The sequence below is a fragment of the Streptomyces atratus genome (assembly GCF_900119365.1).
In the GTDB taxonomy this organism is placed as follows: Bacteria; Actinomycetota; Actinomycetes; order Streptomycetales; family Streptomycetaceae; genus Streptomyces; species Streptomyces atratus_B.
Genome location: NZ_FPJO01000016.1, coordinates 113316 through 170986 on the forward strand (window position 1 = coordinate 113316; position 57671 = coordinate 170986).

The window sequence follows — 57671 nt, forward strand, 5'->3', positions numbered from 1 at the left end:
TGTGCGGGAGTTGGCGGCGCCGTTCGTGGTGCCTGGGCCGTGCGGGGTGGCGGTCCGGGACCGTCTCAAGCACCTCACGCCCCAGGACGAGAAGGTTCTGCGTCTGGTGGGCGAGCATCAGGGGCGTCTGGCTTCGCGTGATCTGAAGGCCCGTTGCGCGGATGGTCTGGAGCACGGTGCGGAGTCCTGGGCGTCGCGGAAGCGGGGATTGACCGGGGCGTCGTCGTCGCGGATCGCGGGTGCGATCACCAAGGCCACACACGACCAGTGGGCACTCGCCCGCCGCTGCCAGACCGCCCACATCCAGACGCTCGAAGCCGGGATCAGGACCCTGCGGCACCGCCTGTCCCTCCCCATCGGCGCGCCCGGGACGAAGCGCGCCCCTGGCGGCTTCCGCTCCCGGGGTGAGTGGTTCCACAAGTCCCGCCGCCTCAAAGCCCTGGAAGCCCGCCACAGTTCGGCGGTCCGTGACCGGCAGACCGGACGGGTCCGGGTCGTACGGGGCGGCAAGCGTCTCCTCAACACCCGCCACCACCTCGCCCAGGCCCACCTCACCGAGGAGCAGTGGCGGGAACGCTGGGAGGCGGAGCGCTGGTTCCTGGCGGCGGACGGCGAGTCGGGGAAGCGGTTCGGGAACGAGACGATCCGCTTGACCGACACCGGCGAAGTGTCGATCAAGCTGCCCGCCCCGCTGGCCCACCTGGCCAATGCCAGGCACGGCCGGTACACCCTCGCCTCCACCGTCGCGTTCGCGCACCGCGGGGTGGAGTGGGCCGACCGGATCGCCGCGAACCGGGCCGTCGCCTACCGCATCCACCGCGATGTGGACCGTGGCCGCTGGTACCTCACCGCGTCCTGGCGGCGCCCCGCCGTCCAGACGGTCCCGCTTGAGACCGCCCAGGCCCGGGGCATGGTCGGTGTCGACACGAACGCCGACCACCTCGCCGCCTACCACCTCGACCCCCACGGCAACCCCACGGGCGAGCCCCACCGCTTCTTCTACGACCTGTCCGGTACCGCCACGCACCGCGACGCCCAGATCCGCCACGCCCTGACCCGGCTCCTGCACTGGGCCAAACAGACCGGTGCGAGCGCGATCGCCATCGAGGATCTCGACTTCACTGCCGAGAAGACCCGGGAGAAGCACGGCCGCCGGAAACGGTTCCGGCAGCTCATCTCCGGCATCCCGACCGGGAAGCTCAGGGCCCGGCTGGTCTCCATGGCCGCCGAACACGGCCTTGCGATTGTCGCAGTCGATCCCGCCTACACCAGCATGTGGGGTGCCCAGCACTGGCAGAAGCCACTGGTCACCCCGCACCGCAGGATGTCCCGTCACGATGCCGCCGGTATCGCGATCGGACGACGCGCCCTCGGACACCCGATCCGGCGTCGGACGGCACCGCCCCGCGCACACCAGAGCGATGTGCACGGGCATCGGACCGCCCAGGCCGGACCAGGTATCCGGGGACGCGACGGAACCCGCCCACCCGCCACGGACCACGCCCCAAGAGGCGTGCCGCCGAACGGGACGAGAAAGCGGCGACCGAGTGCATCCAACACCGTTCGGGATGCGCCCAGTACACATGAGTGGGTCCAGGACTCACTTATGCGCACTGGCTAGGAACGGTGAACGAGCGCATCAGCAGCAGCATGTACGCCACATGGAGCCCGGCCGAGACCAGTAGATGCGGCCAGGCCCCGGCAGCCGGGGACGGTACGAAGCAGGCGCCGGCCGCGCTGATCAGCAGCCCGCCCCCAGAGATCAGAGTGAAGGTGAGGAGCTGGTCCTTGATCGCGTGTCCCAACACTTCGTTCCAACAGTTCTGGAGTGGACACGTGACGGCATCGACACATGCGTCAGTCCCCGGCTGCCCCGAGCTAACTGCCTGTGGCGTTGTGTTGCCGCCTAACGGGACGTAATCCATGCGGCGAACACACTGCCTGCAACCGTGGCCAGCGCTGCGACGAGCCATCGGGGCATGTGTTCAACGGTTAAGTGCAGTCCGCGGTAACGGAGTTCAAGAGTTGGCAAGGGTGGGGGCGTCTTCTTTTTGGGCATGGCTGTATCCAATGGTGTGGTGGGTTCGTCGCGGAACCGGTCTCGCTGTGATTGATCGCGATATCCGGGCCGAGAGTGTGAGAAGGCGCGATCGGCAAAGCGGGTATCTCGCTGACCTACGATGAGCACATCGCATCACTGCGATTGCATAGAGTGACGTCTACAAGGTTGATGCCTCTCAGTTCCGCCGGACTCGGGCCGTCTGCTCAGCACAGCACGGAGAAGCATCCGGGCGCATCGACCCAACTGTTGCTTCCCTGCTGCCTCTCGCTGCCGCACGCCCCATCGAACGGCCCGCGCTCAACCAGGGTCAACAGCCCGCATGGGGTCCCGCTGGTGTCCCTTTTTCGTCAAACTGACATATGCCTGTCGGGAGGTGACGTCCCGTGCCCCGACGACCCCGCCCCGTGCAGCATCCCCTGTGGTGAGAACTGCCGTCCGAGAACGCGCTCGATCGTCGGGGCCCGTCGCAGCGGAGTTCAAACCCAAAGGCAGGTTGACTGTTGAGAATCCGCTTGGGGCCGTACCGCTGGTCGAACTCCCCAACCGTTCCCGGCTGCACGCTTCCCCGCGCTCCGAGCTGGTGACCGTGCTCCCGCTACAGGACGCGGTAAACACGCTGCGGGCGCAGCTTCTTACTGGCTAAGGGATGTCCCGCAACTGCTGGTCACCGTTGCCGGGGGCTATCTGTAGCGATGGTCAGCCGAAGATGAGCTCGATGTCCTTGTCCAGGCAGAGCCTCATGACGACGATCAGCTGGCGGGTGTCGTCGATGCGCCGTTGGAGAACAGGATCGCTGTCATCGCGCCGCCACCGGCCGACGATTGCCTCCAGGCGGGGCAGCATGGCGGCGCAATGAGTCGGCGTGAGGTCGGGCCCGTCGTCGTCCGGGTGATCGAGAAGCGGTGCCAGCGTGGTGGAAACGCTGCTCCACGGGCGGTCTCCGCCGAAGCCGTGCATCTCGGCGAGGGTGAACCCCTCGGACTGTGCCAACCACGCCCTGAACGGGGCGAACCCGCTGTAGGACCAGGAGATGTCCGGGCTGCTCACGTCGTCATCTCCGGGGAAGAGTGCGAGCCCCATCCTGTTCCTCCTTGCTCGACGCGCGCCCAGAATCAGCCGTAAGGAGGAGTGTCGGCAACTGAAATGATCTGCCGCACGACTGGTGTGATCACGGCGTCGGAGCCCTCCTGGATAGCCCCCTTCACTGGTCTGAGTCCGCGCGTGTTTGCCCAGCTGGCGACCCCACTGTGCCGCGAAGACGAGAATCAGGCGAGCAAGGGCCGGCCGTGGAAGCTTTCGCTGGAAGATCGAGTTCTGCTGGTCGCCGCCTGCTGGCGAACCGACCTGACGCTACGCCAACTGGCCCCGCTGCCCGGGCGTCGAAATCAGCCGCCGACCGGGTGATCTCCCACCTGGGCCCCAGGCTCGCGCTCAAGCCGCGCAAGCGGTTCGCCAAAGACGCGGTGCTGATCGTGGACGGCACGCTGGTGCCCACTCGCGACCACAAGGTCGCCGAGCAGTCGAAGAACTACCGCTACTCCACCAACCACCAGGTCGTGATCGACGCCGACACGCGCCTGATCGTCGTAGTCGGCCGCCCGCTGCCGGGCAACCGCAACGGCTGTCGGGCCTGGGCCGAGTCCGGTGCCGAGGTCGCCGTCGGCAACACCACCACGATCGCCGACGGCGGCTACCGCGGCACCGGTCTGGTCATCCCGCACCGCCGCCGCAGCAAAGACGAGGAACTCCCCGACTGGAAGCAGGCCCACAACAAGAGCCACAAGCAAGTAAGGGCCCGCGTCGAGCACGTCTTCGCGCGGATGAAGTGCTGGAAGATCTTGCGCGACTGCCGCCTACGCGGCAACGGCGTCCACCATGCGATGAGCGGCATCGCCCGGATGCACAACCTCATGCTCGCCGGATAGGCGACGGGCCGACCTGACCGCCGCCCGTCCCCGGACCAGGCTGTAGATCATTTACGGGACAGCCCTCAGCGCCCGTACACGTCGCACTCATAGCACCCGTCGGCTTGCCGATTTCCACTCAGGGCTACCAACCCGTTCGCCTGCTCCGTGATCCAATCGTAAGAATGGATGTCGGTGCGCTGGTCCCAGTGGATCTGCTGCCGACGACGCTGGTCATCTTTGGTTGCATTGCGGCGTCGGCCAATTAGGACAAGACCTTCGAACTGATCAGTGATGCCAACCAGCCCGACCCCTCCAACATGCGGGCCATTTTGGGCAGTTTGCATATTATGCCTGATCCAGTGACGCCAGTCTTTGACCTGCTGAAGCCCTTCCCTTAGTTTCTCCGACTCTGTGCCATGCTTCAGCGTGAAGAGTCTTTCGATTCGAGGAGTCTCTAGTTCGATACCAAACCATCTCAGGCCGCCGCTGTTAACTCGTGCGGCCATGAAGTCTGGCTCATACTTGCCTCCCAGTTGAGGCTTGGGGATTACCCACCGGCATTGGGGGCCGAGTTGATGCGCAAGCATCTCCGGGTGTGCGGTAAAGAACTCTTGGAGCGGCTTCTCATCCATGGCGGATTCTAGAATATCTCCATACTCGGAGATGGTTTTGCGAGCCGGGGCGCTCTCGGTCATACAAATCTTCGGATTTCCGTTTCGGGCAAGTTCTTGAGTTGCCCACGCGATATACTCATCGGCTTCAGTGAAATCATCCACGCCCCTACCTTCTCACGCAACTTCCATGTGCGTCCCATCTTCCGATAGATGCGACAAGGGTGTGATAGCATTTGCGGTCCGCGTCACCAATGAGAATTACAAGACTCTCGGACTTCTGGTTAACCGTTCCAGTACTCTCGGTGTAGCCCTCGCTCACGCCACGGAAGGCAGCACCAGGAAGTGTCGCTTCCTCGTTGTAGGTGTAGCTGTTTCCCTCGGCGGGAAGCAGCGGGATGCGGTCCAGAATGCTCAACTGGCCCCTGCCGCGAGCCGCCGAACGCTTCCAGGTCTCGCGACCCCGGCCCAGCGGTGGGCCGCCCGCTACCGCCGATTCGGCGAGGCGGGCATGACCGACCGCTCCTCCCGCCCTCACGCCAGCCTGGATTTCCACGCATGGGCGGAAACCGAGTCCGGGGCCCACGACCTATGCGCCTTGGTGCGCACGCTGGTTCACGCAATCTCCGGAATCCGGGGCGGGGTGGCCGTCTACTGGGTGTCGGAAGTCGGGGGCCCGCAGTGGCTTCCGGATTCGGAGTCCGGGCAGCCCCGGTACGCGGTCGCCTTTGAGGTTCATATGCGCGGGAATCCTTTCTAGCTCCTCGCTAGCTGAGTGCCATCCTCATCCAACACAGCTTGTGCAATATTGGTGAAGTCGCGTATTGACCCAATATTGAGTATCTCAAAAAGAGATTCCCAGTGTACTTGCGTCAACTCTCGCACTGCCTCTTCGTCGCCGAACTATCTGTATGTATGGCAGATATAATGCACCTGGCTTAACGCAACTCTGGCAACCGAGATAAGGGCATCTGCCTTATCCGAGGCACTTTTCGGGCCCGGCCAGAGAGACGTCCAGATATGCCGCCTTGAGACGTTCCAACGCCTCACCTGCGGAGCTCTCTACATCTTCGGAGAACAACTCGCGTTGCGGCCCGTCTGTGACATATATTAGCGGCGCCGTAATGCTTGTGAACTCATCGTAAGCGCTGATGAATTCTTTATAAGATATAAGGCGCGATTCCATGCGCTGTCTCTTGTGTTCTGCCTGCGCTGCGATTTTTGCAGAATTCATCTGAGTTCGAGCAGTTGCCCACGCGGCTCCGAGAGCGCCGGATGCTCCAGCAAGTGCCCCGAGTGCCGCCGAAATTCCCTGGTCCATAGGCCAAGGATTTCGCGAACTTGATCGCAAGTCAACTATGTCAATTGTTACGAAATGGGATAAAGGTGCTTCTTAATGCCAGCGCTGCGCGCGTGGCGCTTTTCGAGCCGCCTATGTCGGTCCGCCGAGCGCAAAGGGGGCGATCGACTCAATGTCCGAGTGGCCGGCCTTCATGGCTGATATCGGATGGATCTCTGATGCTGGAATTACTGAATCCAACTCAGCAGACTCCACTGAAATCAAGGGGTGGCAGGGCGGGCAGGCCGTTCGGAAGGTCATCAGATCGTCCGAAATGACGTTTCAGTTCACTGCGATTGAAACGAGCAAGACTGTGCTTGAGCTTTACCGCAGGGCTGCTATCTACCCGCCGACTACCCCGAGGCCACCACGGGTGACCGGGAACGGCGGGACGTGATCGCTGCCTTGGTGCGCGACATCTTCTCTGGCGAGGCGTACGACGACTGACCCGCCCGCAGGAGGAAAAGCCCCCTCCGGCTCAACTGCCGGGCGGGGCTTCTGTGTTCTCTGACGTGCGCGTATGCTCTGAACTGGCAACCAGCAGTGTTGGGATGCGCGATCGCGTTCCAACTGGCATGCGTGACGGCCGCGATCAGGACCGCGAACGCGACCAGCGGTGTCAATTCGACTGCTCGCGCACATCCACCACGCTGCCGCCGGCGTGCCCGATCAGCGACTTGGGGTCGAGCGGGAAGACGGTGTGCGGGGTGCCCGCCGCCGCCCACACCACGTCGTGGTCCAGCAGCCCCCGGTCGGCCAGCACCCGGGTCTTCGTACGGTGCCCGAAGGGCGGTACGCCACCGATCGCGTACCCGGTCGTCTCCCGGACCAGCTCGGCCCCGGCCCGCTTGACCTTCCCGGCGCCCAGCTCCGCGCGTACCCGCTCCACGTCGACCCGCGAGGAGCCGTCCATCAGGACCAGCACCGGGGCCCCGTCGGCCTCGAAGATCAGCGACTTGACGATCTCGCTGAGCGCACAGCCGATCGCGGCAGCGGCCTCGGCGGCGGTACGGGTAGCCTCGGGGAAGCGGCGGACCTCGGCATCGAGTCCCAGCTCCCGCAGGGCCTCGGCGAATCGGGGGTGGGCTTCGGCGGCAGCGGTGGCATCGGAAGTGCTCATGCCCCGCACGCTAGCGAACTTCGCACGGGGCAAGCGACGGGGTTCCACGCGTGCGGGGCGGCTGTCACTGCTCCTTGGAGTAATTCACCACGCAGCGGACGGTCAGCAGCACCCCGAACACCCCTATGGCCAGCACCCCGAGGACTTCGAGAAGCCCCATACCGTCCGCCGCGCCCCTGACAGCACCCGCGATGCCGCCCACGGACGCGCACATTCCGAGAACGAACGTGCGCGACCCCCCGGGCCCGGCAGTAGTCATCTCACGACCCCGCGCGAAGGACCGCCGCGGCCACCGGGCCCGCCGCGTCGCCGCCGTGGCCGCCGGACTGGACCACCGCGGCGGCGGCCAGGTCGTTGCTGAAGCCGGTGAACCAGCTGTTGGACGTGGCCTGGCCGTCCACCTCCGCCGAGCCCGTCTTGGCGCCCTTGTCGCCGCCGACCGAGGCCATGGCGGCCTTGCCGGTGCCCCAACTGGCCGTCTGGCGCATCATGTTGGTGAGCTGCTGGGAGACGTACCCGGGCAGTGAACGGGAGGCGGTGGCGATCGGCCGGCCGTCGAGGGCCCGGTCCACGAGGATCGGCTGGCGGAAGGTGCCGGTCTTCGCGGTGGCGGTGATGGAGGCCATGTTGAGGGCGTTCATCTGGACCGTGCCCTGGCCGATGTACTGCGCGGCCGCCTCGCCCTGGGTCTCCTCGGGCACACTGCCGTCGAAGGAGACGACGCCGGTCTGCCAGTCCAGGCCGATCCCGAAGACCTCGCGGGCCTCCTTGGCGAGCGCCGCGTCGTCCTTGGTGTCGTCGATCAGCTTGATGAAGGCCGTGTTGCAGGACCGGGCGAAGCTGGCCGTCAGGGTGCCGTCGGGAATGGAGAAGTCGTCCAGGTTCTTGAAGGTGCGGCCGTAGTACGTCGCGGTCGGCGGGCACTCGGTCTTCCGGTCGGCCGCGGTCAGGCCCTTCTCGATCAGCATCGCCGCCGTCACGATCTTCATCGTGGAACCGGGCGCCTGCTTGCCCTGCATCGCCGCGTTGAAGCCGGTGGCCGGATTGTTGGCGACGGCGCGGATCGCGCCGGTGGACGGCTGGACCGCCACCACCGAGGCCTGGCTGAACTTCTTCACGGCCACCTCGGCCGCCGCCTGGGCGTTGGCGTCCAGGGTGGTCCGCAGCCTGCCCGGCCTGCCCTTGGTGAGGGTCAGCAGGGTCTTGTCCGGGCTGCCCGCGTCCGCGTTCTCGATCCAGGTCTCGATGTCCGCGGTGCCGCCGGCCTTCTGGCCGTACTTCTCGCGCAGGGCGTCCAGGATCGAGCCCAGCGAGGGGTACTTCTCCTTGGTGAGAACCTTGCCGTTGTGGTCGACGGCCTCGATCGACGGGGCCGCCGCCTCGCCCGTCCTGAGCGAGGCGCCGTCCGTCAGGTCCGGATGGATCATGGCGGGGGACCAGTCCACCAGGGGCCTGCCGGTGGTCAGCCCGCGCACCACGGTCAGCTCGGAGGAGTACGACCAGGGCTTGGACCTGCCCTCGAAGGAGACGGTCGCCTTCACCGTGTACGGCACCTTCGAGCCGACCGCGGGGCCCGGGGTGATCACCGCCTCGGTGACGTGGGCGCTCTCGCGGTAGCCGGTGAGGGCCGGTCCTGCCTCGGCCGCGTTGTTGGTGAGCTGGGACGCGGCGATCGGGTCGCCGCTCGCCCAGGCCTTGAGGAACTTCTTCGACGCGTCGTCGATCTCCGCCTTGGTGACCGGGCCCGTCTTCACCTCGGCGGAGGTGGACTTGCTGTCCGTACCGCCGCCGCCCCCGCCGCCCAGCCCGTCCAGCATGTTGTACGCCCCGTAGCCCACCCCGCCGACCACGACCGCGAACACTCCGCCGACTATCGCAACCTTCGCTCCACTGCGCATGCCTGCAGTCCCCCTCCCCAGGAGCCCCCTTGAACGTGTTCAAGGGGATGCTGCTGGGCACCATACGGGACGGTGGTGAGGGCCGGGACAGTTGTTATCGGAACGCGATATCTGTGGCGTGAGCACGTCGATCCGGACACACCCGGACGACGCGCTCCCGTCAGATCCAGGTGTCCAGCCACATCCGGTCGCGCCAGGACCCGTCCGGGATCGGTGTGCCCGTGTAGATCGGCCAGAAATAAATGAAGTTCCAGATGATCAGCAGGACCAGGACGCCCGCCGCGATCGCGCCCAGCGTCCGTCTGCGCTCACCCGAGGGATCGTCGGTCACCAGGCCCAGCTCGTATTTCGCCCCCGTCCCGGCCGCCGGGCCCAGCATCGCGCCGATCATCATCGTCACCGCCAGACACAGGAACGGCACGAACACGACCGCGTAGAAGAGGAAGATCGTCCGCTCCTGGTAGAAGAACCAGGGCAGCCAGCCCGCCGCCACACCGCAGGCGATCGCACCCGCCCGCCAGTCGCGCCGGAAGAACCACCGCCACAGCACGTACACCAGGGCGAAGCACGCCGCCCACCACAGCAGTGGCGTCCCGAGCGCCAGCACCTCGCGCGCGCACTTGCCGGTCTCCGACGCCTTGCAGCCCGGTTCTTCCTCCCAGAAGTACGAGACGGGCCGGCCGAGCACGATCCAGCTCCAGGGATTGGACTGGTACGTGTGGCCGGACGTCAGGTTCACATGGAATTCGTAGACCTGGTACTCGTAGTGCCACAGGCTGCGCAGCCAGTCCGGCAGCCACGTCCAGTTGCCGCCCCGGCCGTCGGTCTGCGCCCAGTTGCGGTAGTAGCCCTTGTCGGTGACGATCCAGCCGGTCCAGGAGACCACGTACGTGAGGATCGCGACCGGGACCGTCGAGACGAAGGCCGGCAGCAGATCCCGCTTCAGCACCGCCAGATACGGACGGACCGCACCCGCGGTCCGGCGCGCACCCACATCCCACGCCACCGTCATCAGCCCGAACGCGGCCAGGATGTACAGGCCGTTCCACTTGGTGGCGAAGGCCAGCCCCAGCATCAGGCCCGCGGTGATCCGCCACGGACGCCAGCCGAGCCGCAGCCTCTCCGCGATCTCCGCGTCGGGGCGCAGCACCCCCTCCTCGTCGACCGGCAGCGCCGCGGCGAACTTGCGCCGCGCCCAGTCGCGGTCGATCAGGAGCGCGCCGAACGCCGCCAGCACGAAGAACATCAGCACCAGGTCGAGCAGCGCGGTGCGGCTCATCACGAAGTGCAGACCGTCCACGGCGAGCAGGGTGCCCGCCAGACAGCCCAGGAACGTCGAGCGGAACAGCCGCCGGCCGATCCGGCACAGCATCAGCACCGACAGCGTGCCGAGCACCGCCACCATGAACCGCCAGCCGAACGGCGTGAACCCGAAGAAGTGCTCACCGAGCCCGATGATCCACTTGCCGACCGGCGGGTGCACCACATAGCCCGGGTCCACCGGGACCTGCACCTTCGACGGGTCCGCGAGGATCAGCTTGTCGATGTCCTTGGGCCAGTCGCCCTCGTACCCCTGGTTGATCAGGGCCCAGGAGTCCTTGGCGTAGTACGTCTCGTCGAATATCAGCGCGTGCGGGCTGCCCAGACTCCAGAACCGCAGCACTCCGGCGACCAGCGCCACCAGCAGCGGACCGCCCCAGGCCGACCACCGCACCAGCCGCTCGGCCATCGGCGGGGAGATCCCGAGCACCGCCCACAGCTGGGCGCCGGGCCGGGTGTACGGCGGGACAAGCCGCTCGCGCAGCCCGATCCCGGGCCGCGGCGAATGGCCGAAGCGGCGCAGCCGCCGCTGCCAGGAGGTCAGTTCTTCGCCGTGCGGTTCCCCGGCGTCTTGGCCCTGTCGGGCTTCGGGCGCAGTACTCGTCACCGCGCCATCGTAGGGAACGCATCTGTGCGAACGCTGCCGCCCGTGCTGGGAGGATGGCTCTTGTGACTGGAACGACTGGAACGCTGGTACTCGCAGGAACCCCCATCGGCGACGTGGCGGACGCCCCGCCGCGCCTCGCCGCCGAGCTGGAGACGGCGGACGTCGTCGCCGCCGAGGACACCCGGCGGCTGCGCCGCCTCACCCAGGCGCTCGGCATCCACACCACGGGGCGGGTCGTCTCCTACTTCGAGGGCAATGAGTCGGCCCGTACGCCCGAACTCGTCGAGGCACTGACCGGCGGCGCGCGTGTCCTGCTGGTCACGGACGCCGGGATGCCGTCCGTCTCCGACCCCGGCTACCGGTTGGTGGCCGCCGCCGTGGAGAAGGACATCAAGGTCACCGCGGTGCCCGGCCCGTCCGCCGTGCTGACGGCGCTCGCGCTGTCCGCGCTGCCGGTCGACCGCTTCTGCTTCGAGGGCTTCCTGCCCCGCAAGGCCGGCGAACGGCTCGGCCGGCTGCGCGAGGTGGCCGACGAGCGCCGCACCATGGTCTTCTTCGAGGCCCCGCACCGGCTCGACGACACCCTGGCCGCGATGGCCGAGGTCTTCGGCGCCGACCGCAGGGCCGCCGTGTGCCGGGAGCTGACCAAGACGTACGAGGAAGTGAAGCGCGGCGCGCTGGGCGAGCTGGCGGCCTGGGCGGCCGAAGGGGTACGCGGCGAGATCACCGTCGTCGTCGAGGGCGCGGCCGAATCCGGGCCCGAGGAACTGGACGCCGAGGAGCTGGTGCGCAGGGTGCGGGTGCGCGAGGAGGCGGGGGAGCGGCGCAAGGAGGCGATCGCCGCCGTGGCCGCCGACGCGGGGCTGCCCAAGCGCGAGGTGTTCGACGCGGTCGTGGCGGCAAAGAACGCGGCGCGAACCGGTCCTGCGGAAGGCAAAGGACTGGCGTAGAAAGCAAAGCGAGAGCCGCGTACCGGGCCCTTCTGCCACGCGCAGGCCAAAAGCGCTCCAACAGTCGACAGGGCCCGATGCGTTCCTGCCGGCAAAGGCGTCCACTGAATCAGGGACGCATTCTCCGGAGCGCTTGCCCGGAGTGCCTGTCCGGCGGACAAAGGAGCGGGCATGAGCGAGATCGCAGCAGCCACCGCACACGAGGCATACGCCTTCGCCTGCATGAGGTGCGGACACGGCTGGGAGCAGGCATACGAAATAGAGCACCACGTCGACGGTTCCAACAACGCCTTCGTCATATACAAGGCGGACGGGGAGCGGGTTCCCTCCCCCCTTTCCAGGCCCAGCTGCGCGAACTGCGGCGGACACGTGGTCCGGATCATGCGGGCCGGCCGGGTCGCGACCGTCCAGCAGCTGCTCCGCAACCCCCGGCCGGCACGGCCGGCGATCCAGGACGACGAGGCCGTGGCCGCCGCCCCCGCGGGCACCGGACACCACTGGCACCTGTCCGACCTGCTGCACCCCTTCCACCGGAGGTAGCCCCGCCGGTTCCACCGCGGGCGGGGCGCACCGGCGTGTCCTCGTACGATCGTCGTCATGAGCCGTACCGAAGCCCCGCCGCTGCCCGAACCCCTCCGGGTACCGGTCGCCGATTCGCACACCCACCTGGACATGCAGGACGCGACCGTCGAGGAGGGCCTGGCCCGGGCTGCGGCGGTCAATGTGACCACCGTGATCCAGGTGGGGTGCGACGTGCCCGGCTCGCGCTGGGCCGCCGCGACCGCCGCCGCGCACGCGAACGTGCACGCGGCGGTCGCCCTGCACCCCAACGAGGCACCGCGCATCGTGCACGGCGACCCCGACGGCACCGCACGCCAGGGGGCGCGCGAAGGGGGCGGCCGGGCGGCGCTGCACGAGGCCCTCGCGGAGATCGACGCGCTGGCCGCGCTCGACCACGTACGCGGCGTCGGCGAGACCGGGCTGGACTTCTTCCGTACCGGCCCCGAGGGCATCGCCGCCCAGGAGGAGTCCTTCCGGGCCCACATCGAGATCGCCAAACGGCACGGCAAGGCGCTGGTCATCCACGACCGCGAGGCACACGCGGACGTGCTGCGCGTCCTCGCCGACGCGGGCGCCCCCGACCGGACCGTGTTCCACTGCTACTCCGGCGACGCCGACATGGCCCGGATCTGCGCGGACGCCGGGTATTTCATGTCCTTCGCGGGCAACGTCACCTTCAAGAACGCCCAGCCGCTGCGGGACGCCCTGGCAGTCGCCCCGACGGAGCTGGTCCTGGTCGAGACGGACGCGCCGTTCCTGACGCCCGCGCCGTACCGTGGGCGGCCCAACGCGCCCTACCTCGTCCCCGTCACGCTGCGTGCGATGGCCGAGGTGAAGGGGATCGACGAGGACACCCTGGCGGCGGCGATCGCGGACAACACGGCACGGGCCTTCGACTACTGAGCGGCCGGGCGGCGGGCACGAACCGCGAGGGCCCTTACGCTTTACAGGTGAGCACCACTGAGCCCGATGCCCTCCTGGGCCCCGCAGACATCCGCGAGCTGGCCGCCGCGCTGGGCGTACGCCCGACCAAGCAGCGCGGCCAGAACTTCGTCATCGACGCCAATACGGTCCGCCGGATCGTACGGACGGCGGAGGTCCGCCCGGACGACGTCGTCGTCGAAGTCGGCCCCGGGCTCGGCTCGTTGACCCTGGCGCTGCTGGAGGCCGCGGACCGGGTCGTCGCCGTCGAGATCGACGACGTGCTGGCGGGCGCGCTCCCGGCCACCGTCGCCGCCCGGATGCCGGGGCGCGCCGACCGGTTCGCCCTGGTGCACTCCGACGCGATGCTCGTCCGGGAGCTGCCCGGCCCGGCACCCACCGCGCTCGTCGCGAACCTGCCGTACAACGTCGCCGTGCCGGTCCTGCTGACCATGCTGGAGCGCTTCCCCTCCATCGAGCGCACCCTCGTCATGGTCCAGGCCGAGGTCGCCGACCGGCTCGCCGCGCGGCCGGGCAACAAGGTCTACGGTGTGCCGTCGGTGAAGGCCAACTGGTACGCGGACGTCAAGCGGGCCGGCTCCATCGGCCGCAACGTCTTCTGGCCCGCCCCGAACGTCGACTCCGGCCTGGTGTCCCTGGTCCGGCGCACCGAGCCGATCGCGACGAAGGCGAGCCGGGCCGAGGTCTTCGCGGTCGTCGACGCGGCCTTCGCCCAGCGCCGCAAGACCCTGCGGGCGGCCCTGGCCGGCTGGGCGGGCTCCGCGCCCGCCGCCGAGGCGGCCCTGGTCGCGGCCGGGATCTCGCCGCAGGCCCGCGGCGAGTCGCTGACGGTCGAGGAGTTCGCCGCCATCGCCGAGCACAAGCCCTCCGGGACTGCGGAGAACGAGCCCTCCGTGGCTGCCGGGAACGAGCCCTCCGGGAGTGGCGAGTGAGCGTCACCGTCCGCGTACCCGCCAAGGTCAACGTCCAGCTCGCGGTCGGCGCCGCGCGCCCCGACGGCTTCCACGACCTGGCCAATGTCTTCCTCGCCGTCGGCCTGTACGACGAGGTCACCGTCACCCCCGCCGACGGGCTGCGGATCACCTGCTCGGGCCCCGACGCCGCCCAGGTCCCGCTGGACGCGACGAACCTCGCCGCCCGCGCCGCGATCGCGCTGGCCGAGCGGCACGGCATCGCACCCGATGTGCACATCCACATCGCCAAGGACATCCCCGTCGCGGGCGGCATGGCGGGCGGCAGCGCCGACGGCGCGGCCGCGCTGCTGGCCTGCGACGCCCTCTGGTCCACCGGCGCCACCCGGGACGAGCTCCTCGCCATCTGCGCGGAGCTGGGCAGCGACGTCCCGTTCAGCCTCGTCGGCGGCGCCGCCCTCGGCACCGGACGCGGGGAGCGGCTGACCCCGATCGACGTCGGCGGCACCTTCCACTGGGTCTTCGCGGTCGCCGACGGCGGGCTCTCCACCCCGGCCGTCTACGGAGAGTTCGACCGGCTCACGGCGGGCACCGACGTCCCCGCGCCCGAAGCCTCCCCGGCGCTCCTCGACGCCCTGCGCACCGGCGACACCGCCGCGCTCGCCGGGGCGCTCTCCAACGACCTCCAGCCCGCCGCGCTCTCCCTGCGCCCCTCGCTCGCCGACACCCTCGCCGCGGGCACCGCGGCAGGTGCCCTGGCGGCCCTGGTCTCGGGCTCCGGGCCGACCACCGCGTTCCTGGTGGCGGACGCGGAGTCGGCGCATAAGGTGGCCGAGGCCCTGCTCACCTCGGGCACGTGCAGGAACGCGCGGACCGCGGTCTCCCCGGCACCGGGCGCCTCGCTCGTCTGACGGCGCCCGCCACCGCGGGGGCGGCAAGGGCGAGCGGGCACCGCACCGCTGCCGCCCCGTACCCTGGGAAGCCGATCGATCCTTCCGGGCAGGAGTGAAATGGCCGTCAATCTGGTCAATGTCGAGCAGGTCAGCAAGGTGTACGGCACCCGTGCCCTGCTCGACGGAGTGTCCCTCGGGGTGTCCGAGGGAGACCGGATCGGTGTAGTGGGTCGCAACGGCGACGGCAAGACGACGCTCATCCGGATGCTCGCCCGGCTGGAGGAGGCGGACAGCGGACGCGTCACCCACAGCGGCGGGCTGCGGCTCGGCGTCCTCACCCAGCACGACTCGCTCGACCCGCGGGCGACCATCCGCCACGAGGTGATCGGCGACCTCGCCGACCACGAGTGGGCGGGCAGCGCCAAGATCCGCGATGTGCTCACCGGGCTCTTCGGCGGGCTCGCCCTGCCGGGCTTCGAGCACGGCCTGGACACCGTCATCGCCCCGCTCTCCGGCGGCGAGCGGCGCCGGATCGCGCTGGCCAAGCTGCTCATCGCCGAGCAGGACCTCATCGTGCTCGACGAGCCGACCAACCACCTCGACGTCGAGGGCATCTCCTGGCTGGCCCGCCATCTGCGGGCCCGCCGCTCCGCGCTCGTCTGCGTCACCCACGACCGCTGGTTCCTCGACCAGGTCTGCACGCGCATGTGGGACGTCCAGCGCGGCACGGTCCACGAGTACGAGGGCGGCTACAGCGACTACGTCTTCGCACGGGCCGAGCGGGAGCGGATCGCCGCGACCGAGGAGGTCAAGCGGCAGAACCTGATGCGCAAGGAGCTGGCCTGGCTGCGCCGCGGCGCCCCCGCCCGCACCTCCAAGCCGCGCTACCGCATCGAGGCGGCCAACGAACTGATCGCCGACGTGCCGCCGCCGCGCGACACCAGCGAGCTGATGAAGTTCGCCAACGCCCGGCTCGGCAAGACCGTCTTCGACCTGGAGGACGTGACCGTCCAGGCCGGCCCCAAGACGCTGCTCACCCACCTCACCTGGCAGCTCGGCCCCGGCGACCGGATCGGCCTGGTCGGGGTCAACGGCGCGGGCAAGACCTCCCTGCTGCGGACCCTCGCCGAGGCGGCCCGCACCCAGGGCGACGCACAGCCCGCCGCCGGGAAGGTAGTCGTCGGCAAGACCGTCAAGCTGGCCTACCTCTCCCAGGAGGTCCACGAGCTGAACCCGAACCTGCGGGTGCTCGAAGCGGTGCAGCAGGTACGGGACCGGGTCGACCTCGGCAAGGGCCGCGAGATGACCGCGGGCCAGCTCTGCGAGCAGTTCGGCTTCTCGAAGGAGAAGCAGTGGACCCCGGTCGGCGACCTCTCGGGCGGTGAGCGGCGCCGGCTCCAGATCCTGCGCCTGCTGATGGACGAGCCGAACGTCCTCTTCCTCGACGAGCCCACCAACGACCTCGACATCGAGACCCTGACCCAGCTGGAGGACCTCCTCGACGGCTGGCCCGGATCGATGGTCGTGATCTCGCACGACCGGTTCTTCATCGAGCGGACCACGGACCGCGTGATGGCGCTGCTCGGCGACCGCACCCTGCGGATGCTGCCGCGCGGGATCGACGAGTACCTGGAGCGCAGGCAGCGGATGGAGGAGGCGGCCACGCCCTCCGCCGCACCCGCCCCGGCCAAGGAGACGGCCGCACCGGCCGCCGCCCTCTCCCCGCAGGCCGCCCGCGCGGCGAAGAAGGAGCTCCAGAAGGTCGAGCGGCAGCTCGACAAGATCTCCACCCGCGAGACCACGCTGCACGCACAGATCGCGGAGCACGCCACGGACTTCGAGAAGGTGGCCAAGCTCGACGCCGAGCTGCGCGAACTGGTCGGCGAACGGGACGAGTTGGAGATGCGCTGGCTGGAACTGGCCGAGGACGCCTGACCGTTACGGTGCGTCAGGTGTGACGGCTGGGGTTCGTGGGGCGGGTGATAGAAAGAAACCTTGCCCGGCGCGGAAGCCGGACCCGTCCGCACGAAGGGGGACGTGCTGATGACCCAGCCGCCCGGCCAGCAACCGCCGCAGGGAGGCTTCGGGGCTCCGTACGAACCCCAACCCGGCCTGTACGGGCCGCCACCGCAGCCGCCCACCCAGGCCGCCGGTCCGTACGGCACGCAGCCGCCGGGCCCCTACGGGCCGCCCCCGCAGCCGTACGGGCAACAGGCACCCGGAGGTTACGGCTATCCGCAGCCTCAGCCGCAGCCTCCCGGTGGGCCCGGTCGTGGCGGGCGCTTCAAGGGGAAGCCCGCGGTCGTGGTCGCCGCCGTGCTCGCCGTCTGCCTGATCGTGGGCGGCGGCGTCTGGTTCGCCACGAGCGGGGGCGACGACGGCGGCAAGAAGAAGCCCGTCGCCGAGAACGGCGACAAGCAGTCGAGTTCCCCGCCCTCCACCGATGAGGACAAGGGGAAGGCGGCCGTGGACCACGACACCGCCGAGAAACTCAACGCCGGGCGCAAGTCCGGCGAGGCGAAGGTCCTCTGGATTCAGAAGAACGGTGTCGACCTGCCCCGCAACGGCTCCGACGCCTACGGTCCGTGGGTCGTCGGGGACATCGTGGTCAAGGCCATGTACCGGACGGTGTCCGGCTATTCGGCCGTGGACGGTACACGGAAGTGGAGCCTGCGTCTGCCGTCCGACGTCTGCGCCGCCCCCACGCGGCCGACCGACGACGGCAAGATCGTGATCGGGATCGAGCGAGGCACCGCGAGCGACGCGCCCTGCGAAAGCCTCCAGATGATCGACCTCGCCTCGGGGAAGGCGGGCTGGCGCAAGTCGTACGAGCGGCCCGGTCTCTGGGACGGGTTCTCCGACGTGGCGATGGCGATCCACGGAGACGTTCTGACCGTGGGACGGACCAGCCGGACGGACGCCTACCGGGTCAGTGACGGCAAGGCGCTGTGGGGCAGACTGCCGGGCAACTGCCAGCCGTTCGGCTTCGCGAGCGGCCCGCTGGGGATCGCCGCCGCCAGCTGCCAGACCGAGGCCGACGACCACAAGGAACAGCTGGTGGAGCGGATCGACCCGGTCAGCGGGAAGGTCCTGTGGAAGTACAAGGTCAAGAAGGGCTGGCAGGTCGACCAGTTCTACTCGGTCAGCCCACTGGTCGTCTCCCTGAGGAAGGGGGAGAAGAACTGGGCCATCGCGGTGCTCAACTCCGATGGCACGTACCGGTCCCAGCTGGCCGGTGGCACCGACGACTACGAAGCGCGGTGCGGCGGCGACCTGCTCACCCGGGGCAAGAACGTCGACAACTGCCTGGGGGTCGCGGCCGACGCGAACACCTTCTACATGGCGACGAAGCCCGAGTACGTCGGCTCCGACATGACCAACGCGGTCGTCGCCTTCGATCTGGGCACCGGCAAGTCCAAGTGGAAGGTTGCGGCACCCGCCGGGCAGACCCTGACGCCCATGCGGGTGGAGGGCGGCAAGGTGCTGATCTACATGGGCGCGACCAAGGGCAAGGGGGGCGGCATCATGTCGCTCGCACCGACGGGCGGCGCCCTGCAGCCGGTCCTGCGGCATCCGGCGTCGGCGGCCGAAGTGGAGCGAGGCTTCTCCACTCCCCGGGTCGCCTACGTGAACGGGCGCTCCCTGCTCATGCATGCCTTTGTCAGCGCGGACACCGACGAGGAAGAGATCGCGAAGAAGACCATGATCTCTTTCGGCGACTGACCGACTGACCGACTGACCGACTGACCGGCCTGCCGACCGGCCCTGCTGACCGGTGGTCAGTTCCGGCCGGGGCGTAACAGAGGCATCACGGGACGGTTCTCCGTTGGGGACAGGGGGTGGACCGCCCCGGTGTCCGCGGTGACGCGGGTGGTACAAAGAAGCCCCGCTCGACTGTCGCGACACCGCGGGATCCATGCCCGATCCGCTCCTTCCCGTGGAGCTCAGGTGGCTTGTCGGCCCCTTCCTGCTCCACGGGATCGCGGGGGAGAACGGACCGGGCACCGGACCGCACGAAGGGGGACGTGCTGATGACCCAGCCGCCCGGCCAGCAACCGCCGCAGGGAGGCTTCGGGGCTCCGTACGACCCCCCGCCCGGTTCGTACGGGCCGCCGACCCAGCCGCCCGGCCAGGCCGCCGGTCCGTACGGCACGCAGCCGCCGGGTCCCTACGGGCCGGCGCCCGCCCAGCCCGGTCCGTACAACGCTCCCGCCCAGCCCGGTCCGTACAACGCTCCCGCCCAGCCCGGTCCGTACAACGCTCCCGCCCAGCCCGGTCCGTACAACGTGCCCACGCAGCCCGGTCCGTACGGCGTGCCGTCGCCACCGCAGTCCGGTGGCCCCGCGGACGGCAGCGGTGGCGGAGGGTTGTTCCGGGGCAGGCGCGGGGCGGTCATCGGTGCCGTACTCGCGGTGGTGCTGCTGGCAGGTGGTGGCGTCTGGCTGGCCACGAGCGGGGACGAGGACAAGCCCACGGCGAAGAAGAGCGCCGCCCCCGAGCCGAGCACCTCCTCCACCGGCAAGCCCAAGGGCAAGGAGAAGGATCCGGGGCCGAGCGACCTGCGCGCGGAGGCCGACGGGATCAACACCCTGCGCGATCCGGGCGAGGCCAAGGTCCTCTGGCTCCAGGAGGGTGGCGTGGACCTGCCCCGCGACGGCGCGAGCGTGTACGGCCCCTGGTTCGTCGGCGACACCGTCGTCAAGGCGATGTTCCACACCGTCTCCGGCTATTCGGCCGCGGACGGCAGCGAGAAGTGGAGCCTGCGCCTGCCCGGCAAACTGTGCGGGGCCCCTTCGCAGGCCACCACCGACGGCAAGATCGTCTTCGGGGTCGAGAGCGGCAGCGGCAACCAGGCGGAGTGCAACGGGCTCCAGATGGCCGACCTCACGACCGGCAAGGCCGGCTGGTACAAGACGTACAAGCGGCAGGGCGCCTGGGACCTGCTCTCCTACCCCGCGATGGCGATCAACGGCGACACCGTGACCGTCGGGCGCAAGACCAGGACGGACGCCTTCCGGGTCAGCGACGGCAAGGTGCTCTTCGGGGAACTGCCGGGCAACTGCCAGCCGTTCGGCTTCGCGAGCGGCCCGCTGGGGATCGCCGCGGCCAGCTGCCAGACGGCGGCCGACGACCACAAGGAACAGCTGGTGGAGCGGATCGACCCGGCCAGCGGGAAGGTCCTGTGGAAGTACAAGGTCAAGAAGGGCTGGGAGGTCTCGCAGTTCTACTCGGTCAGCCCGCTGGTCGTCTCCCTGAAGAAGGAACGCGACTGGGCCATCGTCACGCTCGACGCGAACGGCACCTACCGCTCGCAGTTGGTCGGCGGCAACGAGAACTACCGGGTGGAGTGCGACACCGATCTCATCACCGGCGGCGGGAACCTCGACAACTGCCTCGGGGTGGCGGCCGACGACCGGACGGTCTACCTGGCGACCGAGGCCGCCAAGTCCGGTTCCGGCCCCACCAACAAGGTCGTCGCCTTCGACCTGGCCAGTGGCCGTACCAGGTGGAAGGCCGCGGCCCCGGCCGGGCAGACCATGATGCCGATGCGGGTGGAGGGCGGCCGGCTGCTGCTGTTCGTGGAGTCGTCGTTGAACAAGGCCGGTGCCATCGCGTCGCTGCCGCCGGCCGGTGGCACACCGCAGCTGCTGCTGCGGCACCCGGACGGCGGGGTGCGAACCGAGCGCTCTGTCTTCCAGCCCCGGGTCGCCTATGTGAACGGCCGTTCTCTGCTGATGAGTACGAGCATCAGCGGGGTCGAGGACGGGGACGAGAAGCGGGCCAAGTCGATGGAGATGTTCGGCAACTGACGGATACCGAGGCGTAACGGAGGCATCACGGGGCGGTTCTCCCTTGGGAACAGGGGGTGGACCGACCCGGTGCCCGGGGTGATGCGGGTGGTACAAAGAAGCCCCGCTCGACTGACGTAACGCCGCGGGATCCATGCCTGATTCGCTCCTTTCCGGGGAGTTCGGGGGGTTTCGGCCCCGTGATGCTCCGCGGAATCGCGGGGGAGAACGGACCGGGCACCGGACCGCACGAAGGGGGACGTGCTGATGACCCAGCCGCCCAGCCAGCAACCGCCGCAGGGAGGCTTCGGCGCGCCGCAGGAGCCGCCGCCGGGTAGTCCTCAGCCGCCCCAGGGCCCGCCGCCCGCCCAGCCGGGCTACGGCTACCCGCAGGCCCCCGGCCAACCGCCGGGCCAGGCCCCCGGACCGTACGGGCAGCAGCAGCCGGGCCAGGCCCCCGGACCGTACGGGCAGCAGCAGCCGGGCCCCTACGCCCAGCAGCCCGGCCCGTACGGTCAGCAGCCGGGTCCGTACGGTCAGCAGCCCGGTTACGGCTACCCGCAGCAGCAGTACCCCGGCGCGCCCACCCCCGGCGGTCCGGGCGGCGGCTCCTCCAAGCGCAAGCCCGCGATCATCATCGGTGCCGCGGCCGCCGCGCTCCTGGTGATCGGCGGCGGCATCTTCGTCGCCACGAGCGGGGGCGACGACGACAAGAAGCCGATCGCGAAGGAGAGCGGGGACGCCGAGCCGAGCACCTCGCCCTCCGTCAACGAGGGCAACGGCAACGGCGACGGCGAGGGCCGCGGCGCCGACGACGACCTCAACGCCGGGCGCAAGGCCGGCGAGGCGAAGGTCCTCTGGCTGCAGAAGAACGACATCGACCTGCCGCGCAACGGCTCCGACGTGTACGGCCCCTGGGTGGCCGGCGACACGATCGTCAAGGGCATGTACCGCTCGGTCTCCGGCTACTCGGTGGCCGACGGCAAGCAGAAGTGGACCCTCGAGCTGCCCGCCGACCTGTGCGCGGCGCCCTCGCAGCCCGCGGCCAACGGCAAGATCGTCATCGGGGTCAAGAACGGCACCACCGACAAGGCGGACTGCGCGGACCTTCAGATGATCGACCTCAGCACCGGCAAGGCCGGCTGGAAGAAGTCGATCAAGCAGAACGGCACCTGGGACTTCCTGTCGGACATCTCGCTGTCCATCAGCGGCGACACCGTGACGGTCGGGCGCACCGGAAACTCCAACGCCTACCGGGTCAGCGACGGCAAGGAACTGTTCGGCAAGCCGTCGGGCATCTGCCAGCCGTTCGCCTTCGCCGGCGGATCCAAGCTGATCGCCGCCTCCAGCTGCCGCACCGACGACACCGGCAATCCGCAGCACCAGATCCAGGAGCTCGACCCGAACACGGGGAAGCCCAGGTGGACCTACCGGCCCAAGCGCGGCTGGGAGATCGACCGGGTCTACTCGGTGAACCCGCTGGTGGTCTCGCTGAAGAAGGACAAGGAGTGGAGCATCCTGTCGCTGAAGCAGAACGGATCCTTCCGCTCGGGCATCGTCAGCGACAAGGGCGACAAGTTCGCACCGGACTGCGGCAGCGCCTTCGCCATCTTCGGCAAGTCCCTCGACGGCTGCACCGGAGTCGCCGCCGACGCCAACACCTTCTACATGGCGACCGCGCCGGACTCCAGCGGCACCGCCCGTACGAACAAGGTCGTGGCCTTCGACCTGAACACCGGCAAGCCCAAGTGGAAGGCCGCGGCCCCGGCCGGGCGCACGGTGAAGCCGCTGCGCATGGAGGGCGGCAATGTGCTGCTCTACGTGGAGTCCGGCTACGAGAAGGGCGGCGGCATCGCCACCCTCGCACCGACCGGCGGCGCACCGCGGATGCTGCTGCAGCACCCCGCGTCGACGGCCGAGATCGAGATCGACTTCTACAACTCGAAGGTCCTCTACGCGGGCGGCCGTTCGTTCATCGCGAGTGGCCGGGTCAGCGCCAGGAACGACAAGGAAGAGCTGGAGACGAAGACCATGATGGCCTTCGGCAACTGACGGCTCGCGAAGCCTTTCGGCGGCAGTTCCCGGCCGTCGGAGCCCCACGGCTCACGACCGGCGGCGGCCGGAGCACAACCGACCGCCGCCGGTCCCGTCCCACCGACTCCCTTTCCCCAGAGGTACGCACGCCATGACGCAGCCGCCCCAGCCGCCCAACGATCCGCCCCAGGGTGGATTCGGCGCCCCGCAGGACCCCCCGCCGGGTGGATTCGGCGCCCCGCAGGACCCCCCGCCGGGTGGATTCGGCACCCCGACCCCGCCGCCCGCCGACCCGTTCGGCAAGCAGCCGGCCACCCCGCCCGCAGGCGGCTTCGGCGCCCCGACGCCGCCGCCCGCGGACGCCCAGCCGCCCGCGGGGGCCCCACAGCAGCAGCCGGCCCCCGGCTACGGCTACCCGCAGGGCCCGCAGCCGGGCTACGGCTACCCGCAGAACCAGCCCCCGCAGCCCGGATACGGCTACCCGCAGGCACCCGTGCCCGGCCAGCCGCAGCAGGGCTACGGATTCCCGCAGGGCATGCCGCCCGGCCAGCCGCCGCTGCAGGGCTACGGCTACCAGACCACGCCGATGCAGCAGCCGCCGCAGCCGCCGCAGAACAACGGCGGCAAGAAGCTCTCCACCCAGATGCAGATCATCGTCGCCGCCTCGGTCGCCGTGGTGCTGATCGTCGCGGGCGGCATCTGGTACTCCTCCTCCGGCGACGACGACAAGAAGGACCAGGCGTCCTCGTCCAGCGGTGCCACCGAGGGCAAGGGCGGCGAGAACAAGGGCGGCGCCGCCCCCGACGGCGCCGGTACGGAGAAGGCACCCGCGGACCCCAAGTCCAAGGTCGCCTTCCAGGTGCCGCTGCCCAAGGTCACCGACGTCACCAAGGTCGAGGGCTCCTGGCTGACCGACAAGGCGTACGTGAAGACCGGTCTGAACGAGATCGTCGCCTACGACCCGGCCAAGGGCACCAAGCTCTGGTCCATCCCGCTGGCGGGCCAGGTCTGCGCCGCCTCGCGGCACATGTCCAAGGACTTCAAGACCGCGATCGCCTTCGAGCAGAGCAAGCCGAGCAAGGCGACCAAGTACCCGCCGTGCAACCAGATCGGCGCGATCGACCTGAAGACCGGCAAGCTGATGTGGAGCAAGTCGGTGACCGCGGCCACCAGCGGTGACGCGGCGGTCAGGTTCGCCGAGGTCACGCTCAGCGGCACCACGGTCGCCGCGGGCGGATCCGAGGGCGGCGCCGCCTTCGACCTGAACACCGGCGCCGAGCGCTGGAAGCCCAAGACCAGCACCGACGGCTGCTACGACATGGGATACGGCGGCGGCGAGGCCCTCGCGGTGGTCCGCAAGTGCGGTACGTACGACGACCCGCAGCTCGTCATCCAGGCGCTGAACCCCACCACCGGGGCCCCGCTCTCCTCGTACAAGATGCCGCCCGGCGTCGACTACGCGAGCATCGTCTCCACCAAGCCGCTGGTCGTCGCGGCCGACGTCGGCGACACCGCCGGTGACGGCAGCGGCGTCTCGGACTTCTTCTCCATCGACGCCTCCACCGGCAAGCTGCTCACCAGGATCGCGGCGGACGGCGAGAAGTACGCGGCGCGCTGCGCCTCCACCGAGGTCGAGAGCTGCAGCCAGCTGGCCGTCGGCAACAACCGGATCTACGTGCCGACCGAGGACCACGAAGGCAGCGGCGAGTACGGCGACACCAACGAGATCGTCTCCTTCGACCTCACCACCGGCAAGCCGACCAGCGACCGGGCCGACGCGGGCGACCGCTACACGATGTTCCCGATCCGCATGGACGGCGGCGACATCATCGCCTACCGGTTCCCCCCGTACGACAAGGGCGGCCAGGTCGTCTCCATCGACGGCGCCACGTTCAAGCAGACGGTGCTGATGGAGAACCCGAGCGACGAGTCCATCCGTGACGCGGAGACCAGCTTCACGCCGGACTACTCCGAGTTCCGCTACAGCGACGGGCACCTGTACCTGTCCAGCACGATGGTCAGCAAGCCCAACGGCTCGCTGGACGCGAGCCGCCGACTGGTGGTCAGCTTCAGCAGGCCGTAGCAGCCGGCCGTATGCGTGCGGGGGTGGTGTCCGTCGGCCGGACACCACCCCCGCACGCGCATGTGTACCCGGGAAGCGATCCGTAACGGTTGGCAGGCAGATCGCAACGGCGACCAGTCGGACATGGCGCACCGTCAACCGGTCCTGAACGCGCGCGATCGGCGTTCTGGCGCCTTTTGGCCGCTAAGGCGCCCGTGGCGTCGAACAAGCGTGTAGCTTGCCGGGTCAGGAAGGCCGGGGGGCCCGGTGTGCCGGTGCTACGGGGGTGTGCTCGATGGGCGTACGGCTGATGGTGGTCGATGATCACAGACTGCTCGCCGAGGCGCTCGCCTCGGCACTGAAGCTGCGGGGCCATCGCGTCCTCGCGGCGGCCGCCCCGACCTCGGGTGCGGCGGAACTGGTGGTCAGCAGGGCCCCGGAGGTCTGCCTGTTCGGCACCTCGGCGCCCGCCGAACCCGGCGCCTTCGACCCGATCGTACGGATCCGTCGCGAGCGCCCGCAGGTGGCCGTCGTGGTCCTCGGACCGGTGCCCAGCCCGCGCGGGATCGCGGCGGCCTTCGCGGCGGGCGCCGCGGGATACGTCCGCCACGACGAGCGCATGGAGGGCGTCGAACGGGCGATGGTCAAGGCGCGGGCGGGCGAGGCGGCGGTGGCGCCGCAACTCCTCCGGGGCGCCTTCGCCGAACTGCTCAATCCCGCCGCGGCGCCGGACGACGAGGGGCAGCGGCTGCTGCGGCTGCTCACCCCGCGCGAGATCGAGGTCCTGGTACGGGTCGCCGAGGGGGAGGACACCCGGCTGATCGCGGCCGGGATGCGGATCGCGTCGAGCACCGCGCGCACGCATGTGCAGCGGGTGCTGATGAAGCTGGGCGTCGGCTCCCGGCTGGAGGCCGCGGCGCTCGCGGCCCGCACGGGGCTGCTGGACCGCGCCGCACCGGTCGACCGGCCGGGGCGGCCGAGCCTCTGAGCCGCGCCGCCACCACCCCTCCACGTACACAACTGACGCCTGACGCCTGACGCCTGACGCCGGACCGCGACGGCCCGCGCCGCCCGGCGTGGACCACTCATTGACGCTTTTGTTGAGTTGTGGTTCATTGTGTTTGGTTATGTTTGGAGGAACCTGGTGAAGAAGACGGTTACGACGCTCGCCGACGGCCGGGAGCTGCTCTACTACGACAGCCGCGACGACGCCGTACGGGACGCCGTCGACCGGCGCCCCCTCGACGCCGTCTCGACCTCGTCCGAGATCCGTCGCGACCCGTTCCTCGGGGACAGCGTCGCCATCGCCTCGCACCGCCAGGGCCGCATCTACCACCCGCCGGCCGACGAATGCCCGCTCTGCCCCTCGCGGGACGGCCGGCAGAGCGAGATCCCCGAGGCCGACTACGACGTCGCCGTCTTCGAGAACCGCTTCCCCTCGCTCGCCGGTGACTCCGGCCGCTGCGAGGTCGTCTGCTTCACCTCCGACCACGACGCGTCCTTCGCCGACCTCACCGAGGAGCAGGCCGCCCTGGTCCTGGCGGCCTGGACCGACCGCACCGCCGAACTCGCCGAACTCCCGCAGGTCAAGCAGGTGTTCTGCTTCGAGAACCGGGGCGCCGAGATCGGCGTGACGCTCGGCCACCCGCACGGGCAGATCTACGCGTACCCCTTCGTCACCCCGCGCACCGAGCTGATGTTCCGCTCCATGGCGGCCCACCGCGCCGGGACCGGCGGCAACCTCTTCGACGACGTGGTGGCCCGCGAGGAGGCGGACGGCTCCCGGATCGTCATCGACGGCGAGCACTGGGTCGCCTTCGTGCCGTACGCCGCGCACTGGCCGTACGAGGTCCACCTCCACCCCCGCCGCCGCGTCCCCGACCTGAGGGAACTCGACGAGGCCGCGCGCACGGAGTTCCCACAGATCTATCTGGAACTCTTGAGGCGATTCGACCGGATCTTCGGCCCCGGCGAGCCGCCGACCCCGTACATCTCGGCCTGGCACCAGGCCCCTTTCGGTGTCCCCGGACGGGAGGACTTCGGGCTCCATCTGGAGCTTTTCACCATCCGACGTACCTCCGGCAAGCTGAAGTTCCTCGCGGGTTCCGAATCCGGCATGAACGTGTTCATCAACGATGTGCCGCCGGAGGCCGCGGCCCAGCGACTGCGAGAGGTAGCGAGCGAGTGAGCAAGCCCCAGAAGAAGTACCTGGTCACGGGCGGCGCGGGATACGTCGGCAGCGTGGTCGCCCAGCACCTGCTGGAGGCCGGGCACGCGGTCACCGTTCTCGACGACCTCTCGACCGGGTTCCGGGAGGGCGTCCCGGCCGGGGCCGAGTTCATCGAGGGCCGGATCCAGGACGCCGCGAAGTGGCTGGACCCCTCCTACGACGGGGTGCTGCACTTCGCCGCGTACTCCCAGGTCGGCGAGTCCGTCACGGACCCGGAGAAGTACTGGGTGAACAATGTCGGCGGCTCCGTCGCACTGCTCGCCGCGATGCGTGACGCCGGAGTGCGGACCCTGGTCTTCTCCTCCACCGCCGCCACCTACGGCGAACCGGCCACCACCCCCATCACCGAGTCCGACGCGACCGCGCCCACCAACCCCTACGGCGCCACCAAGCTCGCCGTCGACCACATGATCACCGGCGAGGCGGCCGCGCACGGCCTGGCCGCGGTCTCGCTGCGCTACTTCAACGTGGCAGGGGCGTACGGCAGTTGCGGGGAGCGGCACAACCCCGAATCGCACCTCATCCCGCTGGTCCTCCAGGTCGCCCTCGGCCGGCGCGAGTCGATCTCCGTGTACGGGGACGACTACCCGACCCCCGACGGCACCTGCGTCCGCGACTACATCCACGTCGCCGACCTCGCCGAGGCCCACCTGCTGGCCCTGGACGCGGCCACCGCGGGCGAGCACCTGATCTGCAACCTCGGCAACGGCAACGGCTTCTCGGTGCGCGAGGTCATCGAGACCGTCCGCGAGGTCACCGGCCACCCCGTCCCGGAGACCGCGGCCCCCCGCCGCGCCGGTGACCCCGCCGTGCTGGTCGCCTCCGCCGCCACCGCCCGGGAGCGGCTCGGCTGGTCGCCGTCCCGCGCCGACCTGACCGGAATCGTCACCGACGCCTGGACGTTCGCCCGCCGAGAGGAGCCCACCGCCCCATGACCGAGAACAGTGAGCCGACCACCGCGTTCACCGAGCTGACCGCCTCCTTCACCGAGCTCTACGGGCGCGCGCCCGAAGGGATCTGGGCGGCCCCCGGCCGGGTCAACCTGATCGGCGAGTACACCGACTTCAACGACGGCTTCGTGATGCCGCTCGCCCTGCCGCACACCGCACGCGCGGCCGTCGCCCGCCGCACCGACGGCGAACTGCGGCTCCACTCGACCGACGTGCCCGGCGGCGTCGTCCAGCTCCGGATCGACGAGCTGGCCCCGCAGCAGGGGCACGGCTGGGCGGCGTACCCGGCCGGGGTGGTCTGGGCGCTGCGCGAGGCCGGCCACCCGGTCACCGGGGCGGACATCCAGCTCACCTCCACCGTCCCCACCGGTGCGGGCCTGTCCTCCTCCGCCGCGCTGGAGGTCGTCACCGCGCTCGCCCTGAACGACCTCTTCGGACTCGGGCTGTCCGCCCCGGAGTTGGCGGTCCTCGGCCAGCGTGCCGAGAACGCCTTCGTGGGCGTGCCGTGCGGGGTCATGGACCAGATGGCCTCCGCCTGCTGCGCCGAGGGCCACGCCCTCCACCTCGACACCCGCGACCTCACCCAGCGCCAGGTCCCCTTCGACCTGGCCGCGAGCGGACTGCGGCTGCTCGTGGTCGACACCCAGGTCAAGCACGCGCTCGGCGACGGCGCGTACGCGGAGCGGCGGGCCGGCTGCGAGGCGGGCGCGGCGGCGCTCGGCGTACGGACGCTGCGCGAGGTGCCGTACGAGAGCCTCGGCGCGGCCCTGGACACCCTGGCCATGGCCGACGTCGACGAGTCCGTGGTGCGCTACGTACGCCATGTGGTCAGCGACAACCAGCGGGTGGAGCAGGTCATCGCCCTGCTCGACGCGGGCGATGTGCGGGCCGCGGGCCCGGTCCTCAACGCCGGGCACGCCTCGCTCCGCGACGATCTGCGGGTCTCCTGCCCGGAGCTGGACCTGGTGGTGTCGGCGGCGAACGAGGCCGGGGCGCTCGGCGCGCGGATGACCGGTGGCGGCTTCGGCGGCTCGGCGATCGTCCTGGTGGAGGAGGAGCAGGCGGACGCGGTCTCCAAGTCCGTGCTGGAGGCCTTCGCGGCGGCGGGCCACGCGATGCCGCGGATCTTCCCGGCCGTGCCCTCGGCGGGAGCCCGCAGGCTCGGCTGAGCTCCGCCGGCCCAGCAGGGCAGGCAGCTCTTTGTCCACTCCTGTCGCAAGACGGAACACGCACCACATCCCGGGGGCGGCCGGAGCCGGTCAGTTCTGCGAATTGCCTTCCGCCACGGCCCGTCGGCCGTACCCTGATGCACAGCACCGGTGGGGGCCGGTGCTGATTCAGGGGTACGAGACAGTCGGGTGCGGCGCCCGGGGCGGGCGGTGGCCGGGACACGGCGGCGGCCGTGGAACCATGGTTCATCTCCCCGATCCGGGCGCCGTACCCGCACTGATCGGTCCCTTTCGGCGGGCCGGGGGTGCCCCAGAGCAGACGCGGCATGGGGGTGCCTGTGGTTCGTATCCGGGTTCTCGTGGTGGACGACCACCGTATTTTCGCCGAGTCGCTCGCAGCGGCGCTCGCGGCCGAACCGGACGTCGAGGTGTCGGCGGCGGGCAATGGCCCCGCCGCGTTACGGTGCCTGGAGCGGGCCGCCGCCGAGGGGCGCGGCTACGACGTGATGCTGGTCGACGCCGAACTGGGCATCGCGGGCGACCACCGGGCACCCGTCCCGGTCCCCGACGGCGGGGAGAACGCCCCGGTGGACGGCATCTCCCTGGTGGCCGGGGTCCGTTCGGGCCGGCCGTCCGTGCGCACGGTGGTGCTCGCCGAGAAGGACGACCCGGTCCGGGCCGCACTGGCACTGCAGGCCGGGGCCTTCGGCTGGGTCGCCAAGGACTGCTCGCTGCAACGGCTGCTCACGGTCGTGCGGGGAGTGCTGCGGGACGAGACGCATCTGCCCCCGGCGCTGCTCACCGGCGTACTGCGGGAGCTGACGGCGGCGCGCAAGCACCGCACCGAGAGCGAGCAGTTGGTCGAGTCGCTGACCCCACGCGAACGCGAGGTGCTGCGCTGCATGGTGGCGGGCCTGGGCCGCAAGGCGGTGGCCGAGCGGCTCTACCTCTCCCCGCACACGGTCCGTACCCATATGCAGAACGTGCTGGGGAAGCTGGGCGTGCACTCCACCCTGGCCGCGGTCGCCCTGGCCCGCAGGGCGGGCGTCGGCCCGGCCGACCCGGCCCCGGCGGCGTCGGTCCTAGCCGGGAATGTTGTCGAACGGGGCGGTCAACTGGCGTAGCAGCCCGGCCAGTTCGCCCCGCTGCTGGGTGGAGAGCTCGCTCAGGATGGCGCGCTCCTGGGCGAGCAGCCCGGCCAGCGACTGGTCGGCCTTGTCGCGCCCCTCGGCGGTGAGCCGGACGAGCACGCCGCGACGGTCGCTGGGGTCGGGGAGGCGCTCGACGAGGTTCTTCTTGGTCAGGCGGTCGATGCGGTTGGTCATCGTGCCGGAGGTGACCAGGGTCTGCGTGAGGAGTTGCCCGGGGGAGAGCTGGTAGGGGGCGCCGGCGCGACGCAGTGACGTCAGTACGTCGAACTCCCAGGGCTCAAGATTGTGCTCGGAGAAGGCGATCCGGCGGGCCCGGTCCAGATGGCGGGCCAGGCGGGAGACGCGGCTGAGCACCTCGAGTGGTTCCACGTCGAGGTCGGGGCGCTCGCGGCGCCATGCAGCGACCAGTCGGTCGACCTCGTCCTCCATGTGGATCAGTGTAGAGGGTCTGTCGACATGAAGTCTCTTGAATTCAAGTGTCTTGACATCAAGATATTCTCGGCGTGATCCTGAGCCCATGACCACACCCACCTGGGACCCGCAGCAGTACCTGCGCCACGCCGACCACCGCACCCGCCCCTTCCTCGACCTCCTCGCCCGCATCCCCGAACTCCCGGCCGCCCCCGCACCCCGTATCGCCGACCTCGGCTGCGGAGCGGGCAACGTCACCGTCCTGCTCGCCGACCGCTGGCCCGGGGCCCGGATCACCGGCTACGACAACTCCCCGCAGATGCTCGAACGGGCCCGCGCCCACGCCGGCCCCCACCTCGACTTCGCCGAGGCCGACGCCACGACCTGGACCCCCGCCGAGCGTCACGACCTGATCGTCTCCAACGCCCTGCTCCAGTGGGTCCCCGACCACGCCGCCCGCTTCCCGGCCTGGCTGGACGCGATCACTCCTGGCGGCACCTTCGCCTTCCAGGTCCCCGGCAACTTCGACCAGCCCAGCCACGTACTGATGCGCGAACTCGCCGGCTCCCCGCGCTGGCGCGACCGCCTCGCCGACCAATTGCGCCACGCCGACGCGGTGCTCACCCCCACCGCCTACCTCGACGCGCTGACCGCCCCCGGCATCACGGCGGACGTCTGGGAGACCACGTATCTGCACCTCCTGCCCGGCCAGGACCCGGTCCTGGACTGGGTGAAGGGCACCGGCCTGCGCCCCGTCCTGACCGCCCTCGCCGACGACCCCGAGGCCCGCGACGCCTTCCTCGCCGAATACCGCGACCTGCTCCGCGCCGCCTACCCCCAGGGCCCGCACGGCACCGTCTTCCCGTTCCGCCGCATCTTCGCCGTGGCCCGCAAGGAGAAGTGATGATCGCCGCTGTCGACCACGTACAGCTCGCCGCCCCGGAGGGCTCCGAGGGCGCCCTGCGCGCCTACTACGCCGACATCCTCGGCATGACGGAGATCGTCAAACCCCCGGCCCTCGCGTCCCGCGGCGGCTGCTGGTTCCAGGCGGGTCCGGTCCAGCTCCACCTGGGCATCGAGCAGGACTTCCGCCCGGCGAGGAAGGCCCACCCCGGGCTGCGCGTCACGGACATCGAGGCATACGCGGCCCGGCTGGAGGAGCGGGGTGCCGAGGTGCGCTGGGACGGTGATCTGCCGGGGCACCGTCGCTTCTACAGCCACGATCCGGTGGGGAACCGGCTGGAGTTCCTGGAGCGGGCCGCCTGACGAGCAGCAGGGCTCAGCCGGTTGTAGTCCCACGTCCAGCCGTTCACCGCAGCCCGGCCTCTGCTTCCGCCGTCTCATGGATACGCCGTATCTCGGTGATCGTTTCGGCGGGGTCTTCCTCGCCTGCGTCCACGAGCCGCTCCAGCGCATGCAGCCGGGCGGCTTGCTCGGGATGCCGCTCGATCGCCAAGAACACGGCCCAGGAGTGGATGAACGCCCTCAGCGGAGAGAGGCTCTGCGTCTGCTGCGCGTTCGTCGTGGCCTCGAAAAGATGCTGAGTGAGTGCGGGAATGCGGCTGGGGGCGATCCGGGCAACCGCAGCCCGCAAGGCGTCGGGTGTGAGCTCAGGCATGGGGATCAGCGGTCCGTACGGGCTGTCGGGCCGTGCGCTCACGGTGACCTCCGGTGCGGGTGATTCGGCCTTCGTTCGTACGGTACCGGCAGCGGCGCCAAGGGGATGTCCGCCCGGTGCGGCCGACCGGGCGGAGCCTGTCCGTGTCCGGCGTCGACCTCGGCCCAGACGAGCAGACCGCCGCATACGCGCCGCTGGCCCCAGTCGGTGGCAAGCGTGTCGACGATCAGCAGCCCGCGTCCGTCCTCCTGGTCCGGCGGTGGCGCGCCCGCTGCGGTCGCGCTGCCCTGCCCTTCGTCGAGCACTCCGACGACGGCCGCCCGAGCGGCACAGGACAGCACAACGGTGATGGAACGGCTCGCGCTGTGCTCCAGGGCATTGGCGGCGAGCTCACCGGTGATCAGTTCCAGAGCGTCCACTGTGTCCGGCGGCAGACCCCAGGACCGGGCCGTCGTCGATACGTAACAGCGGGCCGCGCTCGCCGACGCGAGGGTTCCACCGGGTAAGGAGACCAATCCCAGGGCCTGTGGAGCGGTGGCGCAGCACACGAGGGCGTTGTGGACGATTTCGATGAGCGGCGGCATGACCGTACCTCCTTCACTGGTCTTCATCGGTGTCCGCCGGGGTGAGGCGGGCGCCGCGGCTCTCGGCAACGCGCAGGGTGTCGCGCAACGCGTCGGTCAACTTGGCGATCAGGAGCCAGAGTTCGGAGGCATGCAGGGCGGGGTCGGAGAGCGCTTCCTGTGCCTGATCGAGGAGCTGGCCTGCGAGGCCGAGCTGCGCGAACTCGATCCGGTCGGCGAGCCGGGACAGCGGGCCGGTGCCGTCCGTGGAGAGGTAACAGGGCTTCCCGTCCGCCCCGGCCCAGGGCAGCAGCCGGATCACCGGCTCGGCCTTGCGTTGCGCACGCTGCGCCGGCGTGCCGGGCTCAACCTTCCCGATGCGGTCGGACGGTTGGGGCTCTCCGGGCCATCCGCGCTCAGCAAGATCGAGAACGGGAAGCAGCGTGTTCCGTCGGCAGCCCTGGACAAGTACTTCGATGCCTACGGTGTTGAGGACGCGCAGCGCATGGCCGAGATCAGGAAACTGGCTTCCCTCGCGTCGTCGCCGCGCAGGACCAACCTGTTCAACCAATACCGCGACGCGGTCCGTGACCCTTTCGCCGACTATCTCGAACTCGAAGAGCTGGCTACGCACGCGGACTGGTATGCGGTCCAGCTGATTCCCGGGCTCCTCCAGACCCCTGAGTACGCGCACGCGGTTGTGGATGGCAGCGGCAAGTGGCGGACCGCGCGAGAGGTGCGCACATTCGTCGAGTTGCGCATGAAGCGCCAGCAGGTCCTGCGCCGGGAGAACTCCCTGTCCCTGTGGTGTGTGCTGGATGAGGCCGCGTTGCGCAGGAAGATCGGCGGCGCACAGATCATGACTGGACAACTCCATCATTTGCTGTCCATCACTGAGGAGCTGCCTGGGGTTGAGATCCAGGTCCTGCCGTTCAGCGCTGGTGTTCACGCAGGGATCGATGGGGCCTTCACAGTCTTCCGGTTCGACGCCGGAGATCCTCTGGCCGTGGTGGAGCCACTGACAACCGCCCTCTATCTGGAGGAGGATGTTCACGTGGGGCGCTACGAAGTCGCCTTCAATCACCTGCGTGCGCGGGCGCTGGACATCGCGGCTTCACGCGACTTCATCAGTGAGCTCATCAAGGAGGAAGTTTGACCGGCAAGGCTGACCTTAGTGCGGCCAACTGGAAGAAGAGCAGCTTTAGTTCAGGTGGAGACAACTGCGTTGAGGTGGCGTTCGCAGGTGGTGTGACCGGCATCCGCGACTCGAAGGTTGCGCAATGTCCCGTTCTCGCGGTCACCGCCGACGCGTTCGCCGCATTCCTCGGCGGAGTCAAGGACGGCGGACTGGACCGGACCGTCTGACGTAGCCGCCTTCGGGCAAAGACACGAGGTGGGCTGCCCAGGCCGGGGCAGCCCACCTCGTTGTCCGGTTCGGCAGGCGGAGGTCAGTTGAGAGCCTGGAAGTTGTTCCAGCCGGAAGTGCCTACGGCGACTCCACTGCCTGAGATGTTCGGATAGAAGTAGAGCTGGGCGTCGCCTCCGGTGGCCCAGACGTCAGTCTTCGCGTCGCCGTTCGCATCGGGCACGGCCGTGAACAGCGGACGGTTGGTGCGGGTCCAGCCGGACCCGATGGCGACGGACGCGGGGCCGGTGCCAAGTCCTTCGCCGGAGTTCCCCGTGCCTTCGTAGAGGCGCAGCTCTCCGCTTGTCTTGTGGCGTGCGATCAGGTCGACATGACCGTTTCCAGTGCGGTCTCCCGGCGCGGCAAGGTCGTAGCTGGACCATAATCCCTCGCCGATCAGGACAGGTGCCCGGCTTGCGTCGAGGTAGAAGGAATCGGAGCCGAAGTAGAGCCAGAGCAGGTTGCCTTCCTTGACCAGGAGGTCCGGGAATCCTGGCACGTCGATGGTTCCGTCGCCGTCGGTGTCCAGCGGTCCGTCGATGTCTCCGATGGCGAGGATCTGGTCGGCTGCTGCCCAGTGGTTGTTCGCCTCGTCCAGTGCCTGGAGCTCTCGCGCGCCGGTCAGACAGGACTGGGACTGTCCATCGGCTTGTTCGTCACGGCTCGTACAGGCGAAGCCCACTCCATTGTTGGGGAACACGTGCAGTGTTCTGCCCCCGTCGCCCGGCAGTGCTGCGATCAGGTCTTCGTATCCGTCGCCCGTCCAGTCGCCGCGGTGGGTGATGCCGGCTCCGTTGAAGTCGGTGTTACCTGCTGCGGTGGCGGTTCCCACGCGGCCGTTTCCCTGTCCGGGATAGAGCCACAGTTCGCCGTCGGTGCGCACACCGTAGAGATCTGCGTTGCCATCACCGTTGAGGTCACCGGCCTTGTCCGGGATGGCAGGGCTGTTGGCGTAGAAGAGGTATTGCGCTCTGTCGGACCGGTTCTGAGCCGCGTCGAGACTGCGACGGACGTACAGCCTCTGCGAGCCGGCCGAAGGCGGAGTCAGGGTGATCTTGCCGTCCTTCTTCCCGTCTCCGTCCAGGTCCTCCGTGGGCGCAATGATGCGGACGGTGGTGTCCCAGTCGGTCCAGTACTCGTATGCCGTCACATCGTTGACGCCACCATTGCCGATGATGAACGAGCCGTGCTTACGGGCTTCTCCCGTCTGTTGCGGCCAGCCGTCCGAGCCGTCGGGGAAGCCGGTCGACTTGATGGTCGGCGGGGTACTCGGACGGTTGGGGTCGAAGACGAACCGGCAACCGGGCTGACCTGCGGCCGGTGTCCATGCGGAACATGGAGCGGGCCAGCCCGTTGGTCATGTTCTCGGTATCCCATGCGCGCGGTGGGTGTCGTTGCCCCGTCCCACCCCGCGCCATTGAAGATGGTCCAGGCTTCGCGCGCACCAGTGACGGCCGGATCGATGTATACGGGGTACTTCGTCTCTTCGCCTGTGAGCAGAGACTGGTCTGGCGAAAGACTTATCTGATCGTCAGCAACTTGGATGGGGACGACCGATTCGCGGGCGCCGTGACCGGGTTCGAACTCGCCGTTCGGCGCCGGTCCTCCGTCAGACGGTGTGGCCGAGCGGGCCGTGGTCGGAGTCGCGGTCGTACTGCTGTCCCACATGCGTGGCGCGGGGGCGATGAACACCTTCTGGCCAGCGGGATCGATGGCAGCCAGGTTGCCATCACCATCGGTCGTGACGCTCAGCCCGTCGGTGGAAAAAGCCAGCCCAATCGACCTGAGTTCTGGATTGGCAGCCGCTTCGGCGGACTTGACTACCAGGAGTCGACTGAATCCGGAATTGTTTGCATCATGGGAAAGCTTGGAAATTTGAAGAATAATCTCACTGGTGTCGACTGGTGGAAGCATAAGGGGGTGAACATCGGAGTCGGCATTCTTGCCACTGTGGGAACGGCGGCCTGTATTGCGTCAGTCGTTTGCGGTGCAGGTCTGTTCGTTGTCGGATCCGCAGCCCTCTACGCAGGAGGCCTGGCAGCCCATATGGCCCTCAGCTCCGAGGAGGAGCGGAGACAAGGGGCAGGAAAGTGCATGCTCGGAACGGCAAAAGCTGAACTTAAGGGAATTGCCTTCGGTACCCTCTTTGGTAGAGGAATGCTCGGAGCGGTTAGGAAGGGAGGTAATTTGTTCTATTCGCGATGGGCGATAAAGGGCGGTCATGCTCGAATTAACAGCATAGTTACTGGTCCCAGGAAGGGTGGATTGCCGCTTCTGTGGAATCGTGGTGGATTCCTTCCTTAGGTAGTCGTCGCCTTCAAAGCGGCAGGCGCAAAGCCGTTACGGCTTTGCGCCTGCCGTGCTCCCGCATTGAAGTGACGACATCCGCGAGTGAATTAGGGTCAAGAATGAATAAAGTGCATTGCTCGACGCGTCATCACGTAGATTTGGATCGCGTTGGATCCGCGAATGGCATAAATGGTCGCATTTCCTTTTGGGGAGTTTTGAGCGGGTGTCGCGTGCCTCTAATTCTTTGGGTGGCGATAGCGGTAATCATCGGAATCTTGTTGAGCTGGAAAGCTGCGACAGTTATTGCAGTTTTGTTTGCTGCCCTGTGTCTTATATCTTTCCTTCTGAATGGGTTGAAGGGGCACACAATGAGGTGTAGTGCACTGAGGTCCGTTTCGGGAACCCTTCGGATGGCGGACTACATCTCCTGAACATCGGGCAACGGTGCACCTGCCTCGGGTGCGGCTCGAGCAGCAAGGCATCTGGGCCGAGGAGGCCGGGAACGGTGCTCCCCTTGCCCCGTCCGGGGTGAAAGAGCTGAACGGGTGGCCGGCCCCCCGTTCAGCTCTTGCGGTGCCCCACCAGCCGGGGCTTCGCCTCCAGGTTCTCCAGGCCGTGCCAGGCCAGGTTCACCAGGTGGGCGGCGACCTCCGACTTCTTCGGCTTGCGGGCGTTGACCCACCACTGGCCGGTCAGGGCGACCATGCCGACCAGCGCCTGCGCGTACAGCGGGGCCAGCTTCGGGTCGAAGCCGCGGGCCTTGAACTCCAGGCCCAGGATGTCCTCCACCTGGGTGGCGATGTCGCTGATCAAGGAGGCGAAGGTGCCCGTCGACTGGGCCACGGGGGAGTCACGGACCAGGATGCGGAAGCCGTCGGTGTACGTCTCGATGTAGTCGAGCAGGGCGAACGCCGCCTGCTCCAGGAGCTCGCGGGGGTGGCCCGCGGTCAGCGCGCTGGTGACCATGTCCAGGAGCTGGCGCATCTCGCGGTCGACCACGACGGCGTACAGGCCCTCCTTGCCGCCGAAGTGCTCGTACACGACCGGCTTGGAGACACCGGCGCGGGAGGCGATCTCCTCGACCGAGGTGCCCTCGAAGCCCTTGTCGGCGAAGAGCGTGCGGCCGATGTCCAGCAACTGCTCGCGGCGTTCCTTGCCGGTCATCCGCACCCGGCGGGTACGCCGGGTGGAAGAGGAGGGACGGTTTTTCTCGCTGCTGGTGCTGGAGTCGGTCGCCACGTCGTCAATCATGCCGCGTCGGCGCGCTCGCGGTCGCGCCGGGCGTCGATCCGGCGGGACTCGATCCGGGCGGAGTCCGGCCAGCGCACGTCGTGCGCCCAGCCCAGCTTCTCGAACCAGCGGATCAACCGGGCACTCGAATCGATCTGACCGCGCAGCACACCGTGCCGGGCGCTCGTCGGATCGGCGTGGTGCAGGTTGTGCCACGACTCCCCGCAGGACAGGACCGCGAGCCACCACACGTTCCCGGACCGGTCACGCGACCTGAAGGGCCGCTTGCCGACCGCATGGCAGATCGAGTTGATCGACCAGGTGACGTGGTGCAGCAGGGCCACCCGGACCAGCGAGCCCCAGAAGAAGGCCGTCGCCGCACCCCACCACGACATCGTCACCAGACCGCCGACCAGCGGCGGCAGTGCCAGCGAAACGGCCGTGAGGGTCATGAAGTGACGGGAGACGCCGCGAAGTGCCGGGTCCTTGATCAGATCGGGGACGTACTTCTGCTGCGGAGTCTGCTCCTCGTCGAACATCCAGCCGATGTGGGCCCACCACAGGCCCTTCATCAGGGCGGGCAGGCTCTCGCCGAAGCGCCACGGCGAGTGCGGGTCGCCCTCCGCGTCGGAGAAGCGGTGGTGCTTGCGGTGGTCGGCCACCCAGCGCACCAGCGGACCCTCCACGGCCAGCGAACCGGCGACCGCGAGAGCGATGCGCAGCGGGCGCTTCGCCTTGAAGGAACCATGCGTGAAATAGCGGTGGAAACCGATCGTGATGCCGTGGCAGCCGATGAAGTACATCGCCACGAGCAGACCCAGATCGAGCCAGCTCACGCCGCGGCCCCAGGCCAGCGGCACCGCCGCGACCAGCGCCACGAACGGCACCACGATGAACAGCAGAAGGGCGATCTGCTCGATCGACCGCTTGTTGTCCCCGCCGAGCGTGGCGGAGGGAAGGGGCTGACCGTCGGCCGCCGACGGCTGGCCGTCGTCGATCACGGCGGGGCTGGTGTTCATGGGGAGTCCCCTGGGGATGAGGAATACGACGGATAGCTCTGGCTACGGTTCCGTAACCTACGGTGACGTAAGTATGGCAGCGCCGAGGCCCGCCGCACGAGAGCGCGACGGGCCGCCCACGAAGGGGAAACCCGATCGGGCCGCGAGCGGCGCCGACGGAGTGGACACCTATCCTGGTGGGGTCGGACAGCGCGGTCCGCACCCTGCTTTCCCGGGGTGGCGTCAGCACCGCTGCCTGTCGTGGCCCCGGAGACCCCTGTGGCCGCTGCCTGCCGCGGCCCCGGGAGAACCCCCGTGCTCAACCACTGCAAGGAGCCGCACACCGTGAGCAGTGCCGACCAGACCCCTGCCGCCAGCGCCGAGCTGCGCGCCGACATCCGCCGCCTCGGCGACCTGCTGGGCGAGACCCTCGTACGCCAGGAAGGCCAGGAACTCCTCGACCTCGTCGAGCGTGTCCGCGCCCTGACCCGCACCGACGGCGAGGCCGCGGCCCAGCTCCTCGGCGACACGGACCTGGAGACCGCCGCGCAGCTCGTGCGCGCCTTCTCCACCTACTTCCACCTCGCCAACGTCACCGAGCAGGTCCACCGCGCCCACGAGATGCGCGACCGCCGTGCCGCCGAGGGCGGGCTCCTCGCCCGCACCGCCGACCGGCTCAAGGACGCCGACCCCGTCCACCTGCGCGAGACCGTCAAGAACCTCAACGTCCGGCCCGTCTTCACCGCACACCCCACCGAGGCCGCCCGGCGCTCCGTACTCAACAAGCTCCGCCGCATCGCCGCGCTCCTGGAGACGCCCGTCGTCGAGGCCGACCGGCGCCGTCAGGACCTGCGCCTCGCCGAGAACATCGACCTCATCTGGCAGACCGACGAACTGCGCGTCGTCCGCCCCGAGCCGGCCGACGAGGCCCGCAACGCCATCTACTACCTCGACGAACTGCACGCCAACGCCGTCGGCGACGTACTGGAGGACCTCGCCGCCGAACTCGAACGCGTCGGCGTCGAGCTGCCCGCGGGCACCCGCCCCCTCACCTTCGGCACCTGGATCGGCGGCGACCGCGACGGCAACCCCAACGTGACGCCCGCCGTCACCTGGGAAGTGCTGATCCTCCAGCACGAGCACGGCATCACCGACGCCCTCGAACTCATCGACCACCTGCGCGGACTGCTCTCCAACTCCATCCGCTACACCGGCGCCACCGACGAACTGCTGACCTCCCTCGAAGCGGACCTCGAACGCCTCCCCGAAATCAGCCCCCGCTACAAGCGGTTGAACGCCGAGGAGCCCTACCGCCTCAAGGCCACCTGCATCCGGCAGAAGCTCGTCAACACCCGCGAGCGCCTCGCCTCCGGCACCCCGCACCGCCCCGGCTGCGACTACCTCGGCACCGCCGAACTCATCGCCGACCTCGAACTCATCCAGACCTCACTGCGCGAGCACCGCGGCGGACTCTTCGCCGACGGGCGGATGGACCGCACCATCCGCACCCTGGCCGCCTTCGGCCTCCAGCTCGCCACCATGGACGTCCGCGAACACGCCGACGCCCACCACCACGCCCTCGGCCAGCTCTTCGACCGGCTCGGCGAGGAGTCCTGGCGCTACGCCGACATGCCCCGCGACTACCGGCAGAAGCTCCTCGCCAAGGAACTCCGCTCCCGCCGCCCGCTCGCCCCGACCCCGGCCCCCCTCGACGCCGCCGGCGAGAAGACCCTCGGCGTCTTCCACACCATCAAGGAAGCCTTCGAGCGCTTCGGCCCCGAAGTCATCGAGTCCTACATCATCTCGATGTGCCAGGGCGCCGACGACGTCTTCGCCGCCGCCGTGCTCGCCCGCGAGGCCGGACTGATCGACCTGCACGGCGGCTGGGCCAAGATCGGCATCGTGCCGCTCCTGGAGACCACCGACGAGCTGCGCGCCGCCGACGTCATCCTCGACGAGATGCTCGCCGACCCCTCCTACCGCCGCCTCGTCTCCCTCCGCGGCGACGTGCAGGAGGTCATGCTCGGCTACTCCGACTCCTCCAAGTTCGGCGGCATCACCACCTCCCAGTGGGAGATCCACCGGGCGCAGCGCCGACTGCGCGACGTCGCGCACCGCTACGGCGTACGGCTGCGGCTCTTCCACGGCCGCGGCGGCACCGTCGGCCGCGGCGGCGGCCCCTCGCACGACGCGATCCTCGCGCAGCCGTGGGGCACCCTCGAAGGCGAGATCAAGGTGACCGAGCAGGGCGAGGTCATCTCCGACAAGTACCTCATCCCGGCGCTCGCCCGGGAGAACCTGGAGCTGACCGTCGCGGCCACCCTCCAGGCCTCCGCGCTGCACACCGCACCCCGCCAGTCCGACGAGGCCCTGGCCCGCTGGGACGCCGCGATGGACACCGTCTCCGACGCCGCGCACGCCGCGTACCGCAAGCTCGTCGAGGACCCGGACCTGCCCGCGTACTTCTTCGCGGCCACCCCCGTCGACCAGCTCGCCGACCTCCACCTCGGCTCCCGCCCGTCCCGCCGCCCCGACTCGGGCGCCGGACTCGACGGACTGCGGGCCATCCCGTGGGTCTTCGGCTGGACCCAGTCCCGCCAGATCGTCCCCGGCTGGTACGGCGTCGGCTCCGGGCTCAAGGCACTGCGCGAAGCCGGTCTGGACACCGTCCTGGACGAAATGCACGAACACTGGCACTTCTTCCGGAACTTCATCTCCAACGTCGAGATGACCCTCGCCAAGACCGATCTGCGCATCGCCCGCCACTACGTCGACACGCTCGTCCCCGACGAACTCAAGCACGTCTTCGCCGACATCGAGGCCGAGCACGCACTCACCGTGCGGGAAGTCCTCAGGGTCACCGGCGGCAGCGAACTGCTCGGCACCAGCCCCGTGCTCCAGCAGACCTTCGCCATCCGCGACGCCTACCTGGACCCCATCTCCTACCTCCAGGTCTCGCTGCTGGCCCGCCAGCGCGAAGCCGCGGCACGCGGTGAAGAGCCCGACCCGCTGCTCGCCAGGGCCCTGCTGCTCACCGTGAACGGTGTCGCCGCGGGCCTGCGCAACACCGGCTGAGCCCGTCCGGTCACGGGTGCGGCCCCGCTCACAGGGCGAAGAACGTCGCCACGAGCAGGACCGCACCCGCGATCCCCGTGCACCAGCCGGTCCGCGACAGCCGCAGACCACCACCGATCACCAGACCGGCCAGCAGCAGCGCACCGCCCAGCGGCACCCAGGCATGCAGAAAGCCCGGTGTCCCGGTACGCACCACGTCATCCGTGCCCGGCTTCACCACCACGGGGAACCGGTCGCCCCGGCGCGCCGCGACGGACCTGTCGATCGTCACCCGGGAACGCGCGGTCGCCTGTCCCGACGGCGAGAACGGACCGGTGCAGACATCGGCGCCGCAACCCGTCACCGTCATCGTGCCGTGCTCACGGCCCTTGGCCAGAATGATGTGGTGCGCCTCGTTCCAGGACGACAGCACACCCGCCACCAGCAGCAACAGGACGACACAGCCCATGGCGGCGTTGCGGGCGTATGCCAGGGCGCGGTGGGAGGAGCTCCGCTTCATGGGGAGCGATCCTTGGGCAGACCGGCACCGCCGGTCAACTCATGGCCGAAAATCGCCGGTTACCCGCTACGAGTTGTACGCGCTCTGCGCGCGCTCCAGGCCCTCCGCGAGCAGGCACTCGACCGAGTCCGCCGCCCGGTCCACCAGGTACGCGAGCTCCTTGCGCTCGGTGGACGAGAAGTCCTTCAGCACGAAGTCCGCGACCTGCATCCGCCCCGGCGGCCGCCCGATCCCGAACCGGACCCGGTGATAGTCCGCACCCATCGCCTTGGTCATCGACTTCAGCCCGTTGTGCCCGTTGTCGCCGCCGCCCAGCTTCAGCCGCAGCGCCCCGTAGTCGATGTCCAGCTCGTCGTGGATCGCCACGATGTGGTCGGTCGGCACCTTGTAGAAGTCGCGCAGCGCCGTGACGGGGCCGCCGGAGAGGTTCATGTACGACATCGGCTTGGCCAGGATCACCCGCCGGTTCGCCGGTCCGGGCGGGCCCATGCGGCCCTCCACGACCTGCGCCTGCGCCTTCTGCGCCCGCTTGAACTTCCCGCCGATCCGCTCGGCCAGCAGGTCGGCCACCATGAAGCCGACATTGTGCCGGTTCGCCGCGTACTCGGGACCGGGATTGCCGAGGCCCACGATGAGCCAGGGGTCGGTGGCGTCGGACATCTGCGCTCGGTCTCCTCGTGTACGGATGGTTCCGGACGGCCCGGATACAGGGAAACGGGGCGGCGGGTCCTCGAACAAGGAACCGCCGCCCCGTCAGTCAAGCAGTGCGGGCGAGGCTCAGGCCTCCGCGCCCGCACCCTCGGCGGCCTCGGCGGCCGGCTCCTCGGCCTGCGCGGCGACGACCTGGAGCACGATGGCGTCCTCGTCACCGGCCAGCATGGCGCCCTTCGGCAGCGCGATGTCCTTGGCGAGAACGGACGCACCGGCGTCCAGGCCCGCGACGGAGACCGTGACCGACTCCGGGATGTGGGTGGCCTCGGCCTCGACGAGCAGGGTGTTCTGCACGTACTCCAGGAGGTTGCCGCCCGGGGCCAGGTCGCCCTCGACGTGCACGGCGATCTCGACGTTGACCTTCTCGCCGCGCTTGACGGTCAGCAGGTCGACGTGCTCGATGTCGCCCTTGAGCGGGTTGCGCTGCACGGCCTTCGGGATGACCAGCGCGTCCTTGCCGTCGATCTCCAGGCCGATCAGGACGTTCGCGGTCTTGAGCGCCATCATCAGCTCGTGACCCGGCAGGGTGACGTGGACCGGCTCGGCACCGTGGCCGTAGATGACCGCGGGAACCAGGTTGGCGCGGCGGGTGCGACGGGCGGCACCCTTGCCGAACTCGGTACGGACCTGGGCGGCGAGCTTGACCTCAGCCATGACTGCACTCCTCGTGAGGTGACGAAAATCGGACGGTCACCCGGCCCACGACAGGCCTGCTACGAAGAGCGCGTCGATAACGGACCGCCGTACACATGAGTACGGCCTCCCTCGCCGAGCAACTCGCTGAGTCTACCCGGCGGGGAGGCCGCCCCCAAAGTGGATCTTCGGTACCGCTGTTCCTACTGCTCCTCGAAGAGGCTGGTCACCGAGCCGTCCTCGAAGACCTCACGCACCGCACGCGCGATCGTCGGCGCGATCGACAGCACCGTGATCTTGTCGAGCTCCAGCTCGCCCGGGGTCGGCAGGGTGTCCGTGAACACGAACTCGCTGACCTTGGAGTTCTTCAGCCGGTCCGCGGCCGGGCCCGAGAGCACACCGTGCGTCGCCGTCACTATGACGTCCTCGGCGCCGTGCGCGAACAGGGCGTCGGCGGCGGCGCAGATGGTGCCACCGGTGTCGATCATGTCGTCGACCAGGACGCAGACCCGGCCCTTCACGTTGCCGACGACCTCGTGGACCGTCACCTGGTTGGCGACGTCCTTGTCGCGGCGCTTGTGCACGATGGCCAGCGGGGCGTCCAGACGGTCGCACCAGCGGTCGGCGACGCGCACCCGGCCGGCGTCCGGGGAGACGATCGTCAGCTTCGAGCGGTCGACCTTGGCGCCGACGTAGTCGGCCAGGATCGGCAGCGCGAAGAGGTGGTCCACCGGGCCGTCGAAGAAGCCCTGGATCTGGTCCGTGTGCAGGTCGACGGTGAGGATGCGGTCGGCACCCGCCGCCTTCATCAGGTCCGCGACCAGACGGGCCGAGATCGGCTCGCGGCCGCGGTGCTTCTTGTCCTGGCGGGCGTAGCCGTAGAACGGCACGATCACCGTGATGGAGCGGGCCGAGGCGCGCTTCAGCGCGTCCAGCATGATGAGCTGCTCCATGATCCACTTGTTGATCGGAGCGGTGTGGCTCTGGATCAGGAAGCAGTCGGCGCCGCGAGCCGATTCCTGGAAGCGGACGTAGATCTCACCATTGGCGAAATCGAAGGCCTTCGTCGGCACGAGGCCGACACCCAGCTGGTGCGCAACCTCCTCGGCCAGCTCGGGGTGGGCGCGGCCGGAGAAGAGCATCAGTTTCTTCTCGCCGGTCGTCTTGATCCCGGTCACAGCACAGTCTCCTCAGACGTGTTCCTGGCGCTGCGCGCATGTGTCCCGATGCGCAACGAGCCAGCCGAAATGGGGTGAGCATCTATCACGGTACGCCGTGCGCGGCGTACCTGTTTCCGGTCAGCTTTCGCCGTCACGCTCCGATGCGGCGGCCTGGGCCGCCTGCGCGGCGCCGCTTCCCGGACGCTTGCGGGCCACCCAACCCTCGATATTCCTTTGCTGGCCGCGGGCGACGGCCAGCGAACCGGGCGGTACGTCCTTGGTGATGACCGAGCCGGCCGCGGTGTAGGCGCCGTCCCCGACCGTGACGGGCGCCACAAACATATTGTCCGAGCCGGTACGGCAGTGGGAGCCGATCGTGGTGTGGTGCTTGGCCACCCCGTCGTAGTTCACGAAGACGCTGGCGGCACCGATGTTGCTGTGGTCGCCGATCGTCGCGTCGCCGACGTAGCTCAGGTGCGGGACCTTGGTGCCCTCGCCGATCGTGGCGTTCTTCATCTCCACGTACGTGCCGGCCTTGGCCTTCGTGCCGAGCCTGGTGCCGGGCCGCAGATAGGCGTACGGACCCACCGTCGCGCCCTCGCCGACCTCGGCCCGGTCCGCGACCGTGTTGTCCACGCGCGCGCCCGCGCGGACGACGGTGTCGGTGAGCCGGGTGTTGGGGCCGACCTCGGCGTCCTCGCCGAGGTGCGTGGTGCCGAGCAGCTGGGTGCCCGGGTGCACGATCGCGTCCCGCTCGTAGGTGACGGTGGCGTCGATCGTCGTGGACGCCGGGTCCACGACGGTCACGCCGGCCAGCATGGCCCGCTCCAGCAGCCGCTCGTTCAGCAGCCGCCGGGCCTCGGCCAGCTGGACCCGGTTGTTGATGCCGAGGATCTCGCGGTGGTCGCCGGCCACCGAGGCGCCGACCCGGTGCCCGGCCTCGCGCAGGATGGAGAGGACGTCGGTGAGGTACTCCTCGCCCTGGCTGTTGTCGGTACGGACCTTGCCGAGGGCCTCGGCGAGCAGCCGGCCGTCGAAGGCGAAGACCCCGGAGTTGATCTCCCGGATCTCGCGCTGGGCGTCGGTGGCGTCCTTGTGCTCGACGATCTCGGTGACCGCGCCGTCGGCCGGGTCGCGGACGATGCGTCCGTAGCCGGTGGAGTCCGGGACCTCGGCGGTCAGCACAGTGACGGCGTTGGAGTCGGCCGTGTGGGTGGTGGCGAGCGCGAGGAGCGTCTCGCCGGAGAGCAGCGGGGTGTCGCCGCAGACGACGATCACGGTGCCGTCGACGGTGCCGCCCAGCTCGTCGAGACCGACGCGCACGGCGTTGCCGGTGCCCTTCTGCTGGGCCTGGTGGGCGGTCCGCAGCCGGTCGTCGACGGCGGTGAGATGCGCGGTGACCTGCTCGCTCCCGTGGCCGACGACCACGACGAGGTGCTCGGGGTCCAGCTCTCGGGAGGCGGCGACGACATGTCCGACGAGCGAGCGCCCGGAGATCTCGTGCAGGACCTTGGGGGTCTTCGACTTCATGCGGGTGCCCTCACCCGCTGCGAGGACGACGACGGCTGCCGGGCGTTCGGAGCTCACGGAAATGCCCTTCGGCTTCGGGTGGTGGACACCCGAAGGATACCGGGGCACTGGTGAGCGGACATGGGTGAGGGCCCCGACCTTGGAGGCCGGGGCCCTCACACGGAGGCTCCCCTGCCAGGACTCGAACCCGGACAAATAGCACCAAAAGCTACTGTGCTGCCAATTACACCACAGGGGAACAAGGCCGACTAACCGGACATGTCATCCGGTTGCTGAGCCGGCACCCAACACTATGCCGTACCAAGTGCCTTCTACGCGACGATAAAGGTCCGCGCTTTTGGTGACGTAGATGATCAGGCAGCCGCGGTAGGTCTCGGCGGTGTTCTTGCGGGTGGTCCTGGGGTTGTGCTTCTTCAGAGTCGCCTTCTGGAGCGAGGAGGCGGGGACGCCTGCGAGGTCGGCCCAGAATCGCTCGGCCCCGGCGACATCCCCCGACTCGTGGATGCTGACCCGCAGGTGCATCCGCTCGCGTGGGACCTCAAGCAGTTCGAGCCAACGTAGGTACAGCGTGATCACGTTGGGGTCGCTGTTGATGAAGTGGAGGCTTTCGCGGCGACTGTATGTCTTGTCCTTGGCGCCTTCGGCCCAGTAAAGGGCCACTCCGGCGAGGAACAGTTCTCGGTCCGACAATTGGCCGACCGCGTCCTGTGCGTGAGCCTTGGTCCTGAGTCGTTCCTCGTTCTGGGTGGCGCGCAGACGCGACAGGCCAGCGTTCATGAGCGCACGGCGCTCTTCGTTCGTATAGCGCGGCTCCGGCTTCGGTAGGTCTCGTACCCACAGTGAGATCGAGCTCTTCGAGCACCCCAGCTCCACCTGGATCTGGTCGTAGGTCATGCCTTGCAGACGCATCTCCCGCGCCTTCTCTCGCAGGTCGTCTTTCGCGCGCGGTCGTTTCGTCCATTCCGGAGCGGGCTCGCCCCTGACCAGGCGGCCGAGGATGTCGTTGTTGTGGATGTGCAGCCGGTCGCGGATCTGTCTGAGGCTGAGGCCCTCCCGGCGCAGAGCGATGGCCTGCTCGCGCAGGTCTTCGAAGTTGGCGTACTTGCTCGTGATTTCCGTCATGTGATGAGCGTCGTCCGGAATGCGGACGTCCGGTGCGAAAGTCTGCTCGATTCACCATTTCAAGCGATAAGTGGTCGTTCTGTCGTTGTTCGGCAGGGGCACGTGCTGTCCAGGTCGCCCGAAAATGAGGTGCGGTCGCCCGTAGGGTGGACGGCATGACCGCAACGGGGGCAGACCAGGAAACGGCGGGAGGGACCACCCGCGGCTACTGGTGGTGGGAGCGGCGGCGCGGTGTCGCCCTGGACGTGGGGCTCGGGCTCCTGTCGGCGCTGGAGTGCGCGCTGGAGGGGGTGTCGTTCGCCGGGGACACCGGGTTGCCGGTGCCGGTGGGTGTGCTGTTCGGGCTGCTCGCGGGGTCGGTGCTGGTGCTGCGGCGGCGGTGGCCGATCGCGGTGGTGCTGGTGGCGATCGCGACCACGCCCGCCGGGATGGGCTTCCTGATGGGGCTGGTCGGCCTCTACACGCTGGCCGCCTCCGACGTGCCGCGCAGGATCACCGCGGTGCTCACGGGGATGTCCTTCGCCGGGACGTTCATCGTCACCTACGTACGGCTGCGGCAGAGCGTCGCGGAGCAGGACGACTTCGGGCCCGGCGACTGGTACGTACCGCTGATCTCGCTCTTCATGTCGCTGGGGCTCACCGCGCCGCCCGTGCTGTTCGGCCTCTACATAGGGGCCCGGCGGCGGCTGATGGAGAGCCTGCGGGAGCGGGCGGACTCGCTGGAGCGGGAGCTGTCGCTGCTCGCCGACCGGGCGGAGGAGCGGGCGGAGTGGGCGCGTACGGAGGAGCGCCACCGGATCGCCCGCGAGATGCACGACGTGGTCGCCCACCGGGTCAGCCTGATGGTCGTGCACGCCGCCGCGCTCCAGGCCGTCGCGCCGAAGGACCCGGCGAAGGCGGTGCGGAACGCGGCGCTGGTCGGTGACATGGGCCGGCAGGCGCTGACGGAGCTGCGGGAGATGCTCGGGGTGCTGCGGACCGGGGAGTCGGTGACGGCCCGGCCGGCCCAGGTGCCGCTGGCCTCGGTCGGTCAGGCGGCGGCTGCCGCGGCTGCCGCCGCGACGGAGGACGGGCCGCGGCTGCACGAGGTGGAGACCCTGGTGGGGGAGTCCAGGGCGGCGGGGATGACGGTGGAGCTGTCGGTGGACGGCGAGGCGCCCGCGTATCCGCCCGAGGTCGAGCAGACGGCGTACCGGGTGGTGCAGGAGGCGCTGACGAACGTCCACAAGCATGCGGCGGGCGCGAAGACGTGGGTCCGGCTGGCGCACCGGGAGGCGGAGGTCGCGATGCAGGTGGAGAACGGACCGTCGGACTCCGCCACGGCGGACGCGGGGCTGCCGAGCGGCGGCAACGGCTTGGTCGGTATGCGGGAGCGGGTGCTGGGGCTCGGCGGGGTCTTCGTCTCGGGGCCGACGGACGCGGGCGGCTTCCGGGTGTCGGCGGTGCTGCCGGCCCAGGGGAAGGCGGCCTGAGAGCCTGTCGGGTGACCTTCGACCGGGAAGCGTGCGTGCCAGGGCGTGGCCGCCCGATCAGAGGTCACCCGACAGGCTCCGAGCCGCGGGACCGGCCGGTCCCACGGCTCAGCCCGATACGAGGCGTTCCGGCTGGATGCCGACGATCAGGGTCGCCAGGGCCTGGTCGATGTCCGGGCCGAGGTACCAGTCGCCGGTGTGGTCGATGCTGTAGACGCGGCCTTCGGCGTCGATGGCCAGGACCGCCTGGCCGTCCCCTTCTTCGCCCAGGGGGCTGACCTCGGTCTCCAGCGCCCGGCCGAGGTCGCCGAGGGTGCGGGCGAGGTGGAGTCCGCTCAGCGGGTCGATGCGCACCGGGGCGGGTGCGATCTGGCGGCCCGGCGCGGACGCGGTGATGCGGAGTCCGCCGAATTCGGCCCAGGCCTCCACGGCCGCGGGGAAGACCGCGTGCTGGTGGCCGGCGGGCGAGGTGTGCGAGCGCAGGGCGTCGGCCCACTCCTCGGCCTGCCGGATGTCCCAGCGGCCGGGCTGCCAGCCCGCGGCGCGCAGGGCGGCGTCGACGGCGACGGGGAAGCGGGTGGAGGCGTGCCGGTCGCGTTCGGCGGGGCCCGTCTGTTCGGGCAGGTCGGTTCGGTCGCGCATCGGCGTGCGGTCAGCCCTTCTCGGCGGTGGTCGCCGCCCCGGTGGTCGTGAGGTCGACGGGACGTACGCCGAAGTGGGCGAGCATCGCCGTGCAGGAGCGGCACGGCGGCGCGTAGCTGCCGTGCATCGGGTCGCCGTCCTCACGGATGCGCCGCGCGGTGAGCCGCGAGTGCTTGAGGGCGCGCCGGGCCTCGCCGTTGGTCAGCGGCTTGCGCTGGGCGCGCTTGGAGCGGGTCGACTCCGCGGCGGTGAGCTGCCGGGAGAGCAGTATCGCCTCGGGGCAGCGGCCGGTGAAGCGCTCGCGCCGGCTGCTGGGGAGGGTGTCGAGGAAGTCCTGGACGAGCGGGTGCAGCACGGGGGGCTGGTCGCCCTTGCCCGCGGTGCAGGTCAGTGTCTCGCCGCGTACGGACAGCGCCGCCGCGACCGCGGGCAGGATGCCGTCGCGGCGGTGGTGCAGACGGGGTGTGCGGTCGGCGTCGGTGCTGCTCCAGCTGAGGCGCGGATCCCCGGATGTGACTGATTGTGCAGTGTGCATGGTGCTTTCCCTCCCGTGCCCGCAGCGGTAGCTGCGCGATGTGCACGCCCCCGAGTTGCGGTGACAGCCTGCCAAATGTCCCGGCTGGTGGGGAAGCTGGGGCGGTGAAACGTGTCTCCGTGTCGCCGGACCGCGGCGGCTGCATCGCTCGTCCGTCACGCGGGTGTGACGGTTCGTGACGGATGCGGAGGGGGAGACGTAGGACAGGTCACATGGGCGAGACCCGCCCTTGCGCCACCGCATAGGCTGTGCCCGGACCGTCCCCCTCGGGCAGGCCGGTCCCTCACCAGCCAGACGCAGCAGGGGGCAACCGCCATGACGACAGGTCGGCTCGGGCAGCAAGCCGCGCCACCGAACGCGGCCTATGCCGGGCAGCTCGTGCATTTCCCGGACCCGGTCCGGGCGTCCCGCCATCCCGGTGGTGTGCGTATGGACGAGAACGGCAGCCCGGACTTCGCGCCGTACGCGCGTGCCGCCGCCGAGATCGCCGAGCCGCCGCAGGGCTTCGGGGTCGACGAGCTGCGGCTCACCGACTACGTCTCGGCCAACGCGGCGCTGGCGGCGAGCGGCCACGAGCTGTGGGACACGATCCCGGCGGTCGCCACTCCGCACGGCTGGACGTGGCACCACGTGCCCGGCGGCCGGCGCATGGAGCTGATCCCGGTCGAGGTGAAGGCGCTGCTCAGGCACCACGGTGGCCTCGCCGCCACGGCGGTCGACCACGACAAGCGGGGCACCCGCCCGTTGCAGGAGACCCGGCCCGCGCACTTCCGGCTGCCGAAGGGCGCCGTGTCGGTGAGCGAGGCACAGGTGCTGAACGTCGAGGAGGACCTCGGCTACCGGCTGCCCGGCGCCTACCGCTCGTTCCTCAAGGCGGCGGGCGGTTCGGCGCCGGTCGGCGCGGCGCTCGACGCGGAGCTGGGGCTGCTGGTCGACCAGCCGTTCTTCACGGTGCGCGAGCAGGCCGCCGCGAACGACCTGGTGTACGTCAACAAGTGCCTGCGCGACCACCTCACCAAGGACTACCTGGGCGTCGGTTTCGTCCAGGGCGGCATCATCGCGGTGAAGGTGAAGGGCAACGGTGTCGGCTCGGTCTGGTTCTGCGCCTACGACGACGCCCGGGACCAGGACGGCTGGACCGTGCAGGAACGGGTGGACCGGCTGCTGCTGCCGTGCGGCGGTGACTTCGACGCCTTCCTGCAGCGTCTGGCGGGCAATCCGCCGGAGCTGGAGACCGTGGCGAACCTGATGGTGGACGGCGGCTTCGCGCGGGCCGTCCCGGTGGAGGGGTGAGCGCGATGGTGACCTTTGCGCAGGCGCAGGAGCGCGCGGACGAGTGGATCAACGGCGATGTGCCCGCGTACCAGCACCGTGAGGTGCGGGTGCGGGAGTTCGAGCTGGGCTTCGTGGTGTGGGGCGAGGACCGCGCCGAGGGCCCGGTCTCGGACGGCGGCAAGCAGCGGCTGGTGATCGCCCGGGACAGCGGTGAGGCCACCCTGTGGCCGGGGCTGCCGGTGGGCGAGGTGATCCGGCGGTACGAGGAGGAGTACGGCGCGCAGGCGACGGCCGCGGCCGCTCCGGAGCCGCCGCAGCGCATCGACCTCAATCAGACGTCGTTCCTGTTGAGCCCCCCGGAGTGGCTCCAGGAAGCGGCGGACAAGCTGGGCATCCCGGACCGCCGGGAGGACCGTGACCGGGACCAGGGCCAGGGCCGGTACGCCGCGTCGCCGGATTCGCCCGGCGGGCAGGTCGCGTACGAGCCCACGGCCAACGACGGTGTCCCGGTATCCCCGCCGAACGTGCCCGCCGGGTCCACCCCCTGGGCCGGTACGGACACGAACGCGGGTTCCGACGACGGGGCGGTGCCGCTGCCGGCCACGGTGTTCGCGCCGCCGCTCTCGGGTTCCGACGACGACGGCACCCCGCCGCCGGTCGTGCCGGCCGATGCGCCGACCGCCCTGATGTCGGGCGGCAGCCAGCTGCCCCGGACGGCGGTCGTGCCGGGTCTGGGTCCGCAGGGAGGCGCCCCCGGCGTTCCGGGCGTTCCTCCGGCTGCCCCCGGCGTTCCTCCGGCTGCCCCGGGCGTTCCTCCGGTTGCTCCGGCGCCGGGTGTTCCGGGCCAAGGCGCCCCGGGCCGAGGTGTCCCGGGCCAAGGCGCCCCGGGCCAAGGCGCCCCGGGCCAAGGCGCCCCGGGCCAAGGCGCCCCGGGCCAAGGCGCCCCGGGCCAAGGCGCCCCGGGCCGAGGTGTCCCGGGGCCGAGTGCCGGTGACATCGCCGATGCGGCCACCAGCAAGGCCGCCGTGCCGCCACGTGGTGCGCGCGGTGGCGGTCCGTCGACGCCTCCGCCGCCCGGTGCCCCCGGGACCCCGGGTGCCAGGCCGGGTCCGCCCGTGCCGCCGCCCTCGGGTCCGGGTGCGCCCGGTGCCCCGGCGGGCGGGTACCTGCCGACTCAGCTCGCCCCCCAGACGGGTCCGCCCGGTGCGCCGCTGCCGCCGCCCGGTCCGCCGGGTGCGCCTGGTGCTCCGGTGCCGCCTCCGCCGCCCGGTCCGACGCCGCCGCCCGGTGGTGGGGTGCATCACGCCGCGACGATGCTGGCCGATCCGAGCATGGGCGGCCCGGGCGGAGTCCGGCCTCCCGGCCCGCCTGGTGCTCCCGGCGCCCCCGGCGCCCCCGGTGCGCCGGGTGCGCCTGGTGCTCCGGTGCCGCCTCCGCCGCCCGGTCCGACGCCGCCGCCCGGTGGTGGGGTGCATCATGCCGCGACGATGCTGGCCGATCCGAGCATGGGCGGCCCGGGCGGGATCCGGCCTCCGGGCGCCCCTGGTGCTCCCGGTGCGCCTGGGGCTCCCGGTGCTCCGGTGCCGCCACCGCCGCCCGGTGGCGGGGTGCATCACGCCGCGACGATGCTGGCCGATCCGAGCATGGGCGGCCCCGGTGCGCCGCAGCCCCCCGGCCCGCCCGGCCCGCCCGGCCCGCCCGGTCCTCCCGGTCCGCCCGGAGTGCCGCAGGGTGGCGCCCCCGGCCCCGTACCGCCGAATCCGCACGCCCCGACGCCCCCGGCGTACGGCTATCCGCAGGCGCCGACCGGTCAGCCGACCGTCGGACCCGGCTACCAGGCCGTGCTGCGCTACCGCGCGCCCGACGGCAGCGAGCAGCAGCTGATCCGGCGCTCGGCGCCAGGCACCCCGCACCCCGAGTGGCAGATGCTGCACGAGCTGCGGGCGATGAACGTACCGCCGCAGCAGGTCATCGAGCTGCACACCGAGCTGGAGTCCTGCGAGCTGCCCGGTGGCTACTGCGCGCGGATGATCCGTGAGACCTGGCCGCAGGTGCGGATCACCAGCGTCGCCCCGTACGGCACCGACCATGCCAGCCGTCAGCAGGGCATGCAGCATCTGCTCACCCACCAGGGCGAGCTGCACCAGGTGGCGGACGGCCCGGCCCGTCCGGCGCCGGTGCGAGCCCCGCTGCCGCAGATGCCGCCCGCGATGGCGGTGCCGCCGGAGGCCATCGCGGACGAGCTGCTGCAGGCCTTCGGGCCGCAGGGCATCTGCCGCTTCGACCAGCGCGCCGTCTCCCGTCAGGGTGTGCCCGAGACCGTGGCGCGCACGCTGGTGTGGGCGGGGCTGCCCGCCGACTTCGGGCCGTTCTTCTGGGCGCAGCCCGGTCAGCCGGTGGTGCCGACGCTGGGCGAGCTCGCCGCGCAGCGCCAGGTGCAGGCGGCCCCGGACGCGGGGTCGTACCTCGTCATGGGGTCCGACTTCGGGCGGGCGATCTGTGTCCAGTACGGGACCGCGAACATCGTGGCCGTGCCGGTCGAGGCGGGGCCGGGCGGTCAGTCGGTGGCGCCGCAGTTCGTGAACACCGGGCTGCCGGAGTTCCAGCGTTCGATGGCGCTGCTCGGCCGGATGTGGCGGCTGCGCTTCGGGCTCAACCCGGAGCAGGCGGGCCGCTGGACGGTCGACTTCCAGGCCCAGCTGGTGGCACTGGACGCGGCGGCGCTGGCGTCGCCGGAGAGCTGGTGGTCCGTACTGCTCGAACAGATGTGGGACGGGCTGATCTGACCCGGCGGGTTCCACGGACGGCGCCCGGCTCCCGAGAGGGGGCCGGGCGCCGTGCCGTGTGTTGTCCGTGTTGTCTGTGATGCCTGTCGCTTCCGTCCGGAAAGCAGCTGATCGATTCCGACTTCTATGCCAATTGCCGCATCCTTGACCTATTGCTGATGGTCGGAGAGTCGGAAAGAGGCTTCAAGGATGAGTTCTGCACCGGTGTCCGCGCATGGCTTCGTCGGCGTACGGGGACGTGGCTACCGCCCGGAGCAGGTGGACCGCGCGGTGGCCGGGCTCTCGGCGGAGCGGGACGCGGCGCTGGACGAGGTGTCCCGGCTGACCGCGCTGGTGGAGGAGCTGTCGGCGGAGTCGGTCCGGCTGAGCGAGGTCGTCGCCACGCTCGCCCCGCAGAACTACGAGTCGCTGGGCGAGCGGGCCCAGCAGATCCTGGCGCTCGCCGAGGGCGAGGCGGAGTCCGTACGGGGCGCCGCCCAGGAGGAGGCGCAGGAGCTGCAGGAGGCGGCGGAGGAGTCGGGCCGCGGGATCCGGGCCTCGGCGCGGGCGGACTCCGAGGCCATGCGGGCAGCGGCCGTGGCCCACGCCGACGAGACGCTGTCCACGGCGAGGGGCACCGCCGAAGCGACCGTCGCCGAGGCCCGCGAGGAGGCCGCGGAGGTACGGGAGCGGGCGGAGTCCATGATGGCCGAGACGGTCCGCCGTACCGAGAGCGTCCTCGCCCACCAGGAGCAGGAGCACGCCGAGCGGTGGCAGACGGCCGAGCGCGAACTGGCCGATGCCGAGGCCGTGCAATCGGCGCACCACGACGAGCTGACCGAGCAGGCGGAGGCCCGCCTGGCCGAGGCGCGGCGGGCGCTGGCGGAGACCGAGGAGGCCGCGCGGCACGGCCAGGAGGACGCCGAGGCACGGGCCGCGGAGCTGATCGCGGAGGCCAGGGTCCGTGAGGAGCGGGTGGTCCGGGAGACGGAGCGGATCGTGCGGGAGCACGAGGAGGGCCGCGAGGAGGTGCAGGCGCACATGGCGCACGTACGGAATTCGCTCGCGGCGCTCACCGGGCGGGTGACACCGGCGGAGGACTGATTCGGCCGAGTCCTCTCCCAAGTCCCGTGTGTGGCCGAGGAATTGTCGTGCGCCCGTTCGAGGCTGGGCTAATCTGACGCCATGCGCGGGGGAGCTGAAAAAGAGTCACCTTTGCTGGGCAGTGGAGCCACGCCGACGGAGCCGGACGACCCCCGGCGGATCGGCGCCTTCAGACTGCTCGGCATTCTGGGCACCGGCGGGATGGGGCGGGTCTATCTCGGTGCGTCGGCGGGGCGGTACGCGGCGGTCAAGCAGGTGCTGCCGGTGCTGGCCGCGGACAAGGACTTCCTGTCCCACTTCGGGCACGAGCTCGACAATCTCGCCAAGCTGCCGTCCGGGGTCAGTGCCCGGCTGCTGGCCAGTGACCGCACGGCGCAGCCGCCGTGGTTCGCCACGGAGTACATCCCCGGCATCACCCTGAGCGACGCGCTGCGCCTGAACGAGGGCCCGCTGCCCGCGGACAGCCTGTGGCGGCTGTTGCGCGACGGGGCGAGCGGGCTGCGTGCGGTGCACGCGGCCGGGATGGTGCACCGGGACCTGAAGCCCTCCAACGTCATGCTGACGCTCGACGGTGTGACCCTGATCGACTTCGGAGTGGCCCGGGCGGCCGACCAGTCCAGGGTGACCAGGACCGGGATGGTCATCGGGACGCCCGCCTACATGGCTCCCGAGCAGGCCATGGCCGAGCGGGATCTGACCGGTGCGGCGGATGTGTTCGCACTGGCCGGTCTGCTGCTGTTCGCGGCGAACTGCCGCCCGCCGTTCGGCGACGGGTCGGGGCCGGGCCTGTTCTACCGCATCGTGCACACCGAACCCGACCTCGGGCGTCTGCCGGACCTCGATCCGGCCCTGACCGCCGTGGTCGAGTCCTGTCTCGCCAAGGACGCCGCGGACCGGCCGACGGCCGCCGAGCTCTTCGAGATCGCCGACGAACGGGTGCCCGCCGCGGTCACCGCGCCGTGGCCGCCGGTCGTCACGGACCGGATCACCGAGCGGGCGGCGTTCGCGGCGAACCCGCCGCCGCCCGAGGAACCCGAACCGGAGCCGGCGGCGGAGCCCGTCCCCGCCGTGCCCTCCCTGCCGGACGTCGGGACGACCGGCGCCGTCCCCGAGAAGCCGCGCAGGCGCCGCCCGCGGGTGCTGTTCGTCGCGATCCCCGTCGTGGTGGCCGCGGGCACGACGCTGACCCTGGCGCTCGGGCCGTACCAGATCGGCCGGTCCGGTGCGGACTCCGACACCGCGGCGCCGTCGTTCACCGCCGGGCCGTCCGGATCGGCGGCGGCCGGTGGTTCCTCGGGTCCCACGAAGTCGCCCTCCCACTCGCCCGGTTCCAAGCCCGGATCGGGCTCCGCCTCGCCGGACGGCTCCGCCGACAAGTCCAAGGGCGGGAAGGACGGGAAGGACGGGAAGGGCGGGGCCGACGGAGCCGGGAGCTCCGGTTCCGGCGGTTCCGACGGTGCCGGTGGTGCGGGCGGTGGCGGTGGTGGCGGTGGTTCCGACCCCTCGGGCGGCGGCTCAGGTTCGGGTTCCGGCTCGGGTTCCGGATCCGGCGGTTCCCAGTCCTCGGGCGGCTCCTCCGGTTCGAGCTCCGGCTCGGGCGGAGGACAGGTCCCGGCGCCCTCGGGGCAGTACTACCTCAAGAACGCGTCCAACAAGCGGTGCCTGGGCGAGTCCGCCTCCCCCTTCGGCGGCTCCATGCTCATGAACTCGGTGTGCGGCGAGCCGGCGCACAACGGGGCCACGCTCTACTACAAGTGGACGTACAAACCCATCTCCGACGGCAGGTTCAAGCTCGTCGGCCAGGGCACCGGCAACTGCCTCAGGCTGAACGGCCCCGCAGGGCTGTCGGCCGAGACCTGTAACTCCTCCGAGTCCCAGGTCTGGCGGATCGGGACCAAGACATCGAGCGGTCACACCCTGGTGAACGTCGCCGAGGGCGTCTGCCTCCAGATGTTCAGCAGCATCGGCTTCCAGTCGGTGGCGTGCAACCCCTCGGAGCCGGCGCAGCTGTGGCGCAACTCCTGACCGGCGCGCAGGGGTTGGGCCGCTGCGCGCCCCGGTGAGGGTCGCCGACCAGCGCCAGGACCTGATCGCCGGTTACGTCGACGCGCTGCCCGACGGTGCGGCG

Annotated in this window: 49 protein-coding genes, 1 tRNA gene and 3 pseudogenes (2 of these 53 cut by a window edge); 30 read left to right on the forward strand and 23 right to left on the reverse strand. The window is 70.0% G+C overall.

Annotated elements, in window-relative coordinates; translation table 11 throughout:
* Positions 1-1621, forward strand: the 3' portion of a protein-coding gene (locus BT364_RS24660; protein WP_177328215.1) for a transposase. It extends 8 nt beyond the left edge of the window; 1621 of the gene's 1629 nt are visible here — the last part of the coding sequence; its start codon lies off the left edge, out of view; it ends in the stop codon at positions 1619-1621.
* A gap of 1 nt (position 1622) precedes the next feature.
* On the opposite strand, the pseudogene BT364_RS24665 reads toward BT364_RS24660, so the two are convergent.
* Positions 1623-1808 (reverse strand): annotated as a pseudogene (locus BT364_RS24665) (EamA family transporter); the annotation flags it as partial.
* A 950-nt stretch (positions 1809-2758) separates the two neighbouring features.
* Positions 2759-3142 carry a hypothetical protein gene (locus BT364_RS24670; RefSeq protein WP_072487424.1) on the reverse strand — a complete coding sequence of 128 codons (384 nt, stop codon included), beginning with the start codon at positions 3140-3142 and terminating at the stop codon, positions 2759-2761.
* 63 nt (positions 3143-3205) lie between these two features.
* Between BT364_RS24670 and BT364_RS24675 the strand changes: the two are divergent.
* Positions 3206-3987 (forward strand): annotated as a pseudogene (locus BT364_RS24675) (transposase).
* A 65-nt stretch (positions 3988-4052) separates the two neighbouring features.
* Here BT364_RS24675 and BT364_RS24680 read toward each other — a convergent pair.
* Positions 4053-4745 carry a Shedu anti-phage system protein SduA domain-containing protein gene (locus BT364_RS24680; protein WP_143166541.1) on the reverse strand — a complete coding sequence of 231 codons (693 nt, stop codon included), beginning with the start codon at positions 4743-4745 and terminating at the stop codon, positions 4053-4055.
* A gap of 254 nt (positions 4746-4999) precedes the next feature.
* Here BT364_RS24680 and BT364_RS40305 point away from each other — a divergent pair.
* Positions 5000-5124 (forward strand): annotated as a pseudogene (locus tag BT364_RS40305) (helix-turn-helix domain-containing protein); the annotation flags it as partial.
* A gap of 1414 nt (positions 5125-6538) precedes the next feature.
* Here BT364_RS40305 and BT364_RS24695 read toward each other — a convergent pair.
* The 4 genes from BT364_RS24695 to BT364_RS24710 all read right to left on the reverse strand — a co-directional run bounded on the left by BT364_RS24695 (position 6539) and on the right by BT364_RS24710 (position 10864).
* Entirely contained in the window at positions 6539-7039 is a 501-nt protein-coding gene (locus BT364_RS24695; RefSeq protein WP_072487479.1) for a YbaK/EbsC family protein, read from the reverse strand.
* A 64-nt stretch (positions 7040-7103) separates the two neighbouring features.
* Positions 7104-7241 (reverse strand): hypothetical protein, encoded by a 138-nt coding sequence (locus BT364_RS41670; protein WP_177328216.1) that lies wholly within the window; start codon positions 7239-7241, stop codon positions 7104-7106.
* 58 nt (positions 7242-7299) lie between these two features.
* The gene (locus tag BT364_RS24705) at positions 7300-8937 is read right to left on the reverse strand and encodes a penicillin-binding transpeptidase domain-containing protein (protein ID WP_072487427.1); all 1638 of its coding nucleotides are present in this window, start codon (positions 8935-8937) and stop codon (positions 7300-7302) included.
* Positions 8938-9097: 160 nt separating this feature from the next.
* Positions 9098-10864 carry a dolichyl-phosphate-mannose--protein mannosyltransferase gene (locus tag BT364_RS24710; protein ID WP_072487428.1) on the reverse strand — a complete coding sequence of 589 codons (1767 nt, stop codon included), beginning with the start codon at positions 10862-10864 and terminating at the stop codon, positions 9098-9100.
* A 53-nt stretch (positions 10865-10917) separates the two neighbouring features.
* Between BT364_RS24710 and rsmI the strand changes: the two genes are divergently transcribed.
* The 15 genes from rsmI to BT364_RS24785 all read left to right on the forward strand — a co-directional run bounded on the left by rsmI (position 10918) and on the right by BT364_RS24785 (position 30479).
* On the forward strand, positions 10918-11814 hold the full coding sequence (gene rsmI, locus BT364_RS24715; protein ID WP_072487429.1) for a 16S rRNA (cytidine(1402)-2'-O)-methyltransferase: 897 nt from the start codon (positions 10918-10920) through the stop codon (positions 11812-11814).
* 171 nt (positions 11815-11985) lie between these two features.
* Positions 11986-12354, forward strand: coding sequence for a hypothetical protein (locus BT364_RS24720; RefSeq protein WP_072487430.1), 369 nt, complete (start codon positions 11986-11988; stop codon positions 12352-12354).
* 57 nt (positions 12355-12411) lie between these two features.
* Positions 12412-13278, forward strand: coding sequence for a TatD family hydrolase (locus BT364_RS24725; RefSeq protein WP_072487431.1), 867 nt, complete (start codon positions 12412-12414; stop codon positions 13276-13278).
* A gap of 47 nt (positions 13279-13325) precedes the next feature.
* Positions 13326-14249, forward strand: coding sequence for a 16S rRNA (adenine(1518)-N(6)/adenine(1519)-N(6))-dimethyltransferase RsmA (rsmA, locus tag BT364_RS24730; protein ID WP_072487432.1), 924 nt, complete (start codon positions 13326-13328; stop codon positions 14247-14249).
* A complete protein-coding gene (locus BT364_RS24735) occupies positions 14246-15139 on the forward strand; it encodes a 4-(cytidine 5'-diphospho)-2-C-methyl-D-erythritol kinase (RefSeq protein WP_072487433.1) in 894 nt (297 codons plus the stop codon). The genes rsmA and BT364_RS24735 overlap by 4 nt, the downstream gene beginning before the upstream one ends.
* A gap of 99 nt (positions 15140-15238) precedes the next feature.
* Entirely contained in the window at positions 15239-17056 is a 1818-nt protein-coding gene (locus BT364_RS24740; protein WP_072487434.1) for an ABC-F family ATP-binding cassette domain-containing protein, read from the forward strand.
* A 108-nt stretch (positions 17057-17164) separates the two neighbouring features.
* Positions 17165-18844: an outer membrane protein assembly factor BamB family protein gene (locus BT364_RS24745; RefSeq protein ID WP_072487480.1), complete on the forward strand. Its 1680-nt coding sequence runs from the start codon at positions 17165-17167 to the stop codon at positions 18842-18844.
* Positions 18845-19152: 308 nt separating this feature from the next.
* A complete protein-coding gene (locus BT364_RS24750) occupies positions 19153-20931 on the forward strand; it encodes an outer membrane protein assembly factor BamB family protein (protein ID WP_072487481.1) in 1779 nt (592 codons plus the stop codon).
* Positions 20932-21177: 246 nt separating this feature from the next.
* Positions 21178-22962 (forward strand): outer membrane protein assembly factor BamB family protein, encoded by a 1785-nt coding sequence (locus BT364_RS24755; protein ID WP_072487482.1) that lies wholly within the window; start codon positions 21178-21180, stop codon positions 22960-22962.
* A 133-nt stretch (positions 22963-23095) separates the two neighbouring features.
* Positions 23096-25027, forward strand: a complete 1932-nt coding sequence (locus BT364_RS24760; RefSeq protein ID WP_072487435.1) for an outer membrane protein assembly factor BamB family protein — start codon at positions 23096-23098, stop codon at positions 25025-25027.
* 274 nt (positions 25028-25301) lie between these two features.
* Complete coding sequence (locus BT364_RS24765) at positions 25302-25994, forward strand: helix-turn-helix transcriptional regulator (RefSeq protein ID WP_072487483.1); 693 nt, start codon at positions 25302-25304, stop codon at positions 25992-25994.
* 156 nt (positions 25995-26150) lie between these two features.
* Complete coding sequence (gene galT / locus BT364_RS24770; RefSeq protein WP_072487436.1) at positions 26151-27194, forward strand: galactose-1-phosphate uridylyltransferase; 1044 nt, start codon at positions 26151-26153, stop codon at positions 27192-27194.
* Complete coding sequence (gene galE / locus BT364_RS24775; RefSeq protein ID WP_072487437.1) at positions 27191-28171, forward strand: UDP-glucose 4-epimerase GalE; 981 nt, start codon at positions 27191-27193, stop codon at positions 28169-28171. Before galT ends, galE begins: the two co-directional genes overlap by 4 nt.
* The gene (galK, locus tag BT364_RS24780; protein ID WP_072487438.1) at positions 28168-29355 is read left to right on the forward strand and encodes a galactokinase; all 1188 of its coding nucleotides are present in this window, start codon (positions 28168-28170) and stop codon (positions 29353-29355) included. Before galE ends, galK begins: the two co-directional genes overlap by 4 nt.
* Positions 29356-29681: 326 nt before the next feature.
* Entirely contained in the window at positions 29682-30479 is a 798-nt protein-coding gene (locus BT364_RS24785; protein WP_218172453.1) for a response regulator transcription factor, read from the forward strand.
* Here the strand turns inward: BT364_RS24785 and BT364_RS24790 are convergent.
* Positions 30438-30935 (reverse strand): MarR family winged helix-turn-helix transcriptional regulator, encoded by a 498-nt coding sequence (locus BT364_RS24790; RefSeq protein ID WP_072487439.1) that lies wholly within the window; start codon positions 30933-30935, stop codon positions 30438-30440. The genes BT364_RS24785 and BT364_RS24790 overlap by 42 nt on opposite strands.
* A gap of 88 nt (positions 30936-31023) precedes the next feature.
* Here BT364_RS24790 and BT364_RS24795 point away from each other — a divergent pair, with 88 nt between their 5' ends.
* Together BT364_RS24795 and BT364_RS24800 are read left to right on the forward strand one after the other, a co-directional pair.
* A complete protein-coding gene (locus tag BT364_RS24795; protein ID WP_072487440.1) occupies positions 31024-31821 on the forward strand; it encodes a trans-aconitate 2-methyltransferase in 798 nt (265 codons plus the stop codon).
* Positions 31821-32183, forward strand: a complete 363-nt coding sequence (locus BT364_RS24800; RefSeq protein WP_072487441.1) for a VOC family protein — start codon at positions 31821-31823, stop codon at positions 32181-32183. Before BT364_RS24795 ends, BT364_RS24800 begins: the two co-directional genes overlap by 1 nt.
* Positions 32184-32226: 43 nt before the next feature.
* On the opposite strand, the gene BT364_RS24805 is transcribed toward BT364_RS24800, so the two are convergent.
* The 3 genes from BT364_RS24805 to BT364_RS43235 are packed head-to-tail and all read right to left on the reverse strand — an operon-like array spanning position 32227 to position 33420.
* Entirely contained in the window at positions 32227-32577 is a 351-nt protein-coding gene (locus tag BT364_RS24805) for a DUF6247 family protein (RefSeq protein WP_072487442.1), read from the reverse strand.
* Entirely contained in the window at positions 32574-33119 is a 546-nt protein-coding gene (locus tag BT364_RS24810) for an ATP-binding protein (protein ID WP_072487443.1), read from the reverse strand. Before BT364_RS24810 ends, BT364_RS24805 begins: the two co-directional genes overlap by 4 nt.
* A gap of 13 nt (positions 33120-33132) precedes the next feature.
* A complete protein-coding gene (locus BT364_RS43235) occupies positions 33133-33420 on the reverse strand; it encodes a hypothetical protein (RefSeq protein ID WP_072487444.1) in 288 nt (95 codons plus the stop codon).
* Between the two features lie 15 nt (positions 33421-33435).
* On the opposite strand from BT364_RS43235, the gene BT364_RS24820 reads away from it, so the two are divergent.
* Together BT364_RS24820 and BT364_RS24825 are read left to right on the forward strand one after the other, a co-directional pair.
* Complete coding sequence (locus BT364_RS24820) at positions 33436-34254, forward strand: helix-turn-helix domain-containing protein (RefSeq protein ID WP_072487445.1); 819 nt, start codon at positions 33436-33438, stop codon at positions 34252-34254.
* Positions 34251-34463, forward strand: a complete 213-nt coding sequence (locus tag BT364_RS24825) for a DUF397 domain-containing protein (protein ID WP_072487446.1) — start codon at positions 34251-34253, stop codon at positions 34461-34463. The genes BT364_RS24820 and BT364_RS24825 overlap by 4 nt, the downstream gene beginning before the upstream one ends.
* 83 nt (positions 34464-34546) lie before the next feature.
* Here BT364_RS24825 and BT364_RS24830 read toward each other — a convergent pair whose 3' ends face one another.
* Positions 34547-35653, reverse strand: a complete 1107-nt coding sequence (locus BT364_RS24830; protein ID WP_072487447.1) for an FG-GAP repeat domain-containing protein — start codon at positions 35651-35653, stop codon at positions 34547-34549.
* Between the two features lie 707 nt (positions 35654-36360).
* Here BT364_RS24830 and BT364_RS41070 point away from each other — a divergent pair.
* Positions 36361-36807, forward strand: coding sequence for a hypothetical protein (locus BT364_RS41070; protein ID WP_143166543.1), 447 nt, complete (start codon positions 36361-36363; stop codon positions 36805-36807).
* 546 nt (positions 36808-37353) lie between these two features.
* Here the strand turns inward: BT364_RS41070 and BT364_RS24835 are convergent.
* A complete protein-coding gene (locus BT364_RS24835; protein ID WP_072487448.1) occupies positions 37354-38043 on the reverse strand; it encodes a TetR/AcrR family transcriptional regulator in 690 nt (229 codons plus the stop codon).
* Positions 38040-39041: an acyl-CoA desaturase gene (locus BT364_RS24840; protein ID WP_072487449.1), complete on the reverse strand. Its 1002-nt coding sequence runs from the start codon at positions 39039-39041 to the stop codon at positions 38040-38042. Before BT364_RS24840 ends, BT364_RS24835 begins: the two co-directional genes overlap by 4 nt.
* 324 nt (positions 39042-39365) lie before the next feature.
* Here BT364_RS24840 and ppc point away from each other — a divergent pair, with 324 nt between their 5' ends.
* Positions 39366-42095 (forward strand): phosphoenolpyruvate carboxylase, encoded by a 2730-nt coding sequence (gene ppc, locus BT364_RS24845; protein WP_072487485.1) that lies wholly within the window; start codon positions 39366-39368, stop codon positions 42093-42095.
* A gap of 28 nt (positions 42096-42123) precedes the next feature.
* Here ppc and BT364_RS24850 read toward each other — a convergent pair whose 3' ends face one another.
* The 7 genes from BT364_RS24850 to BT364_RS24880 form a co-directional block, all read right to left on the reverse strand.
* Positions 42124-42594, reverse strand: a complete 471-nt coding sequence (locus BT364_RS24850) for a hypothetical protein (protein WP_072487450.1) — start codon at positions 42592-42594, stop codon at positions 42124-42126.
* A gap of 66 nt (positions 42595-42660) precedes the next feature.
* Positions 42661-43254, reverse strand: a complete 594-nt coding sequence (gene pth, locus BT364_RS24855) for an aminoacyl-tRNA hydrolase (protein ID WP_072487451.1) — start codon at positions 43252-43254, stop codon at positions 42661-42663.
* Positions 43255-43371: 117 nt separating this feature from the next.
* Positions 43372-43959, reverse strand: a complete 588-nt coding sequence (locus tag BT364_RS24860) for a 50S ribosomal protein L25/general stress protein Ctc (protein ID WP_072487452.1) — start codon at positions 43957-43959, stop codon at positions 43372-43374.
* Positions 43960-44141: 182 nt separating this feature from the next.
* Positions 44142-45116: a ribose-phosphate diphosphokinase gene (locus BT364_RS24865; RefSeq protein ID WP_072487453.1), complete on the reverse strand. Its 975-nt coding sequence runs from the start codon at positions 45114-45116 to the stop codon at positions 44142-44144.
* Positions 45117-45236: 120 nt separating this feature from the next.
* The gene (gene glmU / locus BT364_RS24870) at positions 45237-46685 is read right to left on the reverse strand and encodes a bifunctional UDP-N-acetylglucosamine diphosphorylase/glucosamine-1-phosphate N-acetyltransferase GlmU (protein ID WP_072487454.1); all 1449 of its coding nucleotides are present in this window, start codon (positions 46683-46685) and stop codon (positions 45237-45239) included.
* Positions 46686-46794: 109 nt separating this feature from the next.
* Positions 46795-46866, reverse strand: a tRNA-Gln gene (locus BT364_RS24875).
* 23 nt (positions 46867-46889) lie between these two features.
* Positions 46890-47750 (reverse strand): hypothetical protein, encoded by an 861-nt coding sequence (locus BT364_RS24880; protein ID WP_072487455.1) that lies wholly within the window; start codon positions 47748-47750, stop codon positions 46890-46892.
* Between the two features lie 155 nt (positions 47751-47905).
* Between BT364_RS24880 and BT364_RS24885 the strand changes: the two genes are divergently transcribed.
* Positions 47906-49222 carry a sensor histidine kinase gene (locus BT364_RS24885; RefSeq protein ID WP_072487456.1) on the forward strand — a complete coding sequence of 439 codons (1317 nt, stop codon included), beginning with the start codon at positions 47906-47908 and terminating at the stop codon, positions 49220-49222.
* A gap of 108 nt (positions 49223-49330) precedes the next feature.
* Here the strand turns inward: BT364_RS24885 and BT364_RS24890 are convergent, their stop codons facing one another.
* A complete protein-coding gene (locus BT364_RS24890; protein WP_072487457.1) occupies positions 49331-49864 on the reverse strand; it encodes an SUKH-3 domain-containing protein in 534 nt (177 codons plus the stop codon).
* 10 nt (positions 49865-49874) lie between these two features.
* Positions 49875-50399, reverse strand: a complete 525-nt coding sequence (locus BT364_RS24895; protein ID WP_072487458.1) for a YwqJ-related putative deaminase — start codon at positions 50397-50399, stop codon at positions 49875-49877.
* A 315-nt stretch (positions 50400-50714) separates the two neighbouring features.
* On the opposite strand from BT364_RS24895, the gene BT364_RS24900 reads away from it, so the two are divergent.
* The 5 genes from BT364_RS24900 to BT364_RS24920 all read left to right on the forward strand — a co-directional run.
* The gene (locus tag BT364_RS24900) at positions 50715-51692 is read left to right on the forward strand and encodes an SMI1/KNR4 family protein (RefSeq protein ID WP_072487459.1); all 978 of its coding nucleotides are present in this window, start codon (positions 50715-50717) and stop codon (positions 51690-51692) included.
* A 5-nt stretch (positions 51693-51697) separates the two neighbouring features.
* Positions 51698-54460 carry an SUKH-4 family immunity protein gene (locus BT364_RS24905; protein WP_072487460.1) on the forward strand — a complete coding sequence of 921 codons (2763 nt, stop codon included), beginning with the start codon at positions 51698-51700 and terminating at the stop codon, positions 54458-54460.
* A 189-nt stretch (positions 54461-54649) separates the two neighbouring features.
* A complete protein-coding gene (locus BT364_RS24910; RefSeq protein WP_177328217.1) occupies positions 54650-55543 on the forward strand; it encodes a coiled-coil domain-containing protein in 894 nt (297 codons plus the stop codon).
* 111 nt (positions 55544-55654) lie between these two features.
* A complete protein-coding gene (locus BT364_RS24915) occupies positions 55655-57568 on the forward strand; it encodes a protein kinase domain-containing protein (protein ID WP_256260203.1) in 1914 nt (637 codons plus the stop codon).
* A 34-nt stretch (positions 57569-57602) separates the two neighbouring features.
* Positions 57603-57671: the 5' end (the start) of a MarR family transcriptional regulator gene (locus BT364_RS24920; protein WP_072487462.1), read on the forward strand. The gene runs 774 nt beyond the window's last position; only the first 69 of its 843 coding nucleotides appear in the window; the start codon lies at positions 57603-57605; its stop codon lies off the right edge, out of view.

Bases quoted from the DNA above. Each gene is read 5' to 3' on its own strand.
- BT364_RS24670 (WP_072487424.1), bottom strand. From the start codon at position 3,142: ATGGGGCTCGCACTCTTCCCCGGAGATGACGACGTGAGCAGCCCGGAC.
- BT364_RS24695 (WP_072487479.1), bottom strand. From the start codon at position 7,039: ATGAGCACTTCCGATGCCACCGCTGCCGCCGAAGCCCACCCCCGATTC.
- BT364_RS24705 (WP_072487427.1), bottom strand. From the start codon at position 8,937: ATGCGCAGTGGAGCGAAGGTTGCGATAGTCGGCGGAGTGTTCGCGGTC.
- rsmI (WP_072487429.1), top strand. From the start codon at position 10,918: ATGGCTCTTGTGACTGGAACGACTGGAACGCTGGTACTCGCAGGAACC.
- BT364_RS24720 (WP_072487430.1), top strand. From the start codon at position 11,986: ATGAGCGAGATCGCAGCAGCCACCGCACACGAGGCATACGCCTTCGCC.
- BT364_RS24725 (WP_072487431.1), top strand. From the start codon at position 12,412: ATGAGCCGTACCGAAGCCCCGCCGCTGCCCGAACCCCTCCGGGTACCG.
- BT364_RS24740 (WP_072487434.1), top strand. From the start codon at position 15,239: ATGGCCGTCAATCTGGTCAATGTCGAGCAGGTCAGCAAGGTGTACGGC.
- BT364_RS24745 (WP_072487480.1), top strand. From the start codon at position 17,165: ATGACCCAGCCGCCCGGCCAGCAACCGCCGCAGGGAGGCTTCGGGGCT.
- BT364_RS24750 (WP_072487481.1), top strand. From the start codon at position 19,153: ATGACCCAGCCGCCCGGCCAGCAACCGCCGCAGGGAGGCTTCGGGGCT.
- BT364_RS24755 (WP_072487482.1), top strand. From the start codon at position 21,178: ATGACCCAGCCGCCCAGCCAGCAACCGCCGCAGGGAGGCTTCGGCGCG.
- BT364_RS24760 (WP_072487435.1), top strand. From the start codon at position 23,096: ATGACGCAGCCGCCCCAGCCGCCCAACGATCCGCCCCAGGGTGGATTC.
- BT364_RS24765 (WP_072487483.1), top strand. From the start codon at position 25,302: ATGGGCGTACGGCTGATGGTGGTCGATGATCACAGACTGCTCGCCGAG.
- galK (WP_072487438.1), top strand. From the start codon at position 28,168: ATGACCGAGAACAGTGAGCCGACCACCGCGTTCACCGAGCTGACCGCC.
- BT364_RS24785 (WP_218172453.1), top strand. From the start codon at position 29,682: ATGGGGGTGCCTGTGGTTCGTATCCGGGTTCTCGTGGTGGACGACCAC.
- BT364_RS24790 (WP_072487439.1), bottom strand. From the start codon at position 30,935: ATGGAGGACGAGGTCGACCGACTGGTCGCTGCATGGCGCCGCGAGCGC.
- BT364_RS24795 (WP_072487440.1), top strand. From the start codon at position 31,024: ATGACCACACCCACCTGGGACCCGCAGCAGTACCTGCGCCACGCCGAC.
- BT364_RS24800 (WP_072487441.1), top strand. From the start codon at position 31,821: ATGATCGCCGCTGTCGACCACGTACAGCTCGCCGCCCCGGAGGGCTCC.
- BT364_RS24810 (WP_072487443.1), bottom strand. From the start codon at position 33,119: ATGCCGCCGCTCATCGAAATCGTCCACAACGCCCTCGTGTGCTGCGCC.
- BT364_RS41070 (WP_143166543.1), top strand. From the start codon at position 36,361: ATGGGAAAGCTTGGAAATTTGAAGAATAATCTCACTGGTGTCGACTGG.
- BT364_RS24835 (WP_072487448.1), bottom strand. From the start codon at position 38,043: ATGATTGACGACGTGGCGACCGACTCCAGCACCAGCAGCGAGAAAAAC.
- BT364_RS24840 (WP_072487449.1), bottom strand. From the start codon at position 39,041: ATGAACACCAGCCCCGCCGTGATCGACGACGGCCAGCCGTCGGCGGCC.
- BT364_RS24850 (WP_072487450.1), bottom strand. From the start codon at position 42,594: ATGAAGCGGAGCTCCTCCCACCGCGCCCTGGCATACGCCCGCAACGCC.
- pth (WP_072487451.1), bottom strand. From the start codon at position 43,254: ATGTCCGACGCCACCGACCCCTGGCTCATCGTGGGCCTCGGCAATCCC.
- BT364_RS24860 (WP_072487452.1), bottom strand. From the start codon at position 43,959: ATGGCTGAGGTCAAGCTCGCCGCCCAGGTCCGTACCGAGTTCGGCAAG.
- BT364_RS24880 (WP_072487455.1), bottom strand. From the start codon at position 47,750: ATGACGGAAATCACGAGCAAGTACGCCAACTTCGAAGACCTGCGCGAG.
- BT364_RS24885 (WP_072487456.1), top strand. From the start codon at position 47,906: ATGACCGCAACGGGGGCAGACCAGGAAACGGCGGGAGGGACCACCCGC.
- BT364_RS24890 (WP_072487457.1), bottom strand. From the start codon at position 49,864: ATGCGCGACCGAACCGACCTGCCCGAACAGACGGGCCCCGCCGAACGC.
- BT364_RS24895 (WP_072487458.1), bottom strand. From the start codon at position 50,399: ATGCACACTGCACAATCAGTCACATCCGGGGATCCGCGCCTCAGCTGG.
- BT364_RS24900 (WP_072487459.1), top strand. From the start codon at position 50,715: ATGACGACAGGTCGGCTCGGGCAGCAAGCCGCGCCACCGAACGCGGCC.
- BT364_RS24905 (WP_072487460.1), top strand. From the start codon at position 51,698: ATGGTGACCTTTGCGCAGGCGCAGGAGCGCGCGGACGAGTGGATCAAC.
- BT364_RS24910 (WP_177328217.1), top strand. From the start codon at position 54,650: ATGAGTTCTGCACCGGTGTCCGCGCATGGCTTCGTCGGCGTACGGGGA.